Source organism: Syntrophus sp. (in: bacteria), assembly GCF_040768185.1.
Classification (GTDB): Bacteria; Desulfobacterota; Syntrophia; order Syntrophales; family Syntrophaceae; genus Syntrophus; species Syntrophus buswellii.
In genome coordinates this window covers 112,762-159,105 of the sequence record NZ_JAXGNC010000008.1, presented here as the reverse complement: position 1 = coordinate 159,105, position 46,344 = coordinate 112,762, and the positions used below count along the sequence as shown (strand labels likewise).

Below are 46,344 nucleotides of genomic sequence, written 5' to 3'. Positions count from 1 at the left end.
TGTCCTCATGGTGGGAGGGATTGCGGCGGGCTATATGGGAAGCATCGACGGATGGACCCTGCAGCAGTTCGACATCCTGCTGGGGCGTTACGGCGGCGGGGACCGTGTGGTGTTGCGCAGCGTCGTGCAGTTTGACGTCGAAAAGCTGATCGAGCGGACTCTGCTGACGGCCAGGGCGGGACATGAGGACGAACTGTTCAGGAAAATTCAGCTGCTTCGCTTTGGCGTCGATCCCGTCGTCAGCGATCAGGCGAATAAGGTTCTCGGGGCGATGGCCTCTCGATATGGGATGGCATCGCCGGAGGCCCTTCTGAAGAAAAAGGATATTCGCGAACTTGTCCTGGAGTTGTCGAAGCGTATGAGGGCTTGATCCCTGACGTTATGCTGAAAAAATCCCCCTGGATTTGTCCGGGCCGGTAACCGTACGCCGAAAAGAAAAGGGGAAGGACCCGCCTTTTGAGGTCGGGTCCTTCCCCTTTTCAGGTTTGGAGAGAGAAGTGGTTTATGTGGTTTATCCGTGATGGCCGTGCGAAGACGATTTCTCCTCCCCGTAAACCACCAGCGTTCCGTGTTCTTCCATTTCCTTGAGCCACTTGGCGTGCTGCTTTTTCAGCCAGGGCCGGCTGACCCAGCCCGTCAGCATCGCCGGCAGCGAACCGGGAGATCCCACCGTTCCAAGATAGAGGTGGATGAAGAAAAAGGCGAAGATCGCCACAAATCCGGCGGCATGGATCAGGTACATCAGCCGGACGATCATGGCCGGGATGTGCAGGGGAAAGAGCATGATCAATCCGGAAAAGATCATCGCCACTCCGCCGGCTGCCACAACCAGGAAGAACATCTTCTGGCCGGGATTGTATTTCCCCACCTCGGGCACTTTGTCCACATGCCAAAGATAACCGCCGGCGCACTTGATCCAGTCCAGGTCCTCGGGAAAAACAAAGACCCCCGCCTCTTTCCACCACATGCTGACCGTGAAGAAGAGGGCCAGGATGAAGAAGAGCGCCGTTATATTGTGGATGTACTTCAACGACTTCAAGCCGCCGAAGGGTTCTCCGAGAAAATTCAGGGAATGGAACATCATTCCAAGCCCCGACAGGCACAGAATCAGGCATGAAACAGCCAGGCTCCAGTGCACGATCCGTTCAAAGGAGTCCGTGGCCTGAATTAATCCTTTTCTCATGGTTATTCCCCTCCCTTCTGTTCTTGGCCCGTCTCCTCGTCGGGAAGTTTAGGCCCGTGGATGATGTAATGCAGGAATGAACCGGCGATGACGCCGCCGGCAGCCAGAAGGCTCAGGGGCTTCATGATGTCCTTCCAGAGAATGACGGACAGCGGAACGCTGGGGCTCTTCGGCAGGTGTTCATAGACCCCGGGCTTTTCATCCAGGACGTACATCACATGGGTGCCGCCGACGAACTTGTCGCCGTAGACGCTGGCGTCTCCGCCCAGTTCCTTGGCCCGGGCATAGGCTTTTTCGATCATCTTGCCCTTTTCCCCGAAGGTGATGGCCCCCGTGGGGCAGGCCTTGGCGCAGGCGGGAATCAGGTCGGCCTTGATGCGGCTCAGGCAGAGGTCGCATTTGTAGACCTTGTCCGTCTTGCGGTCGTACCGGGGGATGTCGAAGGGGCAGGCAGAGATACACTCCTTGCAGCCGATGCACAGATCCCGGTTCAGGCCCACCGTCCCTATGTCTGTAACGTACAGGGCGCCGCTGGGACAGACCTTGACGCAGGCGGCATCCGTGCAGTGCATGCAGCCGTCCTTTCGGAACAGCCATTTGAGTTTTCCGTCCTTTTCTTCAATTTCCTGAAAGCGGATCAGCGTCCAGGTGTTGGCCTGAAGATCGGGCGGGTTCTGATAGGTTCCGTGATTTTCCGTCTGTTTCGCCGGCTGAGCATTCCACTGCTTGCAGGCCAGTTGGCAACCCCGGCAGCCGGTGCATTTAGATACATCGATAAGTTTTACATATTCAGCCATTTTCGTTTCCCCCCCCTTACTTCTTGACCACATTGACCATGAAGGCCTTGCTTTCCGGGATCGTCGTGTTGGCGTCGCCGATCGTCGGCACCAGCAGGTTGGCCGCGTCACCCCTGGTGAAGACTTCCGCCTTCTTGTCGCCGGGGTTGTATGACCGATCCTTTGTCGTGATCCATCCGAAATGCCAGGGAATGCCCACCTCATGGAGAATGTTCCCGTCGATGTTGAACGGTTTGAAACGGGGGGTTACGATGGCCACACACTCCACCTGACCTCTTGGGGAGCTGACAATGACCTTGTCGCCGTTGGAGATTCCCCGCTCTTTTGCCAGTTCCTTGCTCATCTCGCACCACATTTCCGGCTGCATTTCGGCAAGCCAGGGGCACCATCGGGTCAGAACGCCGGTCTGCCAGTGTTCGCTGATGCGGTATGTCGCACAGATGAATGGATATTTGGGATCGCACGAATCGACACCGGAATAGACGTCCAGATCGGAACCCACGCCGGGTTTGTCGAACCGCTTGATTGTCGGATTGTTCTTCTGGGGTGACAGGACGTTCTTTTCCACCGGGCATTCCAGGGGTTCGTAGTGCTCGGGGAACGGACCGTCCGCCAGACCAGGACCGAAGATGCTGGCCACGCCGTCGGGTTTCATGATGAAGGGCGGCCTCCCGGAGCCGGGGTTACCCGCGCCGTCGGGGACGTCGCCAACCCACTTGTCGCCGCTCCACTTGATAGCCGCCTTCTTTGCGCTCCAGGGGTTTCCTTCCGGATCGACGGAGGCGCCATTGTAGAGAATTCGCCTGTTGACCGGCCAGGCCCATGCCCATTCGGGGTAAAGGCCGATACCGGTCGGATCTTTCTTCCCCTCGCGGCGTGCGGACATGTTCTTGTCCGTGTAGGAGCCGCAGTAGACCCAGCACCCGGAGGACGTGGACCCGTCATCCTGCAGCCAGGCAAAGGTGGGAACGGGATCACCCTTCTTGAATTCCTTGAATTCCCCGGGCTTCGTGGGATTTTCCACCGTTTTGTCCTCGAGGAAGACCCCGTTGATCTCCTTGGCCACGGCGTGGGGATCGAAGTGGAAGTGGCCGTCAAAGGTTTTCGGGCCGTAGTTCCAGCTCAGCTTGGTAATGGCATCGGCATTGGGGCCGCCTTCCTTTTCGTAAAGCCCTTTCACCTTGAAGTAGATTTCCGATGTGATGTCCCCGTCGGGAAGGGCCACGCCCGGGGGATTGATGGCCTTGTAGCGCCACTGGTTCCAGCGGCCGCTGTTGATGATGCTCCCCTCCTTCTCGATGGAGGCGGCGCAGGGCAGCAGGAAAACTTCCGTCTTGATCTTTTTGGGATCCATTCCCGGTCCGCGCCAGAAGGAGCCGGTCTCGTTATCGAAGAGGTTGACATTGACCAGCCAGTCCAGCCTGGTCATCGCCTGGCGGACCTTGTTGGAATGGGCGCCGCTGCAGGCGGGATTCATGCCCCAGGCGAAGAAACCCGTGAACTTTCCCTTGTACATCTGATCGAAGAGATTGAGCCATGAGTAGTTGGCCCCGTCGTCGATCTTGGGGAGGAGGTTGTAGGCCTCGTCCAGGGTGACGTTCGTTCCGTACATGGCCCGGAGGAAACTCGCTACATACTTGGGTTTGTTCTTCCACCAGTTGAGGCTGTTGGGTTCCTTGGTCGACGGTGTCTCCTTTTCCAGGTACGCCGCCAGGGTTGCCAGCGACGCCTTGGGGGTGCCGAGGTAACCCGGCCAGATGTGGAACAGCAGTCCATGGTCCGTGGATCCCTGGACGTTGGACTCGCCGCGCATGGCCGCCACGCCGCCGCCGGGAACGCCCATGTTGCCCAGGAGGAGCTGTATCATGCACATGGTCCGGATATTCTGGGTGCCCACGGTGTGCTGGGTCCATCCCATGGCATAGAGCTCGACAGCGGAACGATCCTTCGTTCCCGTTGATCCATAGAGCTTGTAGATCTCGATCAGCTTGTCAACCGGTGTCCCGGTCACCTGGTTGACCACTTCGGGCGTGTAGCGGGAATAGTGCTTTTTCAGGAGCTGGAACACGCAGTTGGGGTCCTGCATCGTGGGATCCTTCTTGATCCGTCCGTCCCCTTCCGTCTGGTAAGACCAGGTGGATTTGTCGTACTTTCCGTCCGTCAGGCCGGAGAAGACACCGTTGTTGTCGCCGGGAAGCTTCAAGTCGGGATTCACGAGGAAGGTCGCGTTGGTGTAATTCCTGACGTACTCCTCGAAGTAGAGCTTGTTGTCGAGAATGTACTTGATCATCCCGCCGAGAAAGGCGATGTCCGTCCCCGAACGGAGAGGTGCATAGATGTGGGATTTTGCCGCCGATTGCGTGAACCGCGGGTCCACGCAGATGACCTTGGCCCCTTTCTCCATGGCGGCGGTGATCCACTTGAAAGCGATGGGGTGGTTGGAGGCAGGGTTGCTGCCCATGATTAAGATCACATCACTGTTGCGGATATCGATCCAGTGATTCGTCATTGCGCCGCGTCCGAACGACTCTCCCAGAGCCGGTACAGTAGGGCTGTGTCAAATACGGGCCTGGTGTTCGATATAGACCAGCCCCAACCCCCGCAGAAATTTCTGATAAACGAAGCACTCTTCGTTATCCAGCGCGGCGCTGCCGACGGAGGCGATTCCTTCCGTCCGGTTCACGACCTCGCCTTTGTCATTGGTGGCCCGGAAACTCTTGTCGCGGCTTTTCTTGACATTTTCCGCAATGCGGTCCAAGGTCCACTCCCAGTCCACCTCTTTCCATTCCGTAGCGTAGGGTGCCCGGTAAAGGGGTTTGCCAAGGCGGTTTTCGTTGTTCGCCATCTGATAGATAGATCCGCCCTTGGTGCAAAGGGAGCCGCGATTGATGGGACTGTCCGGATCGCCCTCCGTGTTTACCACTTTTCCGTTCCGGGTGGAAACGATGATGCTGCATCCTACGGAACAGTAAGGACAGATCGTCGTCGTCTCTTTGGCATACTGAATCTTCAGCGGTTCAGCATGCGCCAAAGAAGGCCTGAAGCCGATGCCTCCGACTGCCAGAGTGCCGCCGGCGATCTTCAGGAATCCTCTTCTGCTTACATCCATGACTCTACACTCCTTTCGATATGTAATCCCCGTTCATCGCTTTCTCCTTTCCAAATCCGGGAGGTTCCGCCGTTTCCGGCAATGCCCGTTGCCAGCCGTCCATGGAGAACCTCTTTAAGAATCGGCAGATCGGAGTGCACAATGTTGGATTTCTACCTGATAACCCATCCATCGTCAGATGAGAGTCACCCTATAGCTATTTCTTTGCAGGATGTCAATAACTTCTGTATTATTAATATATTATGTCATTTATGACAGGTCGAAAGTATCCGGATGAAGACATTTTTCTCGTTAACGTGTTTGGAGCGGAGGGAGAGCAAACAGCTCTTGCCCCGGGCCGCCTTCGGGAGCGAATCGGCTCATCAAAAAGGTATCTTCATGATACCGCTATTTTGAAAAGTATTAAGACGAAATGGAGTCCTTCATCGGATAAATCCTTACAGAGGATCATGCGATTTTCTTATCGCTGCAGGGATTGGTCTTTGAGCGGGCTTGATGGAGAACATAGGAACGTGTTCCGGTTGGGGGAATCTTTCCGCAAAGGGCGGGTGCGCACCGAATGGTTCCGATGAGCCGCCGAGCCCCTCTCGATACGCATCAGAAAACAGAGGAGCGATTGCAGGATGTGACCAAAACCATCTGCAATCGCTCCTCGGGAACGCAGGGGATGCCAAAAGGGGCAGTCCGCCTCTAGCCGCCAGCGGCTCAAGCGGGACCGCGCCTCAAGGCAAAGGGGACGTTACACCACTCCGTAGGCCAGCATGCTGTTGGCCACTTTCATGAACCCGGCGATATTGGCGCCCAGCACGTAGTCCCCCTCTTTTCCATATTCCGCCGCCGCATTGAGGCAGGCGGTGTGGATGCTTTTCATGATCTGAAGCAGCCGGGTATCGACTTCTTCACGGGGCCAGGAAAGGCGCATGCTGTTCTGGCTCATTTCCAGACCCGAGGTGGCCACGCCGCCGGCATTGGCCGCTTTGCCGGGGCCGTAGATGACGCCATTGTCCTGGTAGATGCGGATCGCCTCCGGGGTGGAGGGCATATTGGCGCCTTCGGAGACGCAGATGCAGCCGTTTTTCACAAGGGCTTCCGCATGGCTGGCGTCGATTTCATTCTGGGTGGCGCAGGGAAGGGCGATGTCGACGTGAATGCCCTGATTCTTGATCACATCCCAGACGCTCTCTCCGATGTAGCAGCATGCTGATGCGGCGTATTTATCGGCATATTCACTGATGCGGCCTCTGCGGATATTCTTCAATTCCATGATGTATTCGCACTTTGCATGGTCGATTCCTGCTTCGTCGACAATCGTTGAGCTGGAGTCGCACAGGGTAATGACTTTGCCTCCCAGGCTGGTGACTTTTTCGATGGCGTACTGGGCGACATTTCCGGAACCGCTGATCGCCACGGTTTTACCCTCGAAGGTGAGGCCACGCCAGGCGAGCATTTCCGCGGCGAAATAGACGCAGCCGTAGCCCGTCGCCTCGGGCCGGATAAGGCTTCCGCCGTAATCCAGGCTCTTGCCGGTCAAAACGCCCGTATGCTCGTTGGCCAGTTTCTTGTAATAGCCATAGAGGTAACCGATTTCCCGGGCTCCTACACCGATGTCTCCCGCCGGGATATCCGTATCGGGGCCGATGTGCCGGAAAAGCTCACGCATGAAAGACTGGCAGAAGCGCATGACCTCGTAGTCCGATTTTCCTTTGGGGTCGAAGTCGGAGCCGCCTTTCGCGCCGCCCATGGGAAGGGTCGTCAGTGAATTCTTAAAGATCTGTTCGAAACCAAGGAACTTCAGGATGCTGAGATTAACGGAGGGATGAAAGCGCAGCCCCCCCTTATAGGGACCGATGGCATTGTTGAATTGAATCCGGTATCCCCGGTTGACATGCACCTCACCTCTATCGTCCGTCCAGGGAACGCGGAAGGAGATCACCCGGTCCGGCTCCACGATCCGCTCATAGATTTTAGCCTTGACAAACTCCGGATGTTTCAGAGCTGTCGGCTCCAGAGTGAAAAGCACCTCTTCCACCGCCTGATGAAATTCAAATTCATAAGGATCCTGCTGTTTAATCTTGTCGATAACATCGCCGACCACGGACATTTTTTGGGACCTCCATATAAGAAATAATGCACTGCAAACTCTTCAAACGTATAGCTTCTAAGACCACTTCCGCATCGGTCGGAGAGGCCTCGTGAAATTCATATACACGGCCCATGGCGAGGATTTTCCGCCGCGGGCACGTTCTGCGCGATTTGAAATAATGGGACTTACGCGTTGTTCCGGGGGCGGACCTTGACGCCATGTCACAGCCTCCGCCTACCGGCCATCCGCGAAATGCGTCTGGATCCGGAATTTTGGCCGCCATGCCGAATGACGATCCCCCTCCGTCACGTCCTTTCTTCCTTTATGAGAAAAAACGACCCCATAAAACCCGAAAAACCCATGTTTGACAATGAGGTTAAAGCTGATTTTTGCATAGTGTATATCCGCGTTTTTTTATAGTGTCAATAATCAATATTGAAAAAATAATACGGGGGAAGACCTGCGGGAATTTTTTAAATGCGCCTGGTTATGAGAGCGGATCAGGCGGTTCTTCCGGAGGATCGGCCAGGGTGAAGAACGGAAAAAAACGTACCGGGGCCGCTGGGATGGTGCGGAACCAAAAAGAGGAGCCTCTGCAGGGTTTGCAGAGGCTCCTCTTTCCGGTTCCGTTCGGCAGGCGGTAAAGAAAACGGCGGAAATTCAAAAGCGCCCTGCCACGCCAAATCCTTCAGCTCCTTGTTCAGAATCAACGGGAGCGGAAGGAAGAAACATCATGCTTTGCGTCGGCGGAATGCCGCGAGACCGACCAGGCCGCTTCCAAGAAGCCAGACCGCTCCCGGAAGAGGAACGACGGCTTTTCCGTCACCGGCGGCATAGCCTGATTCGCCGTTCTCCGGTACGATGTGCGCGGCTGCCAGGTAACCCTGATCGTTGATGTGAAGGACCTCTTTCGCGTCGGTCCAATCGGAATTAACGGTGGTGTTCGTGACGTCAAAACTGAATGAATCCAGCTTTCCCAGCTTGCTGAAGGCTGCATTGAACTCTCCGAATTCACTGAAGTTCTTTTCCTCTCCCTTGGCCAATTCGCCGGCGCTTAAGTTCGACGTGCTGAAAAGAAACGCGTTGAGCTGCACACCAAGCCGGTTCTGCAGCCTGTAACCGTTCAGGGCTTCGACGACGATCGTCGCCTCATCGATGGCCTGGAGATTCACCGTCACCTTCGCATAATCGTCCATCATGCCGCCATTGAGGTCCTTGCTGGCGTAAATCAGATTGAAGGAGTACGAGGAAAGATAAGCCGATGCATTGGATGCGAACAGAAGAAGAGCAAGCAGGCAGGCGATCAAGGTTAATTTTTTGCTGAATCCCGCAAATAAACGTTTTCGATTCATTAAACACCTCCTTAAAGTAAATGATCCGTTAAAAAAACTGAATACACACGCCCCATAACTCTAAGGGAGCCCTGTTCTGCTGTTTGGGGCCTGTCAACGTTTGTCCCGTGAGCCCTGTATGAAAAACTTCACATATGACCCTGATCAATACCGGATTGTTAAAAAAAAATCAATCACTGAAAATTTCGGGTATCTTCCCGGGCGGAATTTTCTGGTGAACGTCCAAGACACATGGAAATCGCAAACGCTTGAAAATAGACGAGTTGAAAGCCGCCGTCGGGATGGAGCAGGAGGGAAGAAGAGGGCAGGGAGATGGCCCGCCCGATGTTGATGAAGAGATCCGGAAGGAGAAGAGCCCCCGCATGGTCTGCAGAGGCTTTTCTCAGGAACGCCTGTTTCAGAAACCTTGTCTTTTGAAGAGGCCGCCGCTTCTCCTGATTACAGCAAGCCCCAGTAGGCCGGAGCCGAGCAGCCAGGCCGCCGCTGGAAGAGGAACCGGAGAAGGATCCTTGATCCAGGTGGAGTCTTCAGGGTCGGGCCACAGGGTGGGAATGCCCTGGATGTGCGCCGCAACATGGGCGCTGTCCCCCTTTCCCGCATTCCAGAAGTCGAAATCTTCCACTGTAAGACCACTGCCGGTCAGCGTCAGGATGACGGTTTCTCCGACACCGTCAAAACGGTTGACGGAAGCCTTTTTGAAGTGCAGTTCGATATCATAGCCGTGGCTGCCTCCGGCGGTCTGTTTGTCCTGATCCGTGGCGATGATCCTGCTCACGGTGTCGTCGGAGGTTCCCCCAGTCCTTGTGATCACCAGGCCGCTCGGATCGATGGCCGGATGAACGCTGAAATCCACCTGACTGATGAATTCACTGGCCACGCCGAGGCCGGAAGTCAATGTCAGGATCACCGACCCGGAGCCTCCACCATCATCAAATGCTGCCATGAGCCAGCCGTTGGGGGTGAGTGGGGATTTCGGGTCCACTTTGCCGGTAAAGGCTGTTCCCAGGCTGTAGGTTATCATCCCGGCTTGAGCCTGCCCCGGTGCCAAGCCAAAAACCACAAACAGTGCCGCCAAGAATGTCCATTTACGTATCTTTTTCACGTTACGATTCCCTCTCTCCCATCCGTTCTCATGATAGTCTGATCAACTGCGAAAAAAAGCCGGCCTGCATCACCGTCCTGTTTGGATTCACGTCGCCGTCTCCTCCAATCGATCGTTCAGGACAAATTCCATGCAAATCCCATGACGATTTTGTTCAATCCGGTTTGTCCAAGTGTGCCTGGAGAGATGATTATTTCCCGCTTCGGTCATTTCCGCATTCCAATCCGGAGCACTGCGGTCCGGATAGCGGCTCGTACTGCGGGTCTTGACATGGCCGTTCCTCTTCCGGCCACAGATGGTCGATGGCAGCCAAGCCGTATTTCTGGATAAAAAAAGGCTGTTGATGTTGAATCAACAGCCTTTTTGCCTTTCGTCCTTCCCTGCAGTCAGGAAATTACTTTTTCATCCGTCGACCGACTCCGATAAGCCCCAGCAGGCCGCTGCCCAGGAGCCACACCGCAGCGGGAATGGGAACAGGCGTACCGTACAGGGTGACATGGGAGAAACTTCCCTGGTCCGGCCATAGTCCGGTAATGGTGATCTCTTCCGTGCCGGTCCACCCCAGATTCGTCAGATTATAGAGGTACCAGGCATGGGTATCCGGGTTTGTGTCGGGCACAGCGCCGTCCTTGGCAAGGAGATAAGCCACCGGACCGATGATGGTGCCCCCCGTGTAGCTTATGACCGCATTCTCGGGTTCCGGCATATACGTGTAAGTGGTTTCGTAGGACCCGGCCAGCATCCCCATTTCAACACCGATCTCATCCCTGTATAACTCAACCGCCGGAGCGATCAGGGGAAGGATGATCATGTCAATTTCAGCTTGAGATGTCTCTTCCCCGGATGCAACGGTTGCCGTGGACAGATCGATATACACCGGTCCCGCACCTGCGCCTGGCACCATTGCCGCCATGATGAAAGCCGCAAGCAATGCCATGACTAAAATTTTTGCCTTGTTCATGTTTCCCTCCCTGTGGCGAAACCTTACCGCCTGGCTGATCTATTGAATGACATGGTTAACCTTCTGACACGATGGCGTCTTTTCGCCAACTAAATCCTCTTTCCGGTGATGCTTCCTTCACACCTCCTTTTCCTGTTTCTTTCTCAAAGAGGAAGATGAAATCCATCCGATGGATATACTTTACACGATCATAGTAGTTATTCAATCCGGTAAAATCTTGATTTTTATCTAAGGTAATGGAGTAAAGCATGGGCTGTTTTGCCTTAGGATGGCATGAAAAGCAGAAAGCGATGTCATACGGAATCCTGCCCGCCCCTCGGGAAAACCAGGGGGGCGAGGAAGGAACGATAGAGATGGAACAAGGATTCCCATCGAAAAAAAGAGCTTCCGGGGGGGAGGAAGGCTGGGCGGACGATGCCTAGGGGGCGTTCTGCACCCACTGAATGGCACATTTGAGAAGATCCGTGCCGTCTGCCAGCTTCAGCTTTTCCTTGATGTGGGCGCGGTAGGATTCGATGGTCTTGACGCTCAAGTGCAGCTTTTCCGCGATCTGGCTGGTTTTGTAACCCTGTCCGATCATCCGGAAAACGGTCAGTTCCCGGTTGCTCAGCAGATCAATGGGAGAACGGATCGCTTTGTCTTCGCTGGCAACCAGCTTTTCGAGCATGGAGGTGGCGATTTTTTCGCTCACGAAGATTTCCCCGGCCAGGACCCGGCGGATGGCCACGAGCACCTTTTCCAGGGCCTCCTGCTTCATGATGTAGCCCCTTGCCCCCGCACGGAGCGCCCGTTCGGCGAACAGGGACTCATCATGCATGGAAACCACGAGAGCGGGCAGGTTTCGATGGGTCAGCCTGACCGTTTTGATGAGTTCGATGCCGTCGATTCCCGGGAGGGAAATGTCGACGATGAGCAGGTCGGGTTTGTCCTCTTCGATTTTTTCCAGGGCCAGCTGGGCGTTATCGGCTTCGGCAACGACCCTCAGGTCAGGCTCCGAATTGATCAGAAGGGAAAGCCCCTTGCGGAGGATCGGATGATCATCAACAACGAGTACCCGTTTTTTTTTCATGTCGAAATCAATCTCCTCGACGGTTCGGAAAGGAGCAGGTCACCCTCGTTCCCCCCGTTTCGCCATCGGCGATTTCCAGGGAGGCCCCGATCATGGAGGCGCGATACTCCATGATATTCAGCCCCATGCCTTTTCCCTGATGAACCGCGTTCCGGATGCCGCAGCCGTTGTCGGAAACGGTCAGGACGACGGTGTCCTCCCGCCTGCGGAGGGCGATGGTCACCGTATCCGCCTTGCCGTGCTTGATGGCGTTGTTCAAGGCCTCCTGCACAATGCGGTAGAGATGCGTGGCCGCCTCAGGGTCGGGGATTTGTATCTCTTCCTCGTAAATGACGGGACAGGAAATGCCGAAGAGCTTTTCCACATTGGCGGCCAGTGAAGAAAGGGCCATTCGAAGACCCTCCGCCTCAAGCCTGACGGGGTTCAGGCCACGGGCAAACCCCCGCGTCATTGTGATGGCCTGATCGATCAGTCCCACCATTTCCGAAACGTCGGCAGGCTTCAGGTCCCGGTGTCCGGCGATGTTCTTCTCGAGGACCTTTCCCATGAATCCGATCCCTGCCAGATGCTGACACAGGCTGTCATGGAGGTCCTGGCCGATCCGCCTCTGCTCCCTGCCGCTGATTTCCAGGATCTCCCGTTCCAGGCGCTTTCTCCGGGTGATGTCCCGGACAATGGCCAGGACATTGTCCGGAGGATATCGGACCATGCGGATTTCAAAGTCCCTGCGCTCTCCGGAAAGGGGGATGTTCTGCTCAAAAAGCTGAACCCCTCCCGTTGCCAAGGTATGGCGCACATAGGCCATGATCTGATCCACGAGCCGTCGGGGCAGAACCGGTTTCAGCTCTTCGATGTCGTACAGGTTCCGGCCCAGGATGTCGGGCGTGATGAACCGGGCGAGATCAAACTGTCCCCGGTGAAAACCGAGGAGCACGCCCTCCCCATTGACCTGAAACATCAAATCGGGAATGGCGTCGAGAAGCGCCCGGTTCTGGGACTGGCTTTCCTGGAGGGCTTCCTCGGCCCGTTTCCGGACGACCATTTCTCCGATCCGCTCCGCGATGACCTCGATCAGGCTCCGCTCTTCCTTCAGAAAGGGCCCTTCATCCCGTAGAGGCCTTTCCTCTCTGTAAAAAACATCCAGGCAACCCGCCTGTCTGCCCTGGAGCAGGATCCGCTGCGACTGTCTCCAGACTGTTTCGGAAAAAGGGGTGCTTTGAAACTCCAAATCGTTGAGGATAATCCGGCTGCAGGCAATTTCCGGATACGTCCATGCTCCGGGGATGACATCCACGGTCCGTTTCAGGGCCTCTTCCAGGGTCAGGCCCTGCTTCCCCATGATGCCGGAAATCTCATAGAGGCAGTTCAACTCCTTGACGCGCTCGGTGAGCTGTCCCGCAAGTTCGACAAGGGTTCGTCGGGATTTTTTTAGGTTCCGCTCGGATTCCCGGAACCGCTCAATCTGCTGTTCCGCCTGCTTCAAGGCGGCGGAGAGACCCGGGGCCGCCCCTTCGGCACATGCTTTCACGGTCCCGGCGGGGTTGCCCTTCCCGCCTCGTTCCTCCCTTCGGCTTCCCCTGGAGGGGGAGCACCGGGAATCATTTGATATCATGATGGTAGCTCTGAAGGGACTTCGCCCGGCCATGGCCTTGCCTGAACGTGGCGATCCCCTTGACGGCCGCCGCCGCCGCCGCGATCGTTGTGATGTAGGGGACCCTGTATTTGATCGCCGCCTTGCGGATGTAGGAGTCGTCATAGGCGCTCGTCCTTCCGCTCGGCGAGTTGATGATGAGCTGAATCTCTCCGTTTTTGATGCTGTCGACGATATTGGGCCTTCCCTCGTGCATCTTCAGGATGGTCTGGGCCTCGATCCCGTGGTCTGCCAGATACTCCTGTGTCCCCTTCGTGGCGATGAGCCGGAAACCCAGTTCCTGAAATTTCTTGGCGACGCTGAGGATTCCGCCCTTGTCACGCGGCTCAACGGTCAGGAGGACCGTTCCTTCTCCGGGAAGAACCGACTGGGCCGCTTCCTCGGCCTTGAAAAAGGCGAGCCCGAAGGAGTCGGCCAGGCCGAGGACCTCGCCGGTGGACCGCATCTCCGGTCCAAGGAGCGGATCGACTTCCTGGAACATGTTGAAGGGGAAGACCGCTTCCTTTACCCCGAAGTGGGGGACCGTCCGGTTGGAAAGGTTGAGTTCCGACAGCTTCTTTCCCAGCATGACCTGGGTGGCGATCCGGGCCATGGAGATGTTGCAGATCTTGGAAACCAGGGGAACCGTGCGGGAGGCCCGCGGGTTGGCTTCCAGGATGTAGACGACATCGTCGGCAATGGCGTATTGGATGTTCATGAGGCCCACCACCTTGAACTCGATGGCGATGGTACGGGTGTATTCGTTGATCGTTTCGATGTGCTTGGGGGCGATGCTGATCGGCGGAATGACGCAGGCGGAGTCGCCGGAATGAATGCCCGCCAGCTCGATATGCTCCATCACGGCGGGGACAAAGGCGTCCGTCCCGTCGGCAATGGCGTCGGCCTCCGCCTCGATGGCGTTTTCCAGAAACTTGTCGATGAGGATGGGGCGCTCCGGGGTGACCCCCACCGCCGCCGCTACGTATCGCTTCAGCATCTCTTCGTCATGGACGACTTCCATGCCCCTGCCTCCCAGCACGTAGGAAGGGCGAACCATGAGGGGATAGCCGATCCGGTTGGCGACGACCAGGGCTTCCTCAAGGTTGATGGCCATTCCGGACTCCGGCATGGGGATCCCCAGCCTGCGCATCATCTTTCGGAAGCGGTCGCGGTCCTCGGCCAGATCGATGGTTTCCGGCGAGGTCCCGATGATCCGGACGCCCGCCTTTTCCAGTTCGCCGGCGATGTTCAGCGGTGTCTGGCCCCCGAACTGGGCGATGACCCCCTCCGGCTTTTCCTTCTCGTAGATGCTCAGGACGTCCTCCACCGTGAGCGGTTCGAAATAGAGCTTGTTGGAGGTGTCGTAGTCCGTCGAGACCGTTTCGGGATTGCAGTTCACCATGATGGACTCGTAGCCCTCGTCGCGGATGGCGAAGGCCGCGTGGACGCAGCAGTAGTCGAACTCGATGCCCTGGCCGATGCGGTTGGGGCCACCGCCCAGGACCATGATCTTCTTCCGGTCGCTGACCGCCACTTGGTCCCGGCCGTTGTAGGTGGAGTAATAGTAGGCCGCGTTTTCCACGCCGCTGACGGGGACGGCTTCCCAGGCTTCGACGACGCCCAGTGCGGAGCGCTGCCTGCGGATCTCCGGCTCCGGAACGTTGAGGATCTGTGACAGGTAGCGGTCCGCAAATCCGTCTTTCTTCGCCCTGGCCAGCAGTTCATCGGGAAGGGCCTTCCCCTTGTATTTCAGGATCTCTTCCTCCAGATCGACCAGTTCCTTCATCTGCTCGATAAACCAGCGCTTGATGTGGGTCTTTCTGGAGAGCATCGCCACATCCGCGCCTTTGCGGATCGCCTCGTACATCAGGAACTGCCGTTCGCTGGAAGCCTCCGACAGCCGCTCCAGCAGGTCGTCCAGGCTTTTTTCATGGAAATCCGCCGCGAATCCCAGACCGTAACGGCCCTTTTCCAGGGAGCGGATCGCCTTCTGAAAGGCCTCCTTGTAATTCTTGCCGATGCTCATGACCTCGCCCACGGCCCGCATCTGGGTGCCGAGTTTATCCTGGGCGCCGGGAAACTTCTCGAAGTCCCACCGGGCAAACTTCACCACGACATAGTCACCCCATGGGGTGTACTTGTCGAGGGTCCCCTCCCGCCAATAGGGGATCTCATCGAGGGTGAGCCCCCCTGCAAGCATGGAGGAAACCAAGGCAATGGGGAATCCGGTGGCCTTCGAGGCCAGGGCGGAAGAGCGGGAGGTCCGGGGGTTGATCTCGATGATGACAACCCGCCCCGTTTCCGGATTGTGGGCGAACTGGATGTTCGTTCCGCCGATGACCTGGATGGCCTCCACGATGGCATAGGCATATTTCCGGAGCCGTTCCTGGAGCTCCGGGGCGATGGTCAGCATGGGAGCCGTGCAGTAGGAGTCCCCCGTGTGGACGCCCATGGCGTCGACATTTTCGATGAAGCACACGGTAATCATCTGGTTTTTCTCGTCGCGGACGACTTCCAGCTCCAGCTCCTCCCAGCCGAGAACGGACTCTTCGATCAGGATCTGACCAACGCGGCTGGCTGAAATGCCTCGGCTGGCAACGGTCCTGAGCTCTTCAGAGTTGTAGACGAGGCCGCCTCCCGTTCCTCCCATGGTGTAAGCCGGGCGGACCACGACGGGATAGCCGAGCCGGGCGGCGATTTTCTCCGCCTCTTCCACCGTATAGGCGGGCTCGCTCCTGGGCATGTCGATTCCCAGGCGGGTCATCGTTTCCTTGAAGGCGATCCGGTCTTCGCCCCGCTCGATGGCGTCCACCTGGACGCCGATGACCTGGACGCCGTATTTTTCCAGAATGCCCAGCTTGGCCAACTCGGCCGTCAGGTTCAGGCCCGTCTGCCCCCCAAGGTTGGGGAGGATGGCATCAGGCTTTTCATTTTCAATGATTTCAATCATGGACTGGACGTTCAGGGGCTCGATGTAGGTGACATCGGCTGTTCCGGGGTCTGTCATGATCGTGGCCGGATTGGAGTTGACCAGCACAATTTCATAGCCGAGCTTCCGCAGGGCCTTGCAGGCCTGGGTGCCGGAATAGTCAAATTCGCAGGCCTGCCCGATGACAATGGGTCCGGACCCGATAATCATGATTTTTCTGAGATCGTCGCGCTTCGGCATGGTGGAGCATCCTCCTGAAAAAGATTTCGCGGGGCAGTTTGAAGAAAAATGCGTTGCATATTGAAAACCGGGGGAAAAGATCTAACGTGTGCCCAGCACGGGCGGACTATAGGTAAGTACCTCTTTCTTGTCAAGCGATATAAAATGTTTAAATATCGACGGTATTCATCCATCTCTTCCCCCCGAGCATCCGTGCGACCATCATGCTGCACACGTTGTCTCCGGCGGAATTGACCAGGGTGGCGGGGGGGTCGACGAGGACGCCGATCATGGAGATGATGGGGAAGGCCTCCAGGGGGAAGCCGTAGAGTGAGATGATCAGCAGTTCGCCAATAAAACCGCCGCCGGGGATTCCACTCATCACGGTTCCGCTCAGAAGGGCGATGCCCAGCGCCGTCAGAAGCGTCCCCGTTCCGGAGAAATCCAGGTTGAAGATGCCGAAGAGAAAGGCGATTTTCAGGACGGCCGCCAGGCAGGAACCGTCCATGTGAATGGTGGCGCCGATGGGGATGACGAGTTCGGATATGTCCTTCGGGACGCCGCTTCGGTTGGCGGCCTCCAGATTGGAGGGGATGGCGGCGACGCTGCTGCCCGTTGCCAGGGCGGTCAGGGCCGGGGGAACAATGTTTCTCCAGAAGGTCCGCACCCCCGGGCCTTTCCCGGCGAGATAGGCGTATATCGAAAAGCCGGCAAAGAAGTAGAAAAACGTTATGGGATAATAGAGCGTCATGGCCCGGAAATAAGAACCCAGGAGCTTCGGTCCGAAAACACCCGTGAGATAGGCGAAATAGGCGCACAGGCCCACGGGGGCGTAATACATGATCAGATCGATGGCCTTGATCATCACGTCACTGGCCGAAGTCAGAAAATCGGCAAAGGCCCGCCCCCTCTCCTTCAGGCAGGAGGTCGCAAGCCCGATCAGGATGGCGAACAGGATCAGGGCCGACATGTTCTTCTTGGACAGGACATCGGGAAAATCGGGCGTGGTGAAGGCCCTGACGATCTGGTCCGCCGTGTCCAGCGACTGGAGCTTTCCCGCGGATTGAAGTGTGATGGAAACGCCCGCGGCCGGCGGATACAAGGAAACACCGATCATCATGAATACGGAAGCCACTGCGCCCGTCAGGACAAAGACCCCCAGCATGGAGAAGAGGATCCTGCCCAGCCGCCGACCGTTGGTCATCCCCGCCACGGCCGAAGAGATGGAAAAGAACACGAGGGGCACCAGGGCGGTGAAGAGGAGATTGAGGAAAATATCGCCCAGCGGCTTGAGGAGGGCCGCATCCTCTTTAAGGAGAAGCCCGAGCCCGGAGCCGATTCCAATGGAGAAGAGCAGCAGCAGTGAGAAGCCGTAGGATCGAAGAAAGGGAGAGGAAAAGGGCTTTGTCTTCATAGCTGTCCTGAATCGCCGCCAGGCTCTGCCTGCATGCCCCGGTCGTCGACGATGGAATTCCTTTCGTTGTGCCGCTGCGTTCCTCCCGGACCGGAAGATGCGACACGTCCGGGTAGGGGCGGCCCTGCACCGGGCTTAATAACGGCAACGGAACCGAAAAGTCAAGTAGGTTGACGGATTTCCCCCGGACGTGTCGCCGGGGGGTCCTGAAAGGCGCCCACGGCGATCCTCAGCGGGCATCCCGGAGAACGAACCGGATGGGCACATCCCCCCGGGAGCGGACGGGAAGGCCGTTTTTCTCCGCCGGGACGAATTTCCATTTCCGGATCGCTTCAAGAGCCGCTTGATCCAGGATGACATGTCCCGAGGACTTTTTCACCAGCAGCTGCCCGGGCGCCCCGTTTTCCAGGATCTCCACGGAGATAAGAACGAGTCCCTCATACCCCTTCCGCCGTGCTGAGGCCGGATAGATGGGGGGAGGGGTTTGCCGGTAACGGGAAAGGGTGGAGCCTGAAATTGCGTGGAATCGGCCGGACGGCTCGAGGTTCCGCTCCATGCCGGAACCGGAAGACATCGACGCGGCGTCCCGTCCGCTTTCCGCGGCCGGAAACGACACGGACAGGGCCGTCCCGGCGTGCGGGGTCTGCAGGTCAGGGCCTGCCGGGATTGAAATTGTTTTCTCTGCGCCCGAGTCTTGCGCCTTTCCCGGCAGCGAGGCGGGGCGGGGAAGCCTTTTTGCCGGTTTTTCCGGCGGCGGGGCGTTGAGAGGCCGGCCATCATCGCTGTGATCTTCCGAAACGGCCGTGACGGAGGGGATCCCTTTCCCGGCAGCCTCAGCAGCGGCCCCGGCGGACTCTTCCTGACCCGGGTGTGCCGAAGAGCTGGAAGGGGCGTTCGCCCAGGAGACCAGGGTAATGTTCAGCCTGTTCAATGATCCGGTGTCTGCCGGAACGGAAAAAAGACCGCCCGCCGCAGCGATCAGGAGGATCACCAGGCCGTGAGCGACAAAGGACGCCATCAGGGCGCAGAGGAGGTTTCCCCCGGGGGGGGCCGGCCGGGGGGATTTCCCGAAGGCCGTTCTGGCGGTTATGTTCCGTTCCTGCTTCATCGCCGTCTGCTCATCTCCTCCGGCCGGAACATTCCCGCGGCCGTTGCCTGCCCGTTCGCTCCGGATGGAGAATTCCCGCGATTTCTTCCAGCCCCTGGACGATTCTCGGGGAAAACCGGTCGGTCAGGTCCGCGTTCACCAGGTGTATCCGGGAATTCCGCACGGCGGGGATGCTCTGCCAGCGGCTCCAGAAATCCAGATCCCCGTTCCGGGACGCCCTTTGAACCATGGGAGATAGCAGGATAACGTCCGGCTGTTTCGAAATCAGGGCTTCCAGGTTGTAGCGGGGATATTTCCCCGGTGCGCGGGCTGCGATGTTGTGCCCTCCGGCCATGGCGATCAACTCCGAATAAATGGTGCTCCCGCCCACGGTAACCAGGGGATGGGAATCAATCTGGACAAAGACTTTCGGCCGCGGGCAGGAAGCCGTTCGGGATACGATGCGCTCCGCCCTTTTTCTCATCGAATCGGCCAGCTGCCTGGCGGCTGTTTCCCGCCCGGTGATCCTCCCGAGATTGATGATGGTGCGATAGATGTCGGAAAACCTTTCCGGATTAACGACGTAGACGTTCAGCCCGGCCTGCTCCAGCCGATTGACGGCTTCCCTGCGGTTCCCGTTGGTAGTGCCGATCACCAGGTCCGGCGACAGGGAGAGGATGCGTTCCAGGGAAAGGGACACATAGCTTCCCACCTTCGGTTTGCCCTTCGCCGCATCGGGATAGTCGCTGAACTGTGATACGCCCACGATTTCCTTCTCCAGACCCAGGGCAAAAAGGATTTCCGAGATGTCCGGCGCCAGGGAAACGATTCTCCGCGGAGCATCGGGAACGAAGACCCTCCTGCCTGTTTCGTCCATTACCGTGGCGGCATGGGCAAAGGGGCAGAGGGCCAGGGCGGCCACGATGGATGCGATGCGGAGCATTTTCATTGCTGCCCGGTGTCTCATCATAGCGCTCCCCTTTCTGACCTCCCTCTCCCAAATCCTGTTCAAACAGGCTAAAATTTAAAGGATATTCCACCATTGACGGTTATGCCCGGCAGGGGGTAGTAGCCGTTGTAATAGATCAGCACCGGTTTCTCGTCGGTGAGATTTTCCACGCCGGCGAAGGCCGAGAACTTAAGCTTCTTCAGCGTTGGGCGGTAATAGAGGAAAAGATTGCACAGGGTGGTATCGTCGATCTTGTCCTCGCTGTTGCTGAGGTCTCCGCCCCGATAGGCCTCTCCGGCGTAGCGGATCTCCGGGTTCAGCTCAAAGCCGCCGGGGAGATAGAGGATCGCCCCGGCGGTTCCAAGGAGATTGGAAACCAGCGGTACGTCCTTGCCGGCATTCGGTCCGTTGCGGAATTCCGCACGGCGGTAAGACATCTGGGCGTAGACCCTGGCCGCCTTTTCCCAGAGATAGGAGGCGCCCAGTTCAATGCCTTCGTGGCGGGTTTTGTCAAGATTCTGATTGACCCAGTTCTGGTCCGGGGAGATCTCGTCTTCCATGTCGATCCGGTAGAGCGTCAGATCCAGGGAAAGATTCGGGATTGGAACGAGGTTGACGCCCACCTCGTAAGACCTGCCCGTCTCCTGGTCGAGATCCGTATTGAAGGCGTCCCAGCCATACCCGTAATAGGAGGCCTGTTCATCAAGGTAGGGGTAACGGAACACCGTGGCGTACTTGGCGAAGGCCTTCGATTTTTCTCCGATCATCCACGTCAGGGCCGATTCAAAGGCCTTGGCATCATGCGTCTTATCGTCATCGAAGACGAGCGTTCCGTCCGCCAGCCTTTCTTTTCCCTTGATTCTGGCCCTTTCCGTTCGATAGCCGAGGGCCAGTATCAGGTCTTCCCGGACATGGAACTCGTTGCGGACATAGACCCCCAGGCTCCTGCGGGACAGTTCGGCGGTATTGATCCTTTCATCCTGTCCCCGGTCCGCATAGCCGTCCTTGTCCAGCCCTTCGTCGTAATAATCCAGTCCGACCAGGAGCTTGTTCCTGTGGTTGAACATGTTCCTGTCCAGGACATAGCGAGGCGTCATTCCGTAGGAGTCCAGGGTTACCCGGGAATAGGAGGACATGGACCTGTAGCTGGAGATGATCTCCTTGGCGCCGTAGAGAAACTGGAGGGAGAAGCTCCCGGCATCGCCGAAAAGGGTTTCCAGGGTCAGGTTCGCATGGAAGTCCTGATTTTCCCCGTCGTCATCGGGATTGCCGGACTGCCTCCTGTCCTTTTTGTATTCGGCCCTGGTCAGGGATCCCGGAAGTTGAAAATCCGTACGGTTGTAGGACAAAGCCAGCGAGGCGTTCCATGCCTCGCTGCCGTCGTAGCCCAGTTGAAAGCCCGCCCCACGCGAGGTGTACTTCGACCGGTCCCGGTAACCCTGCATCCCCGAATTTTCGCCGTTGAGGGAGTAGGAAACCTTCCCTTCCGAGCCGCGGATTCCCGCCTGTCCGCTGTAGAGGCCGTAGCTGCCCGCGGTGAACGAAGCGGACACTTCAGGCTTTCCTTCGCCCTTCTTCGTGAGTATGTTGATCACGCCGGCGATGGCGGAATCACCGTAAAGGACGCTGCCCGCGCCGCGGATGACTTCAATCCGTTCGATGTTGCTCAGAGAAATCTGAAGCCAGTTGATGGCGTTCATGTCCGGGTTGTTCAGCCTTTTACCGTCGAGCAGAACCAGGGTTTTACCCGAGGGGTTGTCCCCGCCGAAGCCCCGGAGGTCAATGGACGCCTGCGACGGGTTGCCGCTGTAGGTCCGGATCTGAATGCTTTCCAGTTTCCTGAGAACCTCCACAAGGCTCGTCGCACCGGATTCCTCGATCTCCTTGGCCGTAAGAACGCTGACGTTGGCGGGAACCGAGCGGACCTCCTCCGTGTCCCTTGTCGCCGTGACGACGATCTCTTCCATGGGTTCGGCGTCAGCGGTTCCCTGACTGAAAACCTGCGGACAGAAACACCAGAGTCCGCTCAAGACAAACAACAAAATAGCCGTAATCCTTTGATTCATTTCCCCTGCTCCTTTGAAATTTCAACGGTTGTTCACCAGATTCCACGGGTCGTTCCGACGCTTCAAAAGGCGGCATTTCAGGGGGATATCGTGAATTGTGTGCGGATCATGCGAACCTCCTTTCCCCTCGGTCAGGCTGAATTGAGATTTCCGTCAGATAAGTCTCCTGGCTTGCGGCTTGGCCTACCGTCCACGCCTTCCCGAATTTCCGGTGAAATTCAGTGGCATTCCGTGGATTTCGTTCCGCTTACAGTTGCGGGGCAGCGCCGGCTTTGACCGGCTTCCTCTGATCTGACAGACTTTCCGGCAACAGTGAGACCTGCGGCAATCCCGTTTCCGGATTGCGGCCGATAGTCACCGGGGTTTCAAACACCTCTCTTATGTTGGTCTCAGTAAGCACTTCCTCCGGACGCCCCTGTGCGTGGAGACTCCCCCGGTTCAGCAGGAGAAGCCGGTCACAGTAAAGCGCCGCGGTGTTGATGTCGTGGGTCACGGCGAGCACCGTCAGGTTTTTCCGGCGGTTCAGGCCTTTCAGCAGATCAAAAACGGCCGCCGTGTGCTTCATGTCTAGGTGAGCCGTGGATTCATCGAGGAAAAGGATCTGCGGCTCCTGGGCAAGCGCCCGGGCGATATGCGCACGCTTTTTTTCTCCGCCGCTGAGGTCATTCATGCTCCGCGAGGCCAGGGAAAGCGTTCCGGTGACTTCCATGGCGCGGCGGGCGACGGCGAAATCCCCTTCGAATTACAGCCTTCCCAGGTGAGGGGCCCGCCCATGAGGACGATGGCTCACCGTGAAGGGAGGCGGTTCGGGGGAATCCTGGGCTACAAAGGCCATGGTCCGGGCCAGGGCCTTTCTGGGGATCTTCCGGATATCCGCCCCGGAAACGGTTACCGTCCCCTGGTGAGGGGCGAGGATTCCGTTGCAGATTCGCAGCAGCGTGGTCTTTCCCGATCCGTTAGGTCCGAGAATGCCCAGAAATTCACCCTTCTCGACGGTGCAGGAAAGGCCCCGAAGCACCCAGCCGGCGGCTTCGTAACGGAAGTGGATGTCTTCAAGGTTCAAAACGACCACGATGAAAACCGTCCTTTCCGCAGCAGGTAAAGAAAATAGGGGGACCCGCACAGCGCCGTCACCACCCCGACGGGCAGGTCCATGTCGGGGACAAGGGTCCTGGCGAGGGTGTCCGCCGCGATCAGAAAGGAGGCCCCGAACAGCAGGGATGCGGGAAGGAGCAGCCGATGATCGGCTCCGAGGAGCATCCGCATGAGGTGCGGGATGATCAGCCCCACAAAGCCTACCGTGCCGCTGAACGCCACGGCCACCGACGTCAGAAGGGAGCCGGAAAGAAGGAGGAGAATCCGGATCCGTCCCACGCTGACTCCAAGATGGAGGGCCGTCTCCTCGCCCAGGGACATCAGGTTGATGGAGCGGGCGTTCAGCACGGCTACGGCAAAGCCGGCTGCAAGGACCAGCGCCGTCAGCATCGCTTCGGGATAACCGGCCAGGCTGAGATTGCCCATGAGCCAGAAGGTGATCTTCTGAAGGTCGGCATGGCTGCTCAGGGCCAGGGCCAGCATGATGAGGGCGGAGAAGAAGGCATTGACGATGACGCCGGCCAGCAGCAGGGTCCCGGGGGAAAATCCCCTCTTCGAGCCTCCCGCCGCCAGGACCAGGAACACCGTGAAGGCGGCTCCCAGGAAGGCCGGAACGGGGGTTCCCAGGGGCAGGGAGCCCAGGCCGGCAAAGATTCCGACAATCGCACCCAGGGCTGATCCGCCCGATATTCCGAGAATATAGGGATCGGCCAGGGGGTTCCGGAGCAGGGCCTGGAAAAGGACCCCCGCCGTGGACAACGACGCCCCCACCAGGCCGGCGAAAACAATCCGGGGCAGGCGCAGAGAAAACAGGATGGTCTTCTCCCCAGGGGTCAGGACAAAGGCCGGCATGCGTCCGCTTGTCAGCCCCTCCCGGATTTTCGAAAGCACGCCTGTTTCCGCGGGTCCGCACAGGAGAGAGGCCGCCGAGACGGCCAGCAGGACCGCAAGGAGCAGCAGGCTTGTTCTGAGGACTTTCTTCAGGGTGACCGCCGATTCCATTTCACGAAATCCGACATTCTCCGTTCCTCCAACAGGGCGGCCGCATTCTCGGCTCTCCGCAAGATCCGCCGGGGGACGGTAAAACGCTAACTAATTGTTATATCGTGGGAATTGGCATTTTCCCGGAGGGGAAAAAGGCGGACGTAACCAGGGAAATGTCTGCATCTTCTAACTCCCGCGAGTTTATTGATGGATCGGTATTCCGGCTTCGGGCTTCCTACTGACCAGCCTTCCCATCGGAGTTCGGCTCCGACAGTGGCTTGCTTTGGCGTTCGTTCCCTTCACGGCTGCGGGGCAGCGGGGGATTTTCACCCCTCTTCCTCATTATCCATCAGCTGATGACACGGCTGGGTGCCCCCTCTTCCAACAGAGGGGGACCTGCATCCTTCACGCTTAAAGAAGCTGTTCCATCGGAACGACGAACACGTGATAGCCCCCCTTTACGGGGCGCTCTTTTTTCAGCTTGCGGAACATGTCCGTCACATTTTGAACTTCTTCATCCTTGACGGCCAGCATCAGGAGGATGTACTTCTCCGTCCAGTAGATCGACCCTTCCTGGGCCATGTTTTCGATCTCGGGCGACCTTCCTATGACGCGTTCCATCTTGATGTATTTCTTGATATCGACCTGCGTCAAGGCGGCCATAACGTCTTGATCAACAGTTTCCGCATAGACAATCATCATCATCTTCATCATCATCACCTCGCTGGAATTTTCTTTAGTCTATCACAATCAGCGGCGCTTTTTAAACCGCTTTGTTGAAACAGCATCCTTGTGCAACGTGGATTTCATTCCGGGGATCTTCCCTGAACCGGCGGAAGAGCGTTGAAATGTTCCCTGAAAAGGGGGGCGCCGTTTGCCTGCACCCGCCGTTGGCGGCATTGGTCCGCTTCCCGTCGGCACTTCCGGCAATCGGGCTGTCCGGAGCTTCCTTGATGCGCCCTGAACGGAAAAATAAAGCGACAATTTGTGAAATCACTTGATCTATGAAAAAAAATCATTATAGCGTTTTTCCTGTTTCCATTCATGCACACTGAGCATGTCAAAAGAATTTCTTACGGGAAGGCGGAGTTGAACGATGGGGTACAGCAAAAGGATGCGCCGGGAAAAAATCGTCGAATATGATGTGCTGTATCAGAAATTCTTTGATCAGGAACTGTCCGCTCCGCCCGTCGATGCGGCTTCCGCGGATATTCTGAAGAAGCAGGCGGATGCCCTCCGGGAGCAGGCGGAACTGCTTGACCTGGCCGAGGACCTGATCATGGTTCTGGACATGGATCATCGTATTCTGTTCTGGAACCGGGGTGCGGAGAAAAAGTACGGCTGGAGCCGCGGGGAGTTCGGGGCGAGAACATCCGCTACCCTTCTCAGGACCAGCTTCCCGCCAGAGCCTGAAGAACGCAGAAGCTGATCGCCTGTGGCCAGTGGGAGGGGGAACTGAACCAGATCCGGCGGGACGGGAGTCCGATCCTGGTGGAGAGCCGGTGGAGCTTAAGGCGCAATGAGCAGGGAAAACCCCTGGCCATCCTGGAAATCAACCATGACATCAGCCAGCGAAAGCACGCGGAGGCGATGCTGCAGAAGACCCTGGGAGAGCTGGAGGCGCGCGTTCAGGAAAGGACGGCGGATCTCCAGAAGGTCAATGCGGAATTGCACGAGGAGATTATTGAGCGCAAGCGGATGGAGGAGGTCCTGAAACGAAGGGAGAAAGAGCTCAAAATCAATACGAAAAACCTCGAGGAACTCAATGCCGCTCTTACGGTGTTACTTAAAAAGAGGGAGGAAGATAAAAACGAGCTGGAGGAGAAGGTCCTCTCCAACGTGAAGAGCATGGTGCTGCCCTATGTAAAGAAGATCAAGATGACCGCCCTCGATGCCACCCAGATGAACTACATGAATATTCTGGAAGCGCATCTGAATGAAATCACCTCCCCTTTCCGCCACAAGTTGACATCCCAGTCCCTGAACCTGACGCCGCGGGAGGTCCAGGTCGCCCTGCTGATCAAGGATGGCCGAACAACCAAGGAGATCGCCGAATTGATGAATGTCTGCCCGGGTGCCGTGGCTCTACATCGCAATCACATCCGGAAAAAGCTCGGGTTGAATCATAAGAAAATCAATAGCGCTCTCACCTGTCCCTCCTGCCTTGAAAAAAAAGGATCTCGTTGCCGGGAAGCGGCGGGGAGCAGAAAAATTCCGGCAGCCTCTCCACGGGCTCTCATCCCCTGCGTGTTGCAAGATCCAGGGAATACAGTCCGAAAATGATCACGGCGTGACCGAGTGCCCCGATGGCGATCCGTGTCATGCCCGGGGGTATTCCGGGGCGAAGCTCCTGAGGCCAACACCCGACAGGGCGATGCATGTCCCGACAATCCACCACCCAGTAACGTTTCTTTTTAAAGATGGTCATAAGAAGATCGTCAAAAAGGGGGGACAAGAAAAAGCCTCCCCGAAAATGGGTCGTCCGGTTTTTACCGGATCTGGTAAACGCTCTTTGAACCGTAATTTTCCGATCGTTTATCCCAGTATGCCGATGAAGACACCACCGGCGATTGCCGCTCGAATGGCCCCGGCGACGTTCGGCCCCATGGCGTGCATCAGGAGAAGTTCGTACTTGTCTTCCGCCTGACCCATCACCTGAACAACCCGGGCGGACATGGGGACGGCGGAAACGATCATGGGATTGATCTTCTCCTTCAAGAAGAGGTTCATGATCTTGGCGAGGATGACCTTGCCGCGGCGGGCACTGGCAAGGAGACGACACCCAGGACGAACCAGCAGGGTCTTGGAGGGCGCAGAAAGTTCTGTGCGGGCATTGCCGCCCCTATGGCCAGGGTCAGAAAGATGGTGATGAGATCAACAAAGGTCGTTTGCGCCGTCTGGTTGAGCCTTTCCGTAACGCCGCACTCCTTGAAGAGGTTTCCCAGCATGAAGCAGCCCATCAGAGGGGCGGAGGTCGGTACGAGCAGGATGACGATGATTGCTGTGATCAAGGGGAAAACGATTTTTCCGGAGTCGTGATACCAGTCTGAGCGACAGCTTCATGTAGATCTGCCGCTCCTTCTTGGTGGTCAGGAGGCGTATCACGGGAGGAATGATGATGGGGACAAGGGCCATGTACGAATAACAGGCCGCAGCGGTAGCTCCGATAATGTGTGGCGCAAGCACCGGAGGTCACGTAGATCGTTGTTGGACCTTCCGCTCCGCCGTGATCCCGATCGAGGCCGCTTCCGCATCAGGCTGAATCCGAAGAAAAGAGACATGAAGAAGGCAAGGTAAACTCCGAACTGTGCTGCAGCCCCCAGGAGCAGGGTTTTGGGATTGGCGAGCATGGGACCGAAATCCGTCAGCGCGCCCAGGCAAAGAAACATGAGGGGCGGGAGGATCTGCCACATCACGCCGAACTGAAAGATCCGGGAGAGAAGCCCTATCGGGCGTGAAGGCAGTTCAGCCTGGTTGGTTTGTTCCATGGTCAGAATGGAGGCTATCACCTGTCCCTGCTCAACCCGCTGGCCTTTGGATACCTTCAGGCTGTCGACTCGTCCGAAAACGGGCGCTTTGACCTCCCCTGTATCAAGCTTGCATACGATGGCGCCTTTGTCGAAGCCGGTCCCTTTGTTCATGGACACTTCCATCACTGTTCCCGCCTGAGGGGCCCTCAGCATCATTTCGTAGTCCATCATGCCTCCGAGGGGCAGGTTGACAAGAATCATCCCGAACCCGATCGGAACCAGCAGAAGGGGTTCCATCCTTTGCAATTGCAAGATATGAGGGTCAAAGCTATTACGATCATCAGGGCGTTTCCCCAGTAAAACAGGGGGAACCCTGTTTCCATTAATCAAAAAGCACCTCTTTCTATCCTCCTTTATGATTGAACGGAGTCTATTTTTTGACACCGAAAAATTTCTGCAAGGTTATTCTCGTGAGTTCCACTGATATCCACAGCAGCATCAATATGCCAAAAACCAGCGAATCCGCCGGCAGCTGTTTTTATCGCCGAAGTCCAATCCATCGTATCCATAGACGCTCCCTTTTATCCGGACAAACCGGAATTATCAAATAAATCCTTGATCCCAAAGGGGTTTTTCTTCCCTTGCGATCTCGACAGCGACCCGCAGCAAACGGTCATGAACATCTCCTGGCAATGGTGCCATGACAGAAAACACTCATCTCCGCTCATCCTGATAAATTTAATTATATAATTCTAATAAAATTAAATAATTAGAGCAGGAATACTGACAAACAGACCTTGAAAATGCTCATTGACTGACATCGCGGATCAAACAGCTGCAAGCTGTTCATACGTTTCTTTTTCAGGTCTGTCAAGCTTTCGGTAATATGTTTCTATATAAGTAGTTTATTATATTCACTAATCATCGTTAAATATCTCAATATCACTATGAGTTGGAAATGGCCGGGTTTCACCGGACGGAATGGGCTACTTCTTGGTGATCCGCTGGTGGTGGTCGTGTTGGTCGTTGGGAGGGATGTTTACCGGGATCGATTTTTGGAGCAGAAATCAGTCCACCGAAATCGAGAGATCCCCGGGCCAGGTGAATGAGGGCAGGCGTCCCATGGGATACCTGCCCCCAGCCGAAGGAAAGGCCTGTCTGAATTGGGATGACGGAAACGGCAGGCCCTGTTCCCTGAGCTGTTTGAAACGGTAGGTGGGGATTAGAGGGATGGCTTTTTTCGTCTGAGTCCGGGAACTCGGACAAAGACAGGAAGGAACCCTTGATGCGGTAAGGAAACCGCAGGATTCTCCTCCCTGTCCTGTCTGAAAGAAGGGGAAATGCCGTTGGCGGTTCTCAAGATCCCGTCAATGGACATCTTCCGGCAATCGTGAGAAATTCCCGCCGGATGTCCGTCGTGTCCCCCCGCCGGAAGGGATTCCTTCCGGCCCTTCAGCTTTTGTCTAGCCGAAGAATATCCATGTGACAAAGAGAAAAAGCGGAATCAGGATGCCTGTGGACCAGGCCATATAGCCGAAGAAGGAGGGCATCCTGACCTTGTTCTCCTCGCAGATCGCCTTGACCATGAAGTTCGGACCGTTGCCGATATATGAGTTTGCCCCCATCAGAACGGATCCGGCTGAAATGGCCTTCAGCAGGGCTTCGGGGACGCCCACGACGAGTCCGGAAAGGATCCCCTGGGCGTGGGCGACGCTCTGGGCGGTGCTCATGAAGACGAGATAGGTGGGGGCGTTGTCCAGAAAGCTGGAGAGCAATCCGGATACCCAGAAGAACTGCCAGGGAGCAATCACACCGAGCTGACTGCCGTGCACCTGAAGCATGGTGAGGACGGGAACCATGGTGACAAAGATCCCGGCGAAGAGGATCGCCACTTCCCTGATGGGGTGATAGGTGAAGGCATTTTCTTCCCGCAGGTCCTTTTCGGTGAAATACACGGACAGGCCGGCGGCCGCGATCATGACGCCCTCACGGAGCCAGGGAATGGGGGGAAGGAAGAAAGAGCCGATAACGAGAAGGAGAAAGAGAAAATTGATCCTGCCCTTGATCTCCAGTTTTTTTTCGGGAAGCCGTTCCATCGCCCTTCGGGCCCGTTCCTTGCTCTCTTTTTTCACAAAGTGGGAATCCATTGCAAAGAAGAGAATCAGGAGGATTCCGATGGCCAAGGCCCAGATGGGCAGCAGCCTCAGCGTCCAGAAAAAGGGTACGCCCCGCAGAAACCCGAGAAACAGGGGCGGATCGCCCAGGGGCGTCAGGAGCCCGCCGATATTGGAAACGATGAAGATGAAAAAGATGTAGATGTGGACCACGTACCTCCGCCATTTGTTGGCCCGGATCAGGGGCCGGAGAAGCACCATGCTGGCGCCCGTCGTGCCGATAAGGCTTGCGAAGACGGACCCGATGAGAAGGAAGATCGCGTTCAGCATCGGCGTTCCCTGGGCCCCGACGCGGATGACAATCCCGCCGGCGATGATGAAGAGGGACCCCAGGAGGATAATGAAGGAGATGTATTCCTGAAGCACGTGCAGCAGCAGGGTCCACTCCGTGAAGATGACGAGGAGAGCCGCCGGGATGGCCAATCCGAGAGAGACCAAGCCGAAATACCTGCCCCACCAGTCCCCGTTGATCAGGGGGATGACGGCAATGCAGAGAAGGAGTCCGACAAAGAAGACACCGCTCCACAGGGGAAAATCCACCGTGTGGCTTCCTTCGGAGGCCATGGCCAGCGAAGGAAGAAGCAGCAGCAAAAGACCGATGGATACAATTCTAGCGTATGTTCCGTAAAACATCTTTATTCTCCATTATTTAGGAAAGTTTGTTTTAAGATAAACCCGAAGCCCGCATCAGCAGGGGCACAGCCGTTATGGTCTTTTTTTCAAAGGTCGGTTGTGACTGAGGTGCTTCCTTCCGCTCCTTCCTGCAGCGGAAAAAGCGGAAGGACTGGCAGAATTGAAAATTTTCAAGAGAATTGGATCTTTTTAACGTCTTACTCGTCTTCCCGCATGGCCAGGGGGATCGTGAAGAGCCCGACAATGACCACTGAATAGCCAACGGCCTTGATCACCATGCGGGTGGTTCCGGGGGGGTACTCCGGGGCGAGCAGGCGCACCAGAGCAACCCCCAGAAGGGCAATGCAGGTTCCAACAATCCACCACCACTGGCGTCTCTGCTTGAACATTATTTCAGCAGGGCGCAGTAGATGCCGGCCAGGATCGCCGTCGTGATGACACCGCTGACGTTGCAGCCCAGGGCGAAGGGCATGATCATCGCACGGGGATTAACCTTGGCGACGTACTTCTGGGCAACCTTGGACGTGGTCGGTGTACAGGAGACGCCGGCAATTCCCACCACCGGGTTGTATTTCTTCCCGCTGATGTAATACATGAGAATACCGCCGATAAGACCGCCGACACCAGATACCATAAGGGCGGTGGAGCCGAGGACCAGGATCTTCAGAACCCTGGGGTCGAGAATGGTGTTGGCTTCGCAGAGGACGCCGAGGATCAGGCCCAGGAAGAAGGTCGATGAATAAAGAATGGTGGACTCGAGCAGTTCGATGTAGGGCTTGACGCCCGCTTCCCGGATGATGATGCCCACGAAAAAGGATGAGAAGAGCGGCCCGGCGACCGGGAAGAGCAGGCAGAGGATCGTACAGGCAATGACGGCAAACATGATCTTCTGCAGGGGCGTAATTTTGGGCATTTTGCTGAGGTCCATGGGAAGGGCCGCCATTTTTTTCGGAATCATGGCCTTGATGAGGTAGGGGTACAATCCGTAACAGAGGCTCAGGTAGAGATAGGCCACGATCCCGATGGGAACGAAAAGATGCGGGGACAGGATGAGGGAGGTGAAGAGCACCATGGGGCCATCGGCGCCGCCGACGATGGCCGTCGCCGCCGCTTCCTGGGGGGTCATGCCGAAGGCGATGGCCAGGGGGAAGACGGCAACGGATCCCAGCTCACCCCAGAGCGCGATGAACATGCTGCTGAAAGGGCGCGCCAGAACGTAGCCGATGTCGCAGAGCACCCCGATGCCGATGAAAACGAGGCAGGCGATCAAACCGTTGCTGAAGCTCATCGTGTAAATGGGCTGGAGCCAGTTGACCTGGATGATGTTGACCAGGGCTGCGGGGTCCGTAATCAGGGGATCTAGAAAGATGGTTCCTGTTTTATCCGGCGCCAGGAACAACACGGAAGCGTTGACCGCCGCCATTCCCAGACCCATGGGGATCATGATGAGTGCTTCCAGGATTCCCTTGTAGCCAAGATAGACAAAGGCTATTCCCATCAGCATCAGAACCACGCGGGCAATCGCATGGATAGGGTCCTGGGCGACCAGGGTGGCGATACCCTGAAACAACTGTAATACTTCGAAGTCTAACATGTTATCCTCTCCGTTTAAAATATGATCATTTCGGTTATATGCCTTTTTCTGTAGTGCACCTTTTTAAAGATGGAGATCATTACTTCCCTTTACCAAAGAACATCGACATCGCCTTAATCAGGCCCGCGGTTCCAAATCCGATGGCAATTAAAATCAGGTATACAAGGCCGGCAAATTGAATGGATTCGCCTACAGTCATTTTTTTTCCTCCTTCCTATTAATTTTTACTAAGAAAAACTTCGGTTGCTTGACGATCAGGTTCCGGATGTATACAAACAACAGGCAGGAAAAATAAACATAAAAAGACTGCAATGTTACTATATATGAAATCCTTATAGTGCATGCGGCTGTTGAATATGTAATATCTTGTTATTGTTTGTAAATAATAAAAGGTCACTTGACGCCGATCGGGGCGCTTTTGTGGAGAAAGGCCGGAACATCAAAAAAAAACTTGAGAATTCGGTGACGCGGAACTTGATGTTGACCCCCCGCTTGTTTCCATGTAAACAATGAAAAAAACTACGTTGAGGTGCGCACATGAGCTTGAGGATTTTGGTCGGGATTGACGATTCGAACTATGCGCAGCGGGCCATTGCTTACGGGATCGCCCTGGCGAAGAAGAGCGGCGCCACGCTTGCGGGGATATGCGTTGTCGACACCTTCGGAATTGAAAGGCACTCCGCCGGAGCGAACATCGGAGCGTTTTACTTCGCCCAGAAATTGATCGACGAAAAAATTAACGAGTCCCGGGAAAAACTGGAGAAGCTGCTCGAGAAATTCGAAGAGCACTGCAGAAACAACGGCGTACGATACGAAAAGATCATGACGAGCGGAACCCCGGCCAAGGAGATCGTTCGTGAATCGGAATTGGCGGACCTCCTGATCATGGGCGTGAGGACTTTTTTTCATTTCGAAACGATCGAGGGTCCAGGAGATACGTTCGAAAAGGTGGTCAGCCAGGGAAGATGCCCGCTTCTTGCGGTCACGGACGAGGAGCTTCCCCTGGAGATGGATGTCCTGATCGCCTACGACGGTAATCTGAAGTCCAACAATGCCCTGAAGGCCTTTGCCGGCATGAACGATCTGTTCCATTTTTCCCCGTCGGCGACCTTATTGAATGTCAATGATGACCCCAGTGAAGGCGACAAGACCCTGGAGAAGGCCGACCGGTATCTGAGTGCTCATGGATTGAAAACCAGAACGAAGGTGCGGGCGGGCAGGCCCAGGGAGATGATCCACCGGACCGTCAAGGAGATGGGAGAGGGGAAGAAGACCCTGCTGGTCATCGGTACGAGCGCCAGCAATGAAGTCGCCAGTTTTTTTCTGGGAAATTCCCTTAAGAACGTCGTTCGGGACGGTTCAATTCCCCTGTTTATATTCCATTAAAGACAAAAAAGCCCACCCTTTTCCCTGCTTCCCTGCGAGGCAGCTCCGGGCGGGAGAGGACAGGGCAACAATTCTGCAAAACAAAAAAGCACTCCCGGGGTCGAAGACCCTGCGCCGGAGTGCTTTTTCATGTCCTTCTCACAAGTTGGGCAACAAGTTGTTATATAGGTTTTACATTAACCGCCGCCGGTCCTTTCTGACCTGTCTGTACCTCGAAACTGACGCGCTGTCCCTCGTACAGGGTTTTAAACCCGCTGCTCTGAATGGCGCTGTAATGAACGAATACGTCACCGCCCTCATCCTTTTCAATGAAGCCGAATCCCTTTTGTTCATTGAACCATTTTACTTTCCCTTCCGGCATCGCTTCTCTCTTCCTTTCTCAATTTTTTTCCGTTGGACCGGCACTCTGAAACAAAAAACCGCCAAGACCTAAAAGAGCATGGCGGTAAACCTTTGCACTTCAAAATGTCTTAAGCCAACTTGCTGTATACCATACACGGGAACAAGCTCCCAGCTTCCCGAGCGTACAGTTAAAATTTCCATTATTTTTAGTATGAACCTTCACGAATGTCAAGGGGTATTTCCAAGTATTTTTTTGGGCGGAATCCTTGGCCCTGCTTGGGCTGCAGCGGTCTGAACGGTGCTGAAAACCACCCCGTTCTGAATATTTTCAAAGCCTTATTATAGCTGTGAAATGATTATAGGCTTTCCTGATCCGCTCCGAAATCCATGCCGGGCTAAAAAATGCGCCGGGGAAGTCGGTTTTGCAGCCGTTGCGGGCATCAGGGCGACAAATTTGTGCTTTACAATTTTACGGGATAACGATTAAATGCAGGGGACCGAACGCACAGGCACTTTCTGATGCCGGCGTGGTATTCGACAGGGGGCAGGGGATATGGAAGAAATCAGAGGGCCGGAATCGTGTTATGACGTGGTGATTGTCGGCGGGGGACCGGCAGGGCTGACGGCGGGGCTATATGCTTCCCGGGGCGGTTTGAAGACCCTGCTGCTGGAGGGGGAGTCTTCCGTAAGCCAGATCACGGTGACCGATCTGGTGGAAAACTATCCGGGATTTCCCGAAGGGGTCAACGGGTACGATCTCGTTGAGCGCTTTAAAGCGCAGGCCCGCCAGTTCGGGGTGACGGTGCAGGCCGACGATGTCAGGGCCGTTTCCAGGGGGCCGGGGGATTCAGAATCGACAGGCGGCTGGATCGTAAACGGAAAAGGGACGTATCGGGGGTTGGCCGTCATTGTGGCTACGGGAGCCAACTGGCGCCGCCTTGGAGTGCCTGGAGAAGAGGCCTTTGCCGGGAAGGGCGTGTCCTATTGCGCCACCTGTGACGGTCCATTTTACCGGGACCGGGAGGTTGTCGTCATCGGCGGCGGAGATACCGCGGTCCAGGAGGCTCTCTTCCTGACGAAATTCGCCCGCAAGGTCACGATCGTACATCGCAGGGACCGCCTGAGGGCGACCCCTGTTCTGCAGCAGAAAGCCCTTGCCCATGATCGGATCGGGTTTGCCTGGGATTCCGTGGTGGAGGAAATTCAGGGCGGGGCCTTCGTGGAGGGCGTCCGGATCCGGAATCTCAAGGATCCTGAACGGTCGCGCGTGATCCCGGCAGACGGGGCCTTTGTCTTTGTGGGGTTGACGCCCAATACGGAATTTGTCCGGAATGTGGTGAATTGCGATGAAAGCGGATACATCCTTGCAGACAGCGAAATGAAAACATCGGCGAAGGGGATCTTTGCCTGCGGGGACTGCATTTCCAAGCTGCTGCGCCAGGTCGTTACGGCCTGCGGAGATGCGGCGACGGCGGCCTTTTCGGCTCAGCTCCACGTGGAAGACCTGAAGGGGGATTCCTATCTGGGAAGAAGGGATTGATGCATGGATTCCTTTCTGCTCTTCTGGCAGTACCTGCCCGCCAAACTCCGGCCGGAGCTGTTTTCCATCGGCTCCTTCTCCGTTCGCTATTACAGCCTGATGTACCTGGTGGCCTTTTTTTTGACCTATGTCCTGGTCATGTACCGGATCCGAAAGGAGAGGTTTTCCTATTCCAGCGAAACGATTCAGGACCTTTTGCTCTGGACCATTCTTGGATTGATCGTCGGGGCGCGGCTGGGCTATGTCCTCTTCTATAATTTCAGTTATTATCTGAGCCACCCCCTGGAGATTCTTCTGCCCTTCGAGTTCTCCGGCGGGATCCGGTTTGTGGGAATCAGCGGCATGTCCTATCATGGAGGGGCGATCGGCGTTCTTCTGGCGACGCTGATCTTCTGCCGGAAACGGGCCATCTCCTTCTGGAATATTCTCGAGCTTTTTTCTCCCGCCGTCCCCCTGGGCTATACCTTCGGCCGGATCGGCAACTTTATCAACGGGGAGCTCTATGGGCGGATGACGGACGTGCCGTGGGGAATGTATTTCCCCCTGGATTCCCTGCATCAGCTTCGCCATCCATCGCAGCTTTACGAAGCCTTCTTTGAAGGTCTGGTCCTGTTTGCCATTCTCTGGAGCATCCGTCGAAGAAGCCCCTTTGACGGATTTCTCTTTGCCGCCTACCTGTTCGGCTATGGCTTTGTCCGGTTCTTTATCGAATTTTTCCGTGAACCGGATGTCCAATTGGGACTGATCTTCGGGGGTGTCTTCACCATGGGGCAGGCGCTGTGCCTGCTCATGATGGCTGCCGGCGTCCTGATTTACTTTTTCCGTAGGGCCGATCATTGCCGTGCTTGACCAAATCCCCGTCCAGGGGCGGGAGGATCGCTGAGAAACCGGTTCGGAAATCCGACTGAGGGAATCCCATGATCATCGAGACGTTGATTATTGTTTTTGGCTTGTGCATTTTTGAGATCATCTGCAGTGTGGACAATGCCATTATCAATGCGTCCGTCTTGAGGACCATGTCATACAAGTATAGGAAGATATTCCTGTTCTGGGGTATCCTCTTCGCCGTCTTCGTGGTGCGGGGACTTCTCCCCTTTGTTATTGTCTGGGCGACAAACACCAGCTTGACGATTCCCGAAGTTTTCACGGCCTGCTTTTCCGAGAATGGCGAGGCGGCCAGATCGATGGAAAAATCAAAGCCCCTGCTGCTCCTGGGCGGAGGCATCTATCTGCTTTACGTGGCTTTATCCTGGCTGTTTCTCGAGGAAAAGAACTATGCCTTCCTGGTCGAACGGTTCCTGAAGCGCCAGAGCGTCTGGTTTTATGCCATTGTCTCGGTGGTGACCACGGTGCTTGTCTTCGTCTCGATCCGGATTGATCCCACCCTGGCGCTGGCTGCAACCTTCGGTGTCTCCGCGTTTTTTATTACCGATGGATTCAAAAAGAACGCCGAAGAAAAGGAACGGGAGCTTCTGACGGGCAACTTGAGCGCCTGGAGCAAAATCCTCTATCTGGAGGTCCTGGACACGTCCTTTTCAATCGATGGCGTCATCGGCGCTTTCGCCTTTACGCTGTCGGTGCCGCTGATCATTCTCGGGAACGGCCTGGGGGCGTTTGTGGTGCGAGAACTGACCATCAAGGGGATTGATGTGATCGCCCAGTATGCCTATCTGAAAAACGGCGCCATGTACTCCATCGGCGTGCTCGGCACCCTGATGATTCTGGAAAGTTTTGGTCAGGAGCATCCCTTCTGGCTTGCGCCCCTTAATACGATAGTCATATTGAGTTTCTTCATGATTCTGTCCGTGAAGGAAATAAAGCAGGCGCACGGAAAGAAGTAGGATCTTTTCCCGGCCACCCGGACGGGACATTGATCGGAGAGGATAAGGAGGCGCAATGGCCATCTTGGCGATTACCAAACAGTTTGGGAGCGGAGGGGGCGAGATCGGAAGCTCCGTTGCAAACCTTCTGGGATATGAGTACATCCCCCTGAGCCGGATTTTTGAGGAGGCCGCGAAAGCGGGAACGGAAATGCAGCGGCTCGTCGAGAAATTCGATTCGCACGTTCCCGGCCTCTGGGAGCAGATTGACTGGTCCTTTCTCGTCTTTGCCGCATTCTGCGAGAGAGTCGTCCTGGATTACGCCCTTCGCAACGATACCGTGGTGATGACGAGGGGCGGCAATATCCTGTTGAAGGATATTCCCCATGCCCTGAGGGTTTTCATGACGGCTCCTTTTGAAGCCCGGGTGCAGCGGATCATGAAAAAGGAAGAGGTCGGTGAGGACATTGCCGCCCTGATGGCCAAAAAAGCGGATCGCGAAATGGCGGTGACGATCCAGCAGATTTATGGGGCGAACTGGAAGGATCCCACGGAATATGATCGGGTCATCGATACAACCAGCCGGGACTGGGAGGAGATCGCCTGCAGCCTTCGCGACGGCCTGCTGGAGAAGCAGAGGGATTTCGAGGAGGAGGCGTGGAGGATGCTTTCCATGAGGGCCCTGGCGACTCGGGTCAAGGCCAGAATCATGACGTCGCCCGGCTGTGTCGTACCCACCCTGGAAATCGATGTGAAGGACGACTTCCTCGTGATCCGGGGGGTGGTGCGCAATCTTGAACAGCATAAGCGGATTGAAGAGGAGGTAAGAAAAATGACGGGCGATGTCGTCGTCGAATTCCGCCTCAGCTATCGCGGCTCCTGGCCCTTCCGCGGAATCTGAAGATGCTGTATCCCTCGAAGGCGCAGCTCCGGCTGTGGAACCGGCTGGGCAGGTCGAAAATCCGAGAGGAAGCGGGCCTTTTCCTGGCGGAAGGGCTCAAAGTCGTTCAAGCCCTTCTTGAAAGCGATTGGGAAGTTCAGGCTTTGCTGACCCTGGAAGGCGGGAAGGAGAAGCGGGCGGCGTTCCTCGATCGGCTGCCGGCTTCTCTGCCGTGCTACGGATTGACCGCAGGGGAGTGGACGGGTCTGACCCAGGATGTCTCTCCGGAAGGGATCATGGCTGTGGGCCGCATCCCCCCCAGGCCGACGCTCGCGGACATGGCGGCCGGAGCGGACGAGGGGCCGTTGCTGCTGCTTCACGAAATACGCAATCCCGGGAACCTGGGAGCGCTTGCGCGTTCGGCTTCCTGGTTCGGTTTTTCGGGCATGATCCTGGGCCGGGGTTCGGTGGATCCCTTCAATCCCAAGGCGATCCGGGCCTCCATGGGAAGCCTTTTCTCGCTTCCCTTCGTCGACGGAGTCAATCTGCAGGAGGTGATCGCGATGCTGAAGGAGGAGTTCCTGGTGGCGGGAAGCTCGGTCAGAGCGGGAAGGCTCCCCCATCCCTGTGGGGGGAAGGCGGCGCTGCTCCTGGGAAGCGAGAGCCATGGCCTGCCCGATTCCCTGCTGCGGATGACCGACGAACAGTGGCACATCCCCCGGAAGGGCGCCGGCGAATCGCTCAGCCTTCCCCAGGCCGCAGCCATCATGATGTACGAGATCGCGCGGGAGGCCTCTCCCCGGGGGTAGAAACCTTGGTGTGCTTGAGAAAAGAACCGTTAGGAGGAAATAGAAGAATGGAGAATTATGTGCAGGTGTCGACCACGGTGGATCGGGAAGAGGATGCGGAGAAAATCGCCAGGGTTCTGGTAGAACAGAGGCTGGCGGGCTGTGTCCAGATTTCGCCCATTACCAGCATCTACCGCTGGCAGGGAAACGTTGAAACCGCCAGAGAATGGCGGCTTTGCGCGAAGACAAGGGAGGATCTCTGTGAAGCTGCCGACAGGGTCATTGCCTCCCTTTCGTCCTATTCGGTGCCGGAAGTGATTGTGACGCCGATTATTGCCGGCAGTGAATCCTACCTGGCCTGGCTGGACGGGGAACTCGCCGGAAAATAAACGGGGCTCTTCTCCGGATGGCCGCCGGGAGCGGCAGCCTTTAGAGCCGGGGCTTCGCTCGGCCTTCTTTCCCTTCTCGGCTGCGCCGTCAGGTTCGAAACCTGTTCCCCCCTCCATCCCCTCCTGATTTTTCCCGCCGCGGTGGGACGGCTTCTTGGAAATCCGTTCTTTGTTTCATGATTTCCGATCTTTGAATGCGCTTCAGGGGCCGGGAACTAATGTGCTTGTCTAAGAGCCGGGGTTGGAGTATAAGCGCAGAAAATAACATTCAAGGATCGAGGAAATTCGTCATTCCGGTTTCCGAACAGACCGAACAGGGGGAATCGCCGGGCGGCTGAACAGAGGCGATGCAGGCATGCTGACGACATGCGCGAGGAGCTGACAGGGATGCCGGCAAAAGGGCTGCTTCGGATCCGGAATCGCCATGATGCGATTGGGAATGTCTTAAGGAGATAGAAAACCTCATGTCTGGACCAGCCGAATTGGAAGAAAGATGCATCAACACCATTCGTTTTTTAGCCGCCGATGCCGTGGAAAAGGCGAAATCAGGGCACCCCGGCATGCCCATGGGAGCCGCCGCCGCCGCCCATACGCTGTGGGCCTGCCACCTGAAGCACAATCCTTCGAATCCGCTGTGGATCGATCGGGACCGCTTTGTCCTTTCCGCGGGGCACGCCTCCATGCTTCTTTACGTCATGCTCCATCTGACGGGATACGACCTTTCCCTGGACGATCTGAAGGCCTTCCGCCAATGGGAAAGCCGAACACCGGGTCATCCTGAGTATCACTGCGCGCCGGGCATCGAGGTGACCACGGGTCCCCTCGGGCAGGGCCTGAGCAACGCCGTGGGCATGGCGATCGCCGAAGCCCATCTTTCCGCCCGATTCAACCGCCCCGACAACGAGATCATCAACCACTTCACCTATGTCATGGCCAGCGACGGCGACCTCATGGAGGGGGTAACGGCCGAGGCCAGCTCCCTGGCGGGGCACCTGGGGCTGGGAAAACTCATCGTGATCTATGATGACAACCGCATTTCTCTTGCCGGTTCAACGGGCCTGGCTTTTACGGAAGATGTGGGTAAACGCTATGAAGCTTACGGCTGGCAGGTTCTGAGGGTTCCCGAGGGCAACCGGCCGGCGGCCATCGATGAGGCCCTTCGTCAGGCGCGGGCGGAATTGTCCAGGCCTTCGATCCTGTTTGTGCAGACGACCATCGGGTACGGCGCTCCCCATAAGCAGGGGACGGCGGATTCACACGGTTCCCCCCTCGGCCGGGATGAACTCGACGCCGCCAAGAAAAATCTGAGCTGGCCGCTGGAGCCCGCCTTCTTCGTGCCTGAAGACGTTTCGGATTTTTACCGCCAGGCCGCCGACCGTGGCAAGGTCCGTGATGAGCAGTGGCTTTCGGCGTTTGAGCGCTACGGCCGGCAGTATCCGGAGCTCGCGGCGGAGCTGCAGAGGGTGATGGACGGACGGCTGCCGGACGACTGGGAAAAGGCGCTGCCCGTCTACCAGGGCGGAGCCGCCGATGTGGCGACCCGCAAGGCCGGTGAAACGGTGATGCAGGCCCTTGCCCCGTGCGTTCCGGAGCTGATGGGCGGATCGGCGGATCTCAATCCGTCCTGCTTTACCTGGCTCAAGGGGATGGGGGATTTCCAGAGTCCCGGATTCTCCCCGGCGGGGTTGCAGGGCCGGGTCGGCGGATCGTGGGGCTATGAAGGCCGCAATGTCCATTACGGAGTCCGCGAGCACGCCATGGGGGCCATCGCCGTCGGAATGGCCCTCCATGGGGGAGTCCTTCCCTATACGGGCACCTTTCTCACCTTTGCCGATTACATGCGGCCGCCCATGCGCCTTTCAGCCCTCATGGGCCTGAGGGTCCTCTATGTCTTTACTCACGACAGCATAGGCCTGGGCGAGGATGGACCGACGCACCAGCCCATCGAGCAGGTCATGAACCTGCGGGCCGTTCCCAACCTCACCGTCATCCGTCCCGCCGATGCCCACGAAACCGTGGAAGCCTGGCGGGAGGCGCTCCTGAATTCAAAGGGGCCGACGGCCCTGATCTTTTCACGGCAGAATCTGCCTGTCCTGGACAGGGAAACCCTGGCCCCTGCAACGGGATTGCAGAAGGGCGGTTATATCCTCTGGGAATCCGGAGAGGGAGCCCCGGAGATCATTCTTATCGGAACGGGATCCGAAGTTCCTCTGGTCCTGGAGGCCGGCAGGCGGCTGGCAGCCGACGGCGTTGCCGTGCGGGTGGTCTCACTCCCCAGCTGGGAACTTTTTGACCGCCAACCGGTTGCCTACCGAGAGGCCGTTCTGCCGCCGACCCTTCGTTTGCGGGTCGCCGTGGAAGCGGGCATCAAGCTGGGCTGGGAGCGCTATGTCGGGCTGGACGGAACGGTCATCGGAATGGATGGCTTCGGAGCCAGCGCCCCGGCCAACGTCCTTGCTGAGAAGTTCGGCCTGACGGTGGACAACGTGATGGCGGCGGCCAGAGCACTCCTGCATGCCGCCGTCCCCTCGTGACGGGGGGCAGGCCCCCCTGCCCCTGAAAAAGGAGAAAGACCATGGTGGAGCACTCTTCCCGGGAAGGTTCCTTCCGAAACCGCCTGCAATTTGAGAAAAGTCCATACCTGCTGCAGCATGCCGCCAATCCCGTAGACTGGTACCCCTGGGGCGAGGAGGCCTTTGAAAAAGCCCGGCTGGAGGATAAACCGGTTTTCCTGTCCATCGGCTATTCCACCTGCCACTGGTGCCACGTGATGGCCCATGAGTCTTTCGAGAACGAGGAGGTCGCCCGGCTGCTCAATGAGAATTTTGTCTCCATCAAGGTGGACCGGGAGGAGCGTCCCGATATCGACAAGCTGTATATGACCGTCTGCCAGGTGTTGACCGGCGGCGGCGGGTGGCCCTTGACGATCATGTTGACGCCCGATCGCCGTCCCTTCTACGCCGCGACCTACATCCCCCGGGAAGGCCGCCCGGGGATGGCGGGGATGCTTGCGCTGATCCCCGGGCTCGGCGAGGTCTGGCGCAGGGAGCGGGAGAAGGTCCTTGATTCCGTCGAGGAGATTGAAGGGGTTTTGCAGCGGATGGATCCGGGCGGAAGCGGGGAGATTCCTCCCGATGCGGTGCTGCGGGATGCTTATGACGATCTGCGCCGCCGCTTCGATGAGCGTTACGGCGGATTCGGCAGCGCCCCCAAGTTTCCCATGGCGGAGCATCTCTTCTTCCTCCTGCGTTACGCGGACAGGACCGGCGAGTCCCCGCCCTTGGCCATGGTGGAGAAGACCCTGGAGGCGATGCGGCAGGGGGGAATCTACGATTCGGTCGGTTTCGGCTTCCACCGCTACAGCACCGATGCCCAGTGGCGGATGCCTCATTTCGAGAAGATGCTCTACGATCAGGCCCTGATGGCCCTGGCCTATACCGAGGCCTTTTCGGCCACGGGCCGGGCGTTCTATGAGAGAACGGCGCGGGAAATTCTGACGTACGTGCTGAGGGACATGACCGCTCCGGGGGGCGGCTTCTATGCGGCGGAGGATGCCGACACCGCCGGGGAGGAGGGGGCCTTTTATCTCTGGAAGGTGGAAGAGCTTCGGCAGGTCCTGGCGCCGGAGGAAGCGGACCTCCTGATCCGGGCTTACGATCTTCAGGCGGGCGGCAGAGCGCAGGTCCTGCACTGCCCATACCCGCGAAAGGGCCTGGCGGAGATGTTGAATGTCCCGGAGGAGCGCCTTTCGTTGCTCATGGAATCCGCGCGGGAAAAGCTTTATCGGCGGAGGCTGCAGCGGATTCGCCCCCTTCGGGACGACAAGATCCTGACGGACTGGAATGGATTGATGATTGCCGCGATGGCCCGGGCGGCTTTCGTCTTTGAAGACCCCCTGTTCCTGCAGGCGGCCGGGGATGCCGTCTCCTTCATTCTCGGGAACCTCCGGGATGCCCGGGGGCGACTGCTTCACCGCTGGCGGGACGGTGAGGCCGCCATGCCGGCCAGCGTCGATGATTATGCCTTTGTGATCTGGGGGCTGATCGAAGCCTACGAGGCCGTCTTTGACGGAGAGCTTCTCCAGGTTGCCCTTTCCCTGCAGGAAGAGCAAAATGCCTCGTTCTGGGACCGGGAATCCGGCGGATATTATTTTACGCCCGAAGACGGTGAACCTCTGCTGATCCGCCAGAAGGAGAGCTACGACGGCGCCATCCCCTCGGGAAATGCCGTGGCCATGCTCAATCTGCTGCGCCTGGCCCGCCTGACGGGCCGGGTGGATCTGGAGGAGCGGGCCGTGGCGACGGGGAAGGCCTTTGCCGCCCATATCAGCTCTCTGCCCGCGGGCCACACCCAGTTTCTGGTCGCCCTGGATTACCTGGCCGGCCCCTCGGCCGAGGTCGTCATTGCCGGAAACGCTGACGGGGAGGATACTCGCGGGATGCTGCGGGAGCTTCGCCGGGCTTTTCTGCCACGCACGGTGGTTCTCCTGTCCCCCGGCGGGGTAGAAAAGGGGGAGCATTCCGGAATCCCGGAGTTTGCCAGGGGCATGACCCCGGTCAACGGCAGGGCGGCGGCCTATGTCTGCCGGAATTTTTCCTGCCGGCAGCCAACAACGGATCCGGCGGACATGATGGCCTGGCTCCGGGAGTAGCGGACCGGCCCGTCCAGCCGGCAGGTCTCGATGGGTGCTTCTTTCTGCGGCCGTTCTCCCGCGCCCATTCCAGGACAAGCTCAGAAATTCATCGTGACGGCCTCCGGCACCTGTAAAATCGATTCCGGGGCTTTTCACCAGTCTCCCTGCTTATGGACTTCCGACCATGCGGAAGAGTAACTCAAGAGAGGCCGTTTCCTGTGTGCGAAGGGAAACGGATCCCCTCTTCGAGGAGTTCATATGGAAAAGATGCAACCGGAGGACTTAACGTCCATGGTTCAGAATCTCATGCTGGATTTCGCCGATCTGACCGGTCTGCAGCCGCAAGGGAGAGCGCCGCGGCGTTATCTGTGGACGGACGCCTTTGCCGTCTGCAATTTTCTGGAGCTTTACGGGAGGACGGGGGAGAAGCGCTTTGAACAGCTTGCATTGGAACTGGTCGGCCAGGTCCATGACATCCTCGGACGGCACCGTGGCGATGACAGGCGAACCGGCTGGATCAGCGGTCTTGATGACGAGCATGGCGCGATCCATCCCACCGCAGGCGGGTTGAGAATCGGCAAGGAGATGAACGAACGCCGATTCGATGAACCGTATAACGAAGAGCTGGAATGGGATCGGGATGGACAATACTACCACTATCTGACGAAGTGGATGCACGCCCTCAATCGTGTGAGCCGCGTCCGCGGGGAGGCCGTCTACAACCGCTGGGCGATTGAACTTGCAAAGGCGGTCCATGCCCGGTTTGTCTATGTCCTGCCGTCAGGGAACCGGAAAGGGATGTACTGGAAAATGAGCATAGACCTTTCCTGTCCCCTTGTATCGTCCATGGGGCACCACGATCCTCTCGACGGACTCGTCACCTACCTCCAGCTGCAAACGGCGGCGAAGCATTTCAACCCAGCAGCCGGGTCCGTCCTTGACGCGGAAGTGGAAGACACGGTTCATCTTTGCCGTGGAAAGGACTGGACCACCGATGACCCCCTCGGTATCGGCGAGCTCTTGAGCTTTGCCTGCAAGCTGGCTCAATTGATCCTCCACGAGGGATTGCCCTATGAAGACGTTCTCGAGGTCCTGCTGAAATCCTCGAGGTCGAGCCTCGAATCGTTCGAGGGGAGGAGTTTTTTCCGGCTTCCCGCCCAATACCGGCTTGCCTTCCGGGAACTGGGGCTGTCCATCGGGATCCGCGCCATGGGGAAACTGCTGAAGCTCTTCGAGCAAGCCCCGGAAGATTCGGAGAGAACACGATCCCTCCATGCTCAGGCCCGAGACCTGATCAAATATGCCCCGCTGAGTGATGTGATCGAGGAATACTGGCTCATGCCCGAACACAGGAATACCGGCGGATGGCTGGCGCATCGCGACATCAATATGGTCATGCTGGCAACCAGCCTGGCGCCGGACGGGTATCTCTCGCTCTGATCGCCATGCACGGCCGGTATGGCCCCTCCGACGGAATGCCCCACGGGGTTTTTAAAGCTGCATCCGCCGGGGATCGCATTTTCCCCGCAGTATCCGCAGCTCTTCTTCCGTCGGAGGATCGGCGGGCCGTGCGCGGGAAATATCGACGGCAAATTCCATGTGCTCCAGGACCTGCTGAGGCGTGATGCCCGGATAGAACCGGTCCAGATACATTTCCTTCGTGTCCTCATCGAACCGCATCACCGCCATATTGGTGACGACGCAGGTGATGCCGCCCGGCGGCAGGCCCGCCCGCCGGCGGGCTCCGGGGCCGTCCAGATTTCCCGGGCTCGTGAGATAGTCCAGTTTCCGAACGAACTTTCGCCTCTCGTGGTGCATGAAGACGATGCAGCGGGGAACGAAGGAGGCCACGTCGCAGCCGCCCCCGCTTCCTGCAAAGCGGGTGTTCGGCTTGGAGTAGTCGCCGATGGCTGTGGTGTTCAGATTGCCGTATATGTCAATCTGGGCGGCGCCCAGGATGGCAATGACGCGGTTCCCGGTAATCCTGTTCTGCATGGTGGCAAAGGCGTCCATCAGCCCCCCGGTGGAGTTTGCTCCCCACATGACCCGGGAATCGGACACCGCCCAGGGAAGATCTTCCAGAAGGGCGTCGACCGCCCCGGATTCGAAGAAAATCACGCTGTCCGGGGCGGAGATGTTCTTTGCCGCCATGGCGGCGAGCATGGAGATGCCCGTTCCGCAGAACACGATGTCGCCGTTGTGGATTTCCCTGGCGGCCATGATCGTCATGATTTCCGGTGAGGTGCCGTTCATGGCGCCTCCCCGCGGTCATACCACTGCAGGTTGGTGGCGTAGCCCCGAGTCGGGTCCGCCTTTATTTCCCCCAGCCTTTTCCGGCCGACCCGTTCCAGGAATTCTCCGTGATTGCTCACGCCGTAGATGAACTGATCCTGGTACGTTCGGAAGAGCCGCTCATCCCTGGCCGCCTTGGCGTAGGCGATGAGATAGTCGGGGTCATAATCGTAGCAGCGATAGACGGCCGTTGGATAGGCGCCGTAGGGGACATGGCAGACAGCGCTGACGTGAATAAAGGGGATCTGGTTCAGTCCTGGATTTTCCCTCAGCTCGCCGGGTTCAACCAGCTCTTCGCAGGTCACGATGACGTGTCGCGAGGCCTTCGCCTGTTCGATATCCGCATAGGTAAGCCCCAGGATCCGGCAGGTTCC

40 protein-coding genes, 2 pseudogenes and 3 riboswitches (1 of these 45 only partly in view) are annotated in these 46,344 nt (G+C 57.3%); of the genes and pseudogenes, 14 read left to right on the top strand and 28 right to left on the bottom strand.

The window, feature by feature from the left end; all coding sequences use genetic code 11:
- On the top strand, positions 1–370 hold a 370-nt coding region (locus tag AB3175_RS09840; RefSeq protein WP_367360764.1), incomplete at its 5' end, for a hypothetical protein.
- A 141-nt stretch (positions 371–511) separates the two neighbouring features.
- Here AB3175_RS09840 and AB3175_RS09835 read toward each other — a convergent pair.
- From AB3175_RS09835 to AB3175_RS09765, 15 genes are all read right to left on the bottom strand, one after another.
- On the bottom strand, positions 512–1,183 hold the full coding sequence (locus tag AB3175_RS09835; RefSeq protein WP_367360763.1) for a formate dehydrogenase subunit gamma: 672 nt from the start codon (positions 1,181–1,183) through the stop codon (positions 512–514).
- Between the two features lie 2 nt (positions 1,184–1,185).
- Entirely contained in the window at positions 1,186–1,980 is a 795-nt protein-coding gene (locus tag AB3175_RS09830) for a 4Fe-4S dicluster domain-containing protein (protein WP_367360762.1), read from the bottom strand.
- 16 nt (positions 1,981–1,996) lie between these two features.
- Complete coding sequence (gene fdnG, locus AB3175_RS09825) at positions 1,997–5,089, bottom strand: formate dehydrogenase-N subunit alpha (protein WP_367360761.1); 3,093 nt, start codon at positions 5,087–5,089, stop codon at positions 1,997–1,999.
- 27 nt (positions 5,090–5,116) lie between these two features.
- Positions 5,117–5,236: riboswitch (molybdenum cofactor riboswitch) on the bottom strand.
- 592 nt (positions 5,237–5,828) lie between these two features.
- On the bottom strand, positions 5,829–7,190 hold the full coding sequence (gdhA, locus tag AB3175_RS09820) for an NADP-specific glutamate dehydrogenase (RefSeq protein WP_367360760.1): 1,362 nt from the start codon (positions 7,188–7,190) through the stop codon (positions 5,829–5,831).
- A 713-nt stretch (positions 7,191–7,903) separates the two neighbouring features.
- Complete coding sequence (locus AB3175_RS09815; protein ID WP_367360759.1) at positions 7,904–8,524, bottom strand: VPLPA-CTERM sorting domain-containing protein; 621 nt, start codon at positions 8,522–8,524, stop codon at positions 7,904–7,906.
- Positions 8,525–8,921: 397 nt separating this feature from the next.
- Entirely contained in the window at positions 8,922–9,626 is a 705-nt protein-coding gene (locus tag AB3175_RS09810; RefSeq protein ID WP_367360758.1) for a VPLPA-CTERM sorting domain-containing protein, read from the bottom strand.
- Positions 9,627–10,020: 394 nt separating this feature from the next.
- Positions 10,021–10,587, bottom strand: a complete 567-nt coding sequence (locus AB3175_RS09805) for a VPLPA-CTERM sorting domain-containing protein (protein ID WP_367360757.1) — start codon at positions 10,585–10,587, stop codon at positions 10,021–10,023.
- Between the two features lie 55 nt (positions 10,588–10,642).
- Positions 10,643–10,837: a hypothetical protein gene (locus tag AB3175_RS09800; RefSeq protein ID WP_367360756.1), complete on the bottom strand. Its 195-nt coding sequence runs from the start codon at positions 10,835–10,837 to the stop codon at positions 10,643–10,645.
- Positions 10,838–11,005: 168 nt separating this feature from the next.
- Positions 11,006–11,656, bottom strand: a complete 651-nt coding sequence (locus AB3175_RS09795) for a response regulator (RefSeq protein WP_367360755.1) — start codon at positions 11,654–11,656, stop codon at positions 11,006–11,008.
- A gap of 7 nt (positions 11,657–11,663) precedes the next feature.
- Positions 11,664–13,268, bottom strand: a complete 1,605-nt coding sequence (locus AB3175_RS09790) for an ATP-binding protein (protein WP_367360754.1) — start codon at positions 13,266–13,268, stop codon at positions 11,664–11,666.
- On the bottom strand, positions 13,255–16,455 hold the full coding sequence (gene carB, locus AB3175_RS09785) for a carbamoyl-phosphate synthase large subunit (protein WP_367360753.1): 3,201 nt from the start codon (positions 16,453–16,455) through the stop codon (positions 13,255–13,257). The genes AB3175_RS09790 and carB overlap by 14 nt, the downstream gene beginning before the upstream one ends.
- Before the next feature lie 148 nt (positions 16,456–16,603).
- Positions 16,604–17,848: a dicarboxylate/amino acid:cation symporter gene (locus AB3175_RS09780; protein WP_367360752.1), complete on the bottom strand. Its 1,245-nt coding sequence runs from the start codon at positions 17,846–17,848 to the stop codon at positions 16,604–16,606.
- A gap of 229 nt (positions 17,849–18,077) precedes the next feature.
- Positions 18,078–18,956, bottom strand: a complete 879-nt coding sequence (locus AB3175_RS09775; RefSeq protein ID WP_367360751.1) for an energy transducer TonB — start codon at positions 18,954–18,956, stop codon at positions 18,078–18,080.
- A gap of 10 nt (positions 18,957–18,966) precedes the next feature.
- Positions 18,967–19,905: an ABC transporter substrate-binding protein gene (locus AB3175_RS09770; protein WP_367360750.1), complete on the bottom strand. Its 939-nt coding sequence runs from the start codon at positions 19,903–19,905 to the stop codon at positions 18,967–18,969.
- Positions 19,906–19,952: 47 nt separating this feature from the next.
- Positions 19,953–21,950 (bottom strand): TonB-dependent receptor, encoded by a 1,998-nt coding sequence (locus AB3175_RS09765; protein WP_367360749.1) that lies wholly within the window; start codon positions 21,948–21,950, stop codon positions 19,953–19,955.
- A 138-nt stretch (positions 21,951–22,088) separates the two neighbouring features.
- Positions 22,089–22,288, bottom strand: a riboswitch (cobalamin riboswitch).
- 83 nt (positions 22,289–22,371) lie between these two features.
- Between AB3175_RS09765 and AB3175_RS09760 the strand changes: the two genes are divergently transcribed.
- Positions 22,372–22,521, top strand: a complete 150-nt coding sequence (locus AB3175_RS09760) for a hypothetical protein (protein WP_367360748.1) — start codon at positions 22,372–22,374, stop codon at positions 22,519–22,521.
- Between the two features lie 15 nt (positions 22,522–22,536).
- Here AB3175_RS09760 and AB3175_RS09755 read toward each other — a convergent pair.
- From AB3175_RS09755 to AB3175_RS09745, 3 genes and pseudogenes are all read right to left on the bottom strand, one after another.
- A pseudogene (locus AB3175_RS09755) lies at positions 22,537–22,968 on the bottom strand (ABC transporter ATP-binding protein); the annotation flags it as partial.
- A gap of 41 nt (positions 22,969–23,009) precedes the next feature.
- The gene (locus AB3175_RS09750; protein WP_367360747.1) at positions 23,010–24,047 is read right to left on the bottom strand and encodes a FecCD family ABC transporter permease; all 1,038 of its coding nucleotides are present in this window, start codon (positions 24,045–24,047) and stop codon (positions 23,010–23,012) included.
- A gap of 197 nt (positions 24,048–24,244) precedes the next feature.
- A riboswitch (cobalamin riboswitch) is annotated at positions 24,245–24,368 on the bottom strand.
- Positions 24,369–24,440: 72 nt separating this feature from the next.
- Positions 24,441–24,734: a hypothetical protein gene (locus AB3175_RS09745; protein ID WP_367360746.1), complete on the bottom strand. Its 294-nt coding sequence runs from the start codon at positions 24,732–24,734 to the stop codon at positions 24,441–24,443.
- A 391-nt stretch (positions 24,735–25,125) separates the two neighbouring features.
- Here AB3175_RS09745 and AB3175_RS09740 point away from each other — a divergent pair, with 391 nt between their 5' ends.
- Together AB3175_RS09740 and AB3175_RS09735 are read left to right on the top strand one after the other, a co-directional pair.
- Entirely contained in the window at positions 25,126–25,458 is a 333-nt protein-coding gene (locus tag AB3175_RS09740) for a PAS domain-containing protein (RefSeq protein WP_367360745.1), read from the top strand.
- A gap of 62 nt (positions 25,459–25,520) precedes the next feature.
- On the top strand, positions 25,521–26,312 hold the full coding sequence (locus AB3175_RS09735; protein WP_367360744.1) for a LuxR C-terminal-related transcriptional regulator: 792 nt from the start codon (positions 25,521–25,523) through the stop codon (positions 26,310–26,312).
- 252 nt (positions 26,313–26,564) lie between these two features.
- Here the strand turns inward: AB3175_RS09735 and AB3175_RS09730 are convergent.
- The 7 genes and pseudogenes from AB3175_RS09730 to AB3175_RS09700 all read right to left on the bottom strand — a co-directional run bounded on the left by AB3175_RS09730 (position 26,565) and on the right by AB3175_RS09700 (position 31,900).
- A pseudogene (locus AB3175_RS09730) lies at positions 26,565–27,016 on the bottom strand (sodium ion-translocating decarboxylase subunit beta).
- A complete protein-coding gene (locus AB3175_RS09725) occupies positions 26,904–27,164 on the bottom strand; it encodes a sodium ion-translocating decarboxylase subunit beta (protein ID WP_367360743.1) in 261 nt (86 codons plus the stop codon). The pseudogene AB3175_RS09730 and the gene AB3175_RS09725 overlap by 113 nt, the downstream one beginning before the upstream one ends.
- Positions 27,131–27,796 carry a sodium ion-translocating decarboxylase subunit beta gene (locus AB3175_RS09720; protein ID WP_367360742.1) on the bottom strand — a complete coding sequence of 222 codons (666 nt, stop codon included), beginning with the start codon at positions 27,794–27,796 and terminating at the stop codon, positions 27,131–27,133. The genes AB3175_RS09725 and AB3175_RS09720 overlap by 34 nt, the downstream gene beginning before the upstream one ends.
- A gap of 116 nt (positions 27,797–27,912) precedes the next feature.
- Complete coding sequence (locus AB3175_RS09715; RefSeq protein ID WP_367360741.1) at positions 27,913–28,068, bottom strand: hypothetical protein; 156 nt, start codon at positions 28,066–28,068, stop codon at positions 27,913–27,915.
- A gap of 894 nt (positions 28,069–28,962) precedes the next feature.
- On the bottom strand, positions 28,963–30,306 hold the full coding sequence (locus AB3175_RS09710) for a sodium:proton antiporter (protein ID WP_367360740.1): 1,344 nt from the start codon (positions 30,304–30,306) through the stop codon (positions 28,963–28,965).
- A gap of 197 nt (positions 30,307–30,503) precedes the next feature.
- Positions 30,504–30,695, bottom strand: coding sequence for a hypothetical protein (locus AB3175_RS09705; protein WP_367360739.1), 192 nt, complete (start codon positions 30,693–30,695; stop codon positions 30,504–30,506).
- Positions 30,695–31,900, bottom strand: coding sequence for a sodium ion-translocating decarboxylase subunit beta (locus tag AB3175_RS09700; protein ID WP_367360738.1), 1,206 nt, complete (start codon positions 31,898–31,900; stop codon positions 30,695–30,697). The genes AB3175_RS09705 and AB3175_RS09700 overlap by 1 nt, the downstream gene beginning before the upstream one ends.
- Before the next feature lie 537 nt (positions 31,901–32,437).
- Here AB3175_RS09700 and AB3175_RS09695 point away from each other — a divergent pair.
- Positions 32,438–33,286, top strand: coding sequence for a universal stress protein (locus tag AB3175_RS09695; RefSeq protein WP_367360737.1), 849 nt, complete (start codon positions 32,438–32,440; stop codon positions 33,284–33,286).
- 160 nt (positions 33,287–33,446) lie between these two features.
- Here AB3175_RS09695 and AB3175_RS09690 read toward each other — a convergent pair whose 3' ends face one another.
- Positions 33,447–33,647, bottom strand: a complete 201-nt coding sequence (locus tag AB3175_RS09690) for a cold-shock protein (RefSeq protein ID WP_041584579.1) — start codon at positions 33,645–33,647, stop codon at positions 33,447–33,449.
- A 534-nt stretch (positions 33,648–34,181) separates the two neighbouring features.
- On the opposite strand from AB3175_RS09690, the gene trxB reads away from it, so the two are divergent.
- The 9 genes from trxB to AB3175_RS09645 all read left to right on the top strand — a co-directional run bounded on the left by trxB (position 34,182) and on the right by AB3175_RS09645 (position 45,118).
- Complete coding sequence (gene trxB / locus AB3175_RS09685; protein WP_367360736.1) at positions 34,182–35,168, top strand: thioredoxin-disulfide reductase; 987 nt, start codon at positions 34,182–34,184, stop codon at positions 35,166–35,168.
- A 3-nt stretch (positions 35,169–35,171) separates the two neighbouring features.
- Entirely contained in the window at positions 35,172–36,017 is an 846-nt protein-coding gene (gene lgt / locus AB3175_RS09680) for a prolipoprotein diacylglyceryl transferase (protein ID WP_367360735.1), read from the top strand.
- Positions 36,018–36,085: 68 nt separating this feature from the next.
- A complete protein-coding gene (locus tag AB3175_RS09675) occupies positions 36,086–37,009 on the top strand; it encodes a DUF475 domain-containing protein (RefSeq protein WP_367360734.1) in 924 nt (307 codons plus the stop codon).
- A 55-nt stretch (positions 37,010–37,064) separates the two neighbouring features.
- Positions 37,065–37,889 carry an AAA family ATPase gene (locus AB3175_RS09670; RefSeq protein ID WP_367360733.1) on the top strand — a complete coding sequence of 275 codons (825 nt, stop codon included), beginning with the start codon at positions 37,065–37,067 and terminating at the stop codon, positions 37,887–37,889.
- 2 nt (positions 37,890–37,891) lie between these two features.
- Positions 37,892–38,677 (top strand): TrmH family RNA methyltransferase, encoded by a 786-nt coding sequence (locus AB3175_RS09665; RefSeq protein ID WP_367360732.1) that lies wholly within the window; start codon positions 37,892–37,894, stop codon positions 38,675–38,677.
- Positions 38,678–38,724: 47 nt separating this feature from the next.
- On the top strand, positions 38,725–39,045 hold the full coding sequence (gene cutA / locus AB3175_RS09660; protein WP_367360731.1) for a divalent-cation tolerance protein CutA: 321 nt from the start codon (positions 38,725–38,727) through the stop codon (positions 39,043–39,045).
- Between the two features lie 464 nt (positions 39,046–39,509).
- Complete coding sequence (tkt, locus tag AB3175_RS09655) at positions 39,510–41,579, top strand: transketolase (protein WP_367360730.1); 2,070 nt, start codon at positions 39,510–39,512, stop codon at positions 41,577–41,579.
- Between the two features lie 41 nt (positions 41,580–41,620).
- Positions 41,621–43,696: a thioredoxin domain-containing protein gene (locus AB3175_RS09650; protein ID WP_367360729.1), complete on the top strand. Its 2,076-nt coding sequence runs from the start codon at positions 41,621–41,623 to the stop codon at positions 43,694–43,696.
- A 240-nt stretch (positions 43,697–43,936) separates the two neighbouring features.
- Positions 43,937–45,118, top strand: coding sequence for a hypothetical protein (locus AB3175_RS09645; RefSeq protein ID WP_367360728.1), 1,182 nt, complete (start codon positions 43,937–43,939; stop codon positions 45,116–45,118).
- 51 nt (positions 45,119–45,169) lie between these two features.
- Here AB3175_RS09645 and AB3175_RS09640 read toward each other — a convergent pair whose 3' ends face one another.
- Together AB3175_RS09640 and AB3175_RS09635 are read right to left on the bottom strand one after the other, a co-directional pair.
- Positions 45,170–45,931, bottom strand: a complete 762-nt coding sequence (locus AB3175_RS09640; RefSeq protein WP_367360727.1) for a CoA-transferase subunit beta — start codon at positions 45,929–45,931, stop codon at positions 45,170–45,172.
- Positions 45,928–46,344, bottom strand: the 3' portion of a protein-coding gene (locus tag AB3175_RS09635; RefSeq protein WP_367360726.1) for a CoA transferase subunit A. It continues 579 nt past the right edge of the window; the window shows 417 of its 996 coding nt (coding positions 580–996); its start codon lies beyond the right edge, outside the window — the gene reads right to left on this strand; its stop codon occupies positions 45,928–45,930. The genes AB3175_RS09640 and AB3175_RS09635 overlap by 4 nt, the downstream gene beginning before the upstream one ends.

Excerpts from the sequence above, each read along its gene's own strand:
- AB3175_RS09835 (WP_367360763.1), bottom strand. The coding sequence starts at position 1,183 with ATGAGAAAAGGATTAATTCAGGCCACGGACTCCTTTGAACGGATCGTG.
- AB3175_RS09830 (WP_367360762.1), bottom strand. The coding sequence starts at position 1,980 with ATGGCTGAATATGTAAAACTTATCGATGTATCTAAATGCACCGGCTGC.
- gdhA (WP_367360760.1), bottom strand. The coding sequence starts at position 7,190 with ATGTCCGTGGTCGGCGATGTTATCGACAAGATTAAACAGCAGGATCCT.
- AB3175_RS09815 (WP_367360759.1), bottom strand. The coding sequence starts at position 8,524 with ATGAATCGAAAACGTTTATTTGCGGGATTCAGCAAAAAATTAACCTTG.
- AB3175_RS09805 (WP_367360757.1), bottom strand. The coding sequence starts at position 10,587 with ATGAACAAGGCAAAAATTTTAGTCATGGCATTGCTTGCGGCTTTCATC.
- AB3175_RS09800 (WP_367360756.1), bottom strand. The coding sequence starts at position 10,837 with ATGCTTTACTCCATTACCTTAGATAAAAATCAAGATTTTACCGGATTG.
- AB3175_RS09795 (WP_367360755.1), bottom strand. The coding sequence starts at position 11,656 with ATGAAAAAAAAACGGGTACTCGTTGTTGATGATCATCCGATCCTCCGC.
- AB3175_RS09790 (WP_367360754.1), bottom strand. The coding sequence starts at position 13,268 with ATGATATCAAATGATTCCCGGTGCTCCCCCTCCAGGGGAAGCCGAAGG.
- carB (WP_367360753.1), bottom strand. The coding sequence starts at position 16,455 with ATGCCGAAGCGCGACGATCTCAGAAAAATCATGATTATCGGGTCCGGA.
- AB3175_RS09780 (WP_367360752.1), bottom strand. The coding sequence starts at position 17,848 with ATGAAGACAAAGCCCTTTTCCTCTCCCTTTCTTCGATCCTACGGCTTC.
- AB3175_RS09775 (WP_367360751.1), bottom strand. The coding sequence starts at position 18,956 with ATGAAGCAGGAACGGAACATAACCGCCAGAACGGCCTTCGGGAAATCC.
- AB3175_RS09770 (WP_367360750.1), bottom strand. The coding sequence starts at position 19,905 with ATGATGAGACACCGGGCAGCAATGAAAATGCTCCGCATCGCATCCATC.
- AB3175_RS09765 (WP_367360749.1), bottom strand. The coding sequence starts at position 21,950 with ATGAATCAAAGGATTACGGCTATTTTGTTGTTTGTCTTGAGCGGACTC.
- AB3175_RS09750 (WP_367360747.1), bottom strand. The coding sequence starts at position 24,047 with ATGGAATCGGCGGTCACCCTGAAGAAAGTCCTCAGAACAAGCCTGCTG.
- AB3175_RS09745 (WP_367360746.1), bottom strand. The coding sequence starts at position 24,734 with ATGATGATGATTGTCTATGCGGAAACTGTTGATCAAGACGTTATGGCC.
- AB3175_RS09740 (WP_367360745.1), top strand. The coding sequence starts at position 25,126 with ATGGGGTACAGCAAAAGGATGCGCCGGGAAAAAATCGTCGAATATGAT.
- AB3175_RS09725 (WP_367360743.1), bottom strand. The coding sequence starts at position 27,164 with ATGGCCCTTGTCCCCATCATCATTCCTCCCGTGATACGCCTCCTGACC.
- AB3175_RS09720 (WP_367360742.1), bottom strand. The coding sequence starts at position 27,796 with ATGGAACCCCTTCTGCTGGTTCCGATCGGGTTCGGGATGATTCTTGTC.
- AB3175_RS09715 (WP_367360741.1), bottom strand. The coding sequence starts at position 28,068 with ATGGATACGATGGATTGGACTTCGGCGATAAAAACAGCTGCCGGCGGA.
- AB3175_RS09710 (WP_367360740.1), bottom strand. The coding sequence starts at position 30,306 with ATGTTTTACGGAACATACGCTAGAATTGTATCCATCGGTCTTTTGCTG.
- AB3175_RS09705 (WP_367360739.1), bottom strand. The coding sequence starts at position 30,695 with ATGTTCAAGCAGAGACGCCAGTGGTGGTGGATTGTTGGAACCTGCATT.
- AB3175_RS09700 (WP_367360738.1), bottom strand. The coding sequence starts at position 31,900 with ATGTTAGACTTCGAAGTATTACAGTTGTTTCAGGGTATCGCCACCCTG.
- AB3175_RS09695 (WP_367360737.1), top strand. The coding sequence starts at position 32,438 with ATGAGCTTGAGGATTTTGGTCGGGATTGACGATTCGAACTATGCGCAG.
- AB3175_RS09690 (WP_041584579.1), bottom strand. The coding sequence starts at position 33,647 with ATGCCGGAAGGGAAAGTAAAATGGTTCAATGAACAAAAGGGATTCGGC.
- trxB (WP_367360736.1), top strand. The coding sequence starts at position 34,182 with ATGGAAGAAATCAGAGGGCCGGAATCGTGTTATGACGTGGTGATTGTC.
- lgt (WP_367360735.1), top strand. The coding sequence starts at position 35,172 with ATGGATTCCTTTCTGCTCTTCTGGCAGTACCTGCCCGCCAAACTCCGG.
- AB3175_RS09675 (WP_367360734.1), top strand. The coding sequence starts at position 36,086 with ATGATCATCGAGACGTTGATTATTGTTTTTGGCTTGTGCATTTTTGAG.
- AB3175_RS09670 (WP_367360733.1), top strand. The coding sequence starts at position 37,065 with ATGGCCATCTTGGCGATTACCAAACAGTTTGGGAGCGGAGGGGGCGAG.
- AB3175_RS09665 (WP_367360732.1), top strand. The coding sequence starts at position 37,892 with ATGCTGTATCCCTCGAAGGCGCAGCTCCGGCTGTGGAACCGGCTGGGC.
- cutA (WP_367360731.1), top strand. The coding sequence starts at position 38,725 with ATGGAGAATTATGTGCAGGTGTCGACCACGGTGGATCGGGAAGAGGAT.
- tkt (WP_367360730.1), top strand. The coding sequence starts at position 39,510 with ATGTCTGGACCAGCCGAATTGGAAGAAAGATGCATCAACACCATTCGT.
- AB3175_RS09650 (WP_367360729.1), top strand. The coding sequence starts at position 41,621 with ATGGTGGAGCACTCTTCCCGGGAAGGTTCCTTCCGAAACCGCCTGCAA.
- AB3175_RS09645 (WP_367360728.1), top strand. The coding sequence starts at position 43,937 with ATGGAAAAGATGCAACCGGAGGACTTAACGTCCATGGTTCAGAATCTC.
- AB3175_RS09640 (WP_367360727.1), bottom strand. The coding sequence starts at position 45,931 with ATGAACGGCACCTCACCGGAAATCATGACGATCATGGCCGCCAGGGAA.